Origin of the sequence: Parablautia muri (genome assembly GCF_009917485.1) — a bacterium.
Taxonomy (GTDB): domain Bacteria; phylum Bacillota; class Clostridia; order Lachnospirales; family Lachnospiraceae; genus Suilimivivens; species Suilimivivens muri.
Window position 1 is genome coordinate 1 of record NZ_QZDT01000021.1, and the last position, 57671, is coordinate 57671.

Annotated in this window: 57 protein-coding genes; 7 read left to right on the top strand and 50 right to left on the bottom strand. The window is 43.2% G+C overall.

The features are described 5' to 3' along the window. Nucleotides 1–93: 93 nt before the first annotated feature. The 4 genes from D5281_RS13185 to D5281_RS13200 form a co-directional block, all read right to left on the bottom strand. A complete protein-coding gene (locus D5281_RS13185) occupies nucleotides 94–306 on the bottom strand; it encodes a recombinase family protein (RefSeq protein WP_330585021.1) in 213 nt (70 codons plus the stop codon). 5 nt (nucleotides 307–311) lie between these two features. Continuing rightward, nucleotides 312–2054 carry a recombinase family protein gene (locus D5281_RS13190; protein WP_160560620.1) on the bottom strand — a complete coding sequence of 581 codons (1743 nt, stop codon included), beginning with the start codon at nucleotides 2052–2054 and terminating at the stop codon, nucleotides 312–314. Then, nucleotides 2038–3753, bottom strand: coding sequence for a recombinase family protein (locus D5281_RS13195; protein ID WP_160560621.1), 1716 nt, complete (start codon nucleotides 3751–3753; stop codon nucleotides 2038–2040). Before D5281_RS13195 ends, D5281_RS13190 begins: the two co-directional genes overlap by 17 nt. Nucleotides 3754–3869: 116 nt before the next feature. Further along, nucleotides 3870–4127, bottom strand: a complete 258-nt coding sequence (locus D5281_RS13200) for a DUF6870 family protein (RefSeq protein WP_160560622.1) — start codon at nucleotides 4125–4127, stop codon at nucleotides 3870–3872. A 586-nt stretch (nucleotides 4128–4713) separates the two neighbouring features. On the opposite strand from D5281_RS13200, the gene D5281_RS13210 reads away from it, so the two are divergent. Next, nucleotides 4714–4875, top strand: a complete 162-nt coding sequence (locus D5281_RS13210) for a hypothetical protein (protein WP_160560623.1) — start codon at nucleotides 4714–4716, stop codon at nucleotides 4873–4875. Nucleotides 4876–4885: 10 nt separating this feature from the next. On the opposite strand, the gene D5281_RS13215 is transcribed toward D5281_RS13210, so the two are convergent. The 7 genes from D5281_RS13215 to D5281_RS13245 form a co-directional block, all read right to left on the bottom strand. Then, entirely contained in the window at nucleotides 4886–5464 is a 579-nt protein-coding gene (locus D5281_RS13215; RefSeq protein ID WP_160560624.1) for a GrpB family protein, read from the bottom strand. Nucleotides 5465–5724: 260 nt separating this feature from the next. After that, a complete protein-coding gene (locus D5281_RS25730) occupies nucleotides 5725–6246 on the bottom strand; it encodes a CPBP family intramembrane glutamic endopeptidase (protein WP_277935355.1) in 522 nt (173 codons plus the stop codon). A 343-nt stretch (nucleotides 6247–6589) separates the two neighbouring features. Next, on the bottom strand, nucleotides 6590–6985 hold the full coding sequence (locus D5281_RS13225; RefSeq protein ID WP_160560625.1) for a DUF6608 family protein: 396 nt from the start codon (nucleotides 6983–6985) through the stop codon (nucleotides 6590–6592). A 140-nt stretch (nucleotides 6986–7125) separates the two neighbouring features. Continuing rightward, on the bottom strand, nucleotides 7126–7686 hold the full coding sequence (locus D5281_RS13230; RefSeq protein WP_160560626.1) for a hypothetical protein: 561 nt from the start codon (nucleotides 7684–7686) through the stop codon (nucleotides 7126–7128). A gap of 90 nt (nucleotides 7687–7776) precedes the next feature. Beyond that, on the bottom strand, nucleotides 7777–9174 hold the full coding sequence (locus tag D5281_RS13235) for a sensor histidine kinase (RefSeq protein ID WP_160560627.1): 1398 nt from the start codon (nucleotides 9172–9174) through the stop codon (nucleotides 7777–7779). A gap of 27 nt (nucleotides 9175–9201) precedes the next feature. After that, nucleotides 9202–9906 carry a LytR/AlgR family response regulator transcription factor gene (locus tag D5281_RS13240; RefSeq protein WP_160560628.1) on the bottom strand — a complete coding sequence of 235 codons (705 nt, stop codon included), beginning with the start codon at nucleotides 9904–9906 and terminating at the stop codon, nucleotides 9202–9204. Nucleotides 9907–10068: 162 nt separating this feature from the next. Further along, on the bottom strand, nucleotides 10069–11400 hold the full coding sequence (locus D5281_RS13245; RefSeq protein ID WP_160560629.1) for an MATE family efflux transporter: 1332 nt from the start codon (nucleotides 11398–11400) through the stop codon (nucleotides 10069–10071). Nucleotides 11401–11564: 164 nt separating this feature from the next. Here D5281_RS13245 and D5281_RS13250 point away from each other — a divergent pair, with 164 nt between their 5' ends. Continuing rightward, nucleotides 11565–12389 carry a MerR family transcriptional regulator gene (locus D5281_RS13250; protein WP_160560630.1) on the top strand — a complete coding sequence of 275 codons (825 nt, stop codon included), beginning with the start codon at nucleotides 11565–11567 and terminating at the stop codon, nucleotides 12387–12389. A 23-nt stretch (nucleotides 12390–12412) separates the two neighbouring features. On the opposite strand, the gene D5281_RS13255 is transcribed toward D5281_RS13250, so the two are convergent. The 8 genes from D5281_RS13255 to D5281_RS13290 all read right to left on the bottom strand — a co-directional run bounded on the left by D5281_RS13255 (nucleotide 12413) and on the right by D5281_RS13290 (nucleotide 20058). Next, nucleotides 12413–12610, bottom strand: coding sequence for a helix-turn-helix transcriptional regulator (locus tag D5281_RS13255; RefSeq protein WP_160560631.1), 198 nt, complete (start codon nucleotides 12608–12610; stop codon nucleotides 12413–12415). A 3-nt stretch (nucleotides 12611–12613) separates the two neighbouring features. Beyond that, nucleotides 12614–13282, bottom strand: a complete 669-nt coding sequence (locus D5281_RS13260; protein ID WP_160560632.1) for a DUF3796 domain-containing protein — start codon at nucleotides 13280–13282, stop codon at nucleotides 12614–12616. A 317-nt stretch (nucleotides 13283–13599) separates the two neighbouring features. Continuing rightward, nucleotides 13600–14973 carry a S8 family peptidase gene (locus tag D5281_RS13265; protein WP_160560633.1) on the bottom strand — a complete coding sequence of 458 codons (1374 nt, stop codon included), beginning with the start codon at nucleotides 14971–14973 and terminating at the stop codon, nucleotides 13600–13602. Nucleotides 14974–15043: 70 nt separating this feature from the next. Beyond that, complete coding sequence (locus D5281_RS13270; protein WP_160560634.1) at nucleotides 15044–17371, bottom strand: ABC transporter permease; 2328 nt, start codon at nucleotides 17369–17371, stop codon at nucleotides 15044–15046. After that, entirely contained in the window at nucleotides 17368–18051 is a 684-nt protein-coding gene (locus D5281_RS13275) for an ABC transporter ATP-binding protein (protein WP_160560635.1), read from the bottom strand. The genes D5281_RS13270 and D5281_RS13275 overlap by 4 nt, the downstream gene beginning before the upstream one ends. A gap of 99 nt (nucleotides 18052–18150) precedes the next feature. After that, a complete protein-coding gene (locus tag D5281_RS13280) occupies nucleotides 18151–19176 on the bottom strand; it encodes a sensor histidine kinase (protein WP_160560636.1) in 1026 nt (341 codons plus the stop codon). Nucleotides 19177–19184: 8 nt separating this feature from the next. Next, on the bottom strand, nucleotides 19185–19871 hold the full coding sequence (locus D5281_RS13285; protein ID WP_160560637.1) for a response regulator transcription factor: 687 nt from the start codon (nucleotides 19869–19871) through the stop codon (nucleotides 19185–19187). Further along, entirely contained in the window at nucleotides 19843–20058 is a 216-nt protein-coding gene (locus D5281_RS13290; RefSeq protein WP_160560638.1) for a helix-turn-helix domain-containing protein, read from the bottom strand. Before D5281_RS13290 ends, D5281_RS13285 begins: the two co-directional genes overlap by 29 nt. Before the next feature lie 142 nt (nucleotides 20059–20200). Here D5281_RS13290 and D5281_RS13295 point away from each other — a divergent pair, with 142 nt between their 5' ends. Then, entirely contained in the window at nucleotides 20201–20344 is a 144-nt protein-coding gene (locus tag D5281_RS13295) for a response regulator (RefSeq protein ID WP_160560639.1), read from the top strand. 178 nt (nucleotides 20345–20522) lie between these two features. On the opposite strand, the gene D5281_RS13300 is transcribed toward D5281_RS13295, so the two are convergent. Continuing rightward, nucleotides 20523–21110 (bottom strand): flavodoxin family protein, encoded by a 588-nt coding sequence (locus D5281_RS13300; RefSeq protein WP_160560640.1) that lies wholly within the window; start codon nucleotides 21108–21110, stop codon nucleotides 20523–20525. Nucleotides 21111–21516: 406 nt separating this feature from the next. On the opposite strand from D5281_RS13300, the gene D5281_RS13305 reads away from it, so the two are divergent. After that, the gene (locus tag D5281_RS13305) at nucleotides 21517–22404 is read left to right on the top strand and encodes a LysR family transcriptional regulator (RefSeq protein WP_160560641.1); all 888 of its coding nucleotides are present in this window, start codon (nucleotides 21517–21519) and stop codon (nucleotides 22402–22404) included. A gap of 152 nt (nucleotides 22405–22556) precedes the next feature. On the opposite strand, the gene D5281_RS13310 is transcribed toward D5281_RS13305, so the two are convergent. From D5281_RS13310 to D5281_RS13320, 3 genes are read right to left on the bottom strand one after another with little or no spacing between them, the layout of a single operon-like run. Then, nucleotides 22557–24056 carry a recombinase family protein gene (locus tag D5281_RS13310; RefSeq protein WP_330585024.1) on the bottom strand — a complete coding sequence of 500 codons (1500 nt, stop codon included), beginning with the start codon at nucleotides 24054–24056 and terminating at the stop codon, nucleotides 22557–22559. Beyond that, nucleotides 24043–24396: a hypothetical protein gene (locus D5281_RS13315; RefSeq protein ID WP_160560642.1), complete on the bottom strand. Its 354-nt coding sequence runs from the start codon at nucleotides 24394–24396 to the stop codon at nucleotides 24043–24045. Before D5281_RS13315 ends, D5281_RS13310 begins: the two co-directional genes overlap by 14 nt. A 13-nt stretch (nucleotides 24397–24409) precedes the next feature. Continuing rightward, on the bottom strand, nucleotides 24410–24868 hold the full coding sequence (locus tag D5281_RS13320; protein ID WP_160560643.1) for a hypothetical protein: 459 nt from the start codon (nucleotides 24866–24868) through the stop codon (nucleotides 24410–24412). Between the two features lie 54 nt (nucleotides 24869–24922). On the opposite strand from D5281_RS13320, the gene D5281_RS13325 reads away from it, so the two are divergent. After that, on the top strand, nucleotides 24923–25996 hold the full coding sequence (locus D5281_RS13325) for a serine/threonine protein kinase (protein ID WP_160560644.1): 1074 nt from the start codon (nucleotides 24923–24925) through the stop codon (nucleotides 25994–25996). Between the two features lie 72 nt (nucleotides 25997–26068). Here the strand turns inward: D5281_RS13325 and D5281_RS13330 are convergent, their stop codons facing one another. The 9 genes from D5281_RS13330 to D5281_RS13370 all read right to left on the bottom strand — a co-directional run bounded on the left by D5281_RS13330 (nucleotide 26069) and on the right by D5281_RS13370 (nucleotide 32156). Continuing rightward, complete coding sequence (locus D5281_RS13330) at nucleotides 26069–27511, bottom strand: recombinase family protein (RefSeq protein ID WP_160560645.1); 1443 nt, start codon at nucleotides 27509–27511, stop codon at nucleotides 26069–26071. A gap of 4 nt (nucleotides 27512–27515) precedes the next feature. Further along, entirely contained in the window at nucleotides 27516–28739 is a 1224-nt protein-coding gene (locus D5281_RS13335) for a recombinase family protein (protein ID WP_160560646.1), read from the bottom strand. Nucleotides 28740–28799: 60 nt separating this feature from the next. After that, nucleotides 28800–28976 (bottom strand): SHOCT domain-containing protein, encoded by a 177-nt coding sequence (locus tag D5281_RS13340; RefSeq protein ID WP_160560647.1) that lies wholly within the window; start codon nucleotides 28974–28976, stop codon nucleotides 28800–28802. Further along, a complete protein-coding gene (locus D5281_RS13345; RefSeq protein WP_160560648.1) occupies nucleotides 28969–29337 on the bottom strand; it encodes an RNA polymerase subunit sigma-70 in 369 nt (122 codons plus the stop codon). The genes D5281_RS13340 and D5281_RS13345 overlap by 8 nt, the downstream gene beginning before the upstream one ends. A gap of 268 nt (nucleotides 29338–29605) precedes the next feature. After that, nucleotides 29606–29746, bottom strand: coding sequence for a hypothetical protein (locus tag D5281_RS13350; RefSeq protein ID WP_277935356.1), 141 nt, complete (start codon nucleotides 29744–29746; stop codon nucleotides 29606–29608). Next, a complete protein-coding gene (locus tag D5281_RS13355) occupies nucleotides 29739–30041 on the bottom strand; it encodes a DUF2325 domain-containing protein (protein ID WP_160560649.1) in 303 nt (100 codons plus the stop codon). The genes D5281_RS13350 and D5281_RS13355 overlap by 8 nt, the downstream gene beginning before the upstream one ends. Before the next feature lie 205 nt (nucleotides 30042–30246). Next, a complete protein-coding gene (locus D5281_RS13360; protein WP_160560650.1) occupies nucleotides 30247–31227 on the bottom strand; it encodes a helix-turn-helix transcriptional regulator in 981 nt (326 codons plus the stop codon). 424 nt (nucleotides 31228–31651) lie between these two features. Next, the gene (locus tag D5281_RS13365; protein ID WP_160560651.1) at nucleotides 31652–31840 is read right to left on the bottom strand and encodes a recombinase family protein; all 189 of its coding nucleotides are present in this window, start codon (nucleotides 31838–31840) and stop codon (nucleotides 31652–31654) included. 46 nt (nucleotides 31841–31886) lie between these two features. Beyond that, entirely contained in the window at nucleotides 31887–32156 is a 270-nt protein-coding gene (locus D5281_RS13370) for a DUF6870 family protein (RefSeq protein WP_160560652.1), read from the bottom strand. 401 nt (nucleotides 32157–32557) lie between these two features. On the opposite strand from D5281_RS13370, the gene D5281_RS13375 reads away from it, so the two are divergent. Then, complete coding sequence (locus tag D5281_RS13375) at nucleotides 32558–34234, top strand: flavodoxin family protein (protein WP_160560653.1); 1677 nt, start codon at nucleotides 32558–32560, stop codon at nucleotides 34232–34234. Nucleotides 34235–34274: 40 nt separating this feature from the next. On the opposite strand, the gene D5281_RS13380 is transcribed toward D5281_RS13375, so the two are convergent. The 4 genes from D5281_RS13380 to D5281_RS13395 form a co-directional block, all read right to left on the bottom strand. After that, the gene (locus D5281_RS13380; protein WP_160560654.1) at nucleotides 34275–35264 is read right to left on the bottom strand and encodes an aldo/keto reductase; all 990 of its coding nucleotides are present in this window, start codon (nucleotides 35262–35264) and stop codon (nucleotides 34275–34277) included. 321 nt (nucleotides 35265–35585) lie between these two features. Beyond that, nucleotides 35586–36044 (bottom strand): hypothetical protein, encoded by a 459-nt coding sequence (locus D5281_RS13385; RefSeq protein ID WP_160560655.1) that lies wholly within the window; start codon nucleotides 36042–36044, stop codon nucleotides 35586–35588. 66 nt (nucleotides 36045–36110) lie between these two features. Then, nucleotides 36111–37190, bottom strand: a complete 1080-nt coding sequence (locus tag D5281_RS13390; protein WP_277935357.1) for a zinc-dependent alcohol dehydrogenase family protein — start codon at nucleotides 37188–37190, stop codon at nucleotides 36111–36113. Nucleotides 37191–37648: 458 nt separating this feature from the next. Then, nucleotides 37649–38743 carry a response regulator gene (locus D5281_RS13395; RefSeq protein WP_160560656.1) on the bottom strand — a complete coding sequence of 365 codons (1095 nt, stop codon included), beginning with the start codon at nucleotides 38741–38743 and terminating at the stop codon, nucleotides 37649–37651. A 369-nt stretch (nucleotides 38744–39112) separates the two neighbouring features. On the opposite strand from D5281_RS13395, the gene D5281_RS13400 reads away from it, so the two are divergent. Next, nucleotides 39113–40069, top strand: coding sequence for an AraC family transcriptional regulator (locus tag D5281_RS13400; RefSeq protein ID WP_160560657.1), 957 nt, complete (start codon nucleotides 39113–39115; stop codon nucleotides 40067–40069). An 80-nt stretch (nucleotides 40070–40149) separates the two neighbouring features. On the opposite strand, the gene D5281_RS13405 is transcribed toward D5281_RS13400, so the two are convergent. The 14 genes from D5281_RS13405 to D5281_RS13470 all read right to left on the bottom strand — a co-directional run bounded on the left by D5281_RS13405 (nucleotide 40150) and on the right by D5281_RS13470 (nucleotide 57301). Further along, nucleotides 40150–41541: an Mbeg1-like protein gene (locus D5281_RS13405; protein WP_160560658.1), complete on the bottom strand. Its 1392-nt coding sequence runs from the start codon at nucleotides 41539–41541 to the stop codon at nucleotides 40150–40152. 104 nt (nucleotides 41542–41645) lie between these two features. Further along, nucleotides 41646–41960, bottom strand: coding sequence for a WXG100 family type VII secretion target (locus D5281_RS13410; RefSeq protein ID WP_160560659.1), 315 nt, complete (start codon nucleotides 41958–41960; stop codon nucleotides 41646–41648). Between the two features lie 36 nt (nucleotides 41961–41996). Further along, nucleotides 41997–42296: a WXG100 family type VII secretion target gene (locus D5281_RS13415; protein WP_160560660.1), complete on the bottom strand. Its 300-nt coding sequence runs from the start codon at nucleotides 42294–42296 to the stop codon at nucleotides 41997–41999. 112 nt (nucleotides 42297–42408) lie between these two features. Further along, nucleotides 42409–42720, bottom strand: a complete 312-nt coding sequence (locus tag D5281_RS13420; RefSeq protein ID WP_160560661.1) for a hypothetical protein — start codon at nucleotides 42718–42720, stop codon at nucleotides 42409–42411. Then, nucleotides 42701–42997 (bottom strand): hypothetical protein, encoded by a 297-nt coding sequence (locus D5281_RS13425; RefSeq protein WP_160560662.1) that lies wholly within the window; start codon nucleotides 42995–42997, stop codon nucleotides 42701–42703. The genes D5281_RS13420 and D5281_RS13425 overlap by 20 nt, the downstream gene beginning before the upstream one ends. An 81-nt stretch (nucleotides 42998–43078) precedes the next feature. Further along, entirely contained in the window at nucleotides 43079–43381 is a 303-nt protein-coding gene (locus tag D5281_RS13430) for a hypothetical protein (RefSeq protein WP_160560663.1), read from the bottom strand. Nucleotides 43382–43387: 6 nt separating this feature from the next. Then, a complete protein-coding gene (locus tag D5281_RS13435; RefSeq protein ID WP_160560664.1) occupies nucleotides 43388–43645 on the bottom strand; it encodes an EsaB/YukD family protein in 258 nt (85 codons plus the stop codon). Next, nucleotides 43630–48270, bottom strand: a complete 4641-nt coding sequence (gene essC, locus D5281_RS13440; RefSeq protein WP_160560665.1) for a type VII secretion protein EssC — start codon at nucleotides 48268–48270, stop codon at nucleotides 43630–43632. The genes D5281_RS13435 and essC overlap by 16 nt, the downstream gene beginning before the upstream one ends. A 272-nt stretch (nucleotides 48271–48542) precedes the next feature. After that, complete coding sequence (locus D5281_RS13445) at nucleotides 48543–50732, bottom strand: alpha-galactosidase (RefSeq protein WP_160560666.1); 2190 nt, start codon at nucleotides 50730–50732, stop codon at nucleotides 48543–48545. Between the two features lie 169 nt (nucleotides 50733–50901). Next, entirely contained in the window at nucleotides 50902–52956 is a 2055-nt protein-coding gene (locus D5281_RS13450; RefSeq protein WP_160560667.1) for an alpha-amylase family protein, read from the bottom strand. Between the two features lie 14 nt (nucleotides 52957–52970). Then, nucleotides 52971–53810, bottom strand: coding sequence for an HAD family hydrolase (locus D5281_RS13455; protein ID WP_277935358.1), 840 nt, complete (start codon nucleotides 53808–53810; stop codon nucleotides 52971–52973). A gap of 205 nt (nucleotides 53811–54015) precedes the next feature. Next, on the bottom strand, nucleotides 54016–54876 hold the full coding sequence (locus D5281_RS13460; protein ID WP_160560668.1) for a carbohydrate ABC transporter permease: 861 nt from the start codon (nucleotides 54874–54876) through the stop codon (nucleotides 54016–54018). After that, the gene (locus tag D5281_RS13465; protein WP_160560669.1) at nucleotides 54876–55757 is read right to left on the bottom strand and encodes a carbohydrate ABC transporter permease; all 882 of its coding nucleotides are present in this window, start codon (nucleotides 55755–55757) and stop codon (nucleotides 54876–54878) included. Before D5281_RS13465 ends, D5281_RS13460 begins: the two co-directional genes overlap by 1 nt. 227 nt (nucleotides 55758–55984) lie before the next feature. Next, nucleotides 55985–57301 (bottom strand): ABC transporter substrate-binding protein, encoded by a 1317-nt coding sequence (locus tag D5281_RS13470; protein WP_160560670.1) that lies wholly within the window; start codon nucleotides 57299–57301, stop codon nucleotides 55985–55987. Between the last annotated feature and the right edge of the window lie 370 nt (nucleotides 57302–57671).

A 57671-nucleotide genomic window follows, 5' to 3' on the forward strand; every position in this document is an offset into this window, starting at 1 on the left:
TATTTCAGACAGATAGGAGCCGACGTAAAGAGTTATGCTATCTAACATACATCAAAAAGAGGTAAGATAACGCCCTCTGCAAAAAAGGTTACGTTATCTTACCTCAACAAAGTTTGTTCCACTGTATCCATCGTCAACAAATTCCAATGGTCGTATGGCAGGATAAAGCTGCCTATCACGGATATAACGCGCAATCAACTCCCTTTGATGACGAATGCTGTCACTCTCTGCTTTCGTATCGTTGGATATGATGTCCCCATCCTCCACGGAAAGCCTCAAATATTCAGCCAAAAATTTCTCTGCCACTTCTCTCACCTCTCTCCCCTAACCGGGTCAGCTAAGAGTATCCGCAATGTTTGATAACGCAGGGCATGTTCTTTGCTGTTTTTCCTGCCCATAACCTTACTACTGTTTTGCAGCATTGAGGTTAAACACTCATACTCATTCCGAAAACGGAAACGGATATGGATTCTTTTATTTTCATATATTTCCACCTTTTCCAACAGGTTTACTGCCATATCCCTTGTAAGCTCTTTTGCATCCTTAAATTTCAGAAAGGCTTTCAGCCAGCGGTTTGCTCCACTCATACATTGCGCAAAATTGTCCAGTTCGGCCTGTTTACTGTTCCATTCTGTTTCCAGTTCGGAGCTCTTTCTTGTGTATCTTTCTTTCGCTGCTAAATATTCGTTTTTTGTCAGAATTCCCTGTTTCAAATCTTCATAAATACTGGTTTTCAAATATGTATATCTTTGCAGTTCATCCCTTGCCTGCTCCGTTTCCTTTTTTTTCATCCTGTAAACAGCAACCTGGCTATCCGATTTTTTCATCCGTTCCAGCACGCTGTCGGTTTCCACGGCCAATTCTATCTGTAATTTTATCTGCTTTAACACCAAATCAAAAATTTTATAATCTATCATAGAAGACGTATTGCATTTTGCCTGAGAATGTCCATATGCGTAACCGCAGAAAAAATAATACTGCGTCTTTCCATTCCTCACATCTTTATTTCTCCACATCTCATGATGGCAGATTCCGCATACCAGGATCCCTTTCAGCACATTCCCATATCCTGGCCCGCCCTGCCTGTCCTTCCATACCTTCCGGTTCTTTTCCCGGATTTTTTGTACTTCCTGAAAGTCTTCCCTGGCAATGATTGCAGGATGAGCATTTTCTATGATTTCCCACGCAGTTTCTTCTTTTTTGCCCTGTTTTTCTTTGGAATAAATGGAACGGTCATATTTTCCCATCACCAAGTCCCCAATGTATGCCCTGTTATATAAGATCCGGCTGACTGCTTCCTGCCGCCACAAAATATGGCTGCAATCCTTATACTTTTTAACTCCCTGTTCGCCTGCATATCTGCTGGGAGAGGGAATCCCTTCCCGGTTCAGTATACCGGCAATTTTATAGGCGCTTGTTTCTTCCAGTTTCATTTTAAAAATCCGTTTTACAATATCAGCTGCAAATTCATCTATCACATAATGATTCTTATCCAGGATATATCCATATGGGGCCTTTGCGCCTATAAACAGTCCCTGTTCCTTTTTTACCCGAAAAGCTGACATGATTTTTTTCGATATATCTTTTGAATAGTAATCATTTGCCAGGTTTTTAAATTCCGTGATCAATGCTTTTGGAGGGAAAATTTCGCCTGCGCTGTCGAAACGATCGCTGACTGCAATAAAACGGATACCCAGAAATGGAAATATTTTTTCCAGGTAATCCCCCGCTTCCAGATAGTTCCTTGCAAACCGGGAAAGATCTTTTACAATAATACAATTAATTCTGCCTTTTTTTGCATCTCCCATCATCCGCGCCCATCCCGGCCGTTCAAAATCGGTCCCTGTCTGTCCGTTATCCATATAAGTTTCAACCGTTTTCACGTTTTCAAGCTGGTTTACAAATTCCAATAGGAATGCAAGCTGGTTATCTATTCCATCTACACTTTTGCCGCCATTATCTTCATTGGACAAACGGACATACAGCCCTGCCTCCATGGCGGGTGTATTAGGCTCTCCTGCATCATTTCCCCTCTTTCTACTCGTCCTTGCCATATGTCTCCTCCTTTTCCCCATGGTTGGCAGATGGACTGGCCGTATGCCTTAAGAAAGTTTCCTCATGCGATTTTTCCGGCAAGTTTAAAGACGCCTGAAATTCATCTGCATATTTGAAATGTATCTCTATCCTCGGATAACGCTCTCCTTCCTTTTTTTCATAAACCAGTATCTGCCCAATCAGAAAAATGACAGTTTCCCTTGACAAACATTCCAGATATCCATTTTGCTCAAATTCCTTTATCCACCCCCATGCATTCTTTTCCTCATCTGCCAAAAAAGCCATCTCCACTTCCATTTCCCCAAGCGCCTGTTCTGCTGCCTGGGTACGTTTTTCATAAATTTCTTTTAATTCCAGATATTCTTCCTTCGTAATCAGTCCATCCTTGTAATCTTCATATAAATCCAGGCGCAGATGGTTATATTTCCGTATTTCTTCCTTTTTCTTTGTAATCTGACGGTTTCTTCTTTCCACCTCTCCTTGCTTGTTCCCGACATCTTCCAGCTTATCCAGAATCCGCCCTAAATCCGTTATATTCTCAATCTGGTGGTTTAAAAGTTTCAGTACGCATTCCTCCAAAGCCGCCGCATTGATACAATGGGGACTACAGATGTTTTTATTTCCTTTATGGTTTCCACATACCTCATAAATAAATTTTCTTTTTCCGGAAGGTACCGTCTTTCTGACCATATTGGCACCGCAGTCACCACACTTTACGATGCCGGACAAGTAATATATTTTTTCTTTTGCTATCCCTGTTCTCGTATCCATCTTAAGCTGCTCCTGTACATTTTGGAAATCAACCAATGGAATGAGCGCTTCATGGGTATTATCCATCCGGCTCCATCCGCTCTGGTCACGCTTTATTTTCTTTTTCACTTTATAATTTGGCGTGGTCTCCTTTCCCTGAACCAGCGTTCCTATGTAAACCGGATTCTCTAAAATACGGAGCACCTGCATATGCGTCCACTGGCTTTTCAGCTTCTTCTTAAAGCCGGTATAAAACGCACTGCCATTCTCTTTTTTATAATCCATTGGTGTCAGGATGTTCTTCTTATTCAGCTTCTCCGCTATTTTATACGCATTTCTGCCCTGTAGATACATCCGGAAGATAGACCGCACCACTTCCGCGGCTCCCTCATCTATCTCCAGCTTATGACGATCCTTTTCTGATTTCTGGTAGCCATAAGGGGCAAAGGGGCCTACAAAATCTCCCCTTTTCCTTTTTACTTCCAGATTGCTCCTGATTTTAATGCTGATATCTCTGCAGTAAGCATCGTTGAGCAGATTTTTAAACGGAATGATAATGTTGTGTACATCATTCGTTACACTGTCATAGTTGTCATTGATTGCAATAAAACGGACACCCAGGTATGGGAATATTTTCTCAATATATTTCCCTACCTCGATGTGGTTTCTTCCAAAGCGTGATAAGTCCTTTGTTACCACACAGTTCACTTTCCCTGTCTTAATATCCTCTAACATCTGCCGGAATGCCGGACGTTCGAAATTGACTCCAGAGTAACCATCATCCACTCTGATTTCATGGATTTTGATTTCTGGTTTAGATTTCAGATACTCCAAAATGAGTTCCTTTTGATTGGTAATGCTGTCGCTCTCCTCTTTATCCCCATCCTCTTTGGATAAGCGCAGATAAACATCAGCATCATAAATATCAATATTCAGATTTGTATTCATATAATCACCTCAAATAGTTATGTTTACTGTCAAACCTATTCTATTTGGGGTTCTGCTTTGTCCAAAATAATTGGATCATCCTGAACCAAAAATGTCCATAAAAGGATCGTCATTATTCAATTTCCTTCCATAGCAACACAGAGCTGTACTAATCTGTTTTCCAAAGTTTCTTTTGTATCGGAATATGAAGTTTTTATTATCATCCCATTACAAATATAACAAAATGGATTTTTTACCTTTTTTATAAACTCTAACAGTCGTTCCTCCTTTGGAAGTTCTGTATTTATATCTATTTCTTCTATATTTACCAAATCACTAACTTTTACTGTACGCACATCAATATTCTTCATTCTTTCAATTTCTACACGTTCCATTTTGTTCTCCTGTCCTTTCTTTAATATCAGTATATTTCTTTATGATTGTCCAGTATTCTCATACCATAAATAATCCTGCAGGCAACTATTGTTGTTGTCGATCTCCTTGTTTGACCTAAAATTAATCTGATTGATTGTTACAGGATTAACCAATATAATGACATTAACATAGAGAAAGAGAACTTTCCAAGGCATCAGCTTTTGATAGAAGATGATGTCCTGGAACCATAATGATGGAATCTCACATCTATCTTTCCTATCTTTTTATAAATTCTTAAATTTCTTTTAGTGCATTTCACTATCACCCACAAAGGGTTAAGATAAATACATACCTACAAAGTGTTAATATAGAAGGGAGACAATATGGCACAGCAAATTTCTGAATCCGAACTGGTACTAATGAAAATTATCTGGAAGAATGGAGGGGAAACTTTATACTCCCTCATCATGGAGGAATTGGAAACCCCATAGCTTTCTTGATAAAGTCTATGCGGGAATGTGAAAAACTTAGTGTCTACCTTGTTGCGGCAGGATATTCTTTCGGCAGACGAATTGAAAGAGATTGAAACATTTTGGAGAAAAGAAAATGAATGAATTCATGAAAATTTTATTTCCTGTTGAAGCTGAATCAGGTAATGGATATGCGTTACTTTCGGCTCCAGCTAAATATAATTATCTATCCGTAAAAAGCGGGGAATATACAATGGCTGCAGCCAGCCAGAGCAGTTCAATGATTCCGCGAATATAAATATGACGCATTATTTTTTACCTCCTTTATCTGCTCCCTGCCCGCTGTATGTATCCTGCCGCTGTCTCCATACATACGCTTCTTTCAGCAGGCATTCTATGCATTCCCGCTTGCCTTCTGTATAGTTTCTTCGGTCATCCGGAAATTGTAACGCCAGTTTTTTCTTACAGGTGTCATATAGCGTTGCTTTGTCAGGATGGCAATTCAGATAATCCCGAAAATTGATATAGTTATTCCATTCTGTCCCATTCCATTTGACTGCATGGATATGATGTGTACGCGTTTCTTTTTCAAAATCCCCCATTACAAACAACATTTGTCCCGCAACATCTTCTCCGCGAAAAACAAAACCGTGTTCTTTCAACAGTTTCATATAACGTGAAATATCATCCAAATCACGCAGGCCAATCACAATGTCAATAATTGGCTTTGCATAAATGGAAGCAATCGCAGTGCTTCCCACATGCTGAATATCAACAGCAGCATTTCCGAAAAGCTGTTTCAATTCCAAAATTACATTTTCAGCATTTTTATTCCATTCCTCCTGATGGGATAAAAGTGCCACGCTTCCTCTTTTTAATCCTATCATTCTTCTCCCTCTGGCAGCTTGATGCTCTGCCGTGTCAGTTGTACCAGTATGGCTATCCTCACAGACCGGTTCGTTTCCTCTTTCGTGTTTGCGTCTATGGTTCTACACCATTCCGTATAATCATCCGTTTTATCAAATAATTCACTTCCGTTGATGACGAATTCCCCATGCTCAAAAAATTCCTGTCTGAATTCGATTGTATCCCTAATTCTTTTAAATCGTTCAATGAACCTCTCCTTCTTTGTCCCACAAAGGGCATTTCACACTTTTTTTAACTCCGTAAAACTATGAATTACCATCACAAAAGCAAAGGAAATTATTTGTGCAGCCATAATCCGGACAATCTGTAATTCGTCTGCTCCCTTTAACGAAACGACATGCAGCATATTTGTAGCAGCGGTATTATTGAATAGATGGTCGCCAAGTCCTACCCATATATTTCCTGTAATACGGTAAAGAAGTCCCCATTTGATCCCCATAATTCCGGCAAGGACAATATACCCGATACTCATCAGGACCATTGCCGCAAATGACATTTCGCCATCCACATAGCTTCTGATCGGCATTACAATGTGCCAGATTCCGAATAAAAGCGCGGCAATAAAATTCGCTTTCATAAATGGTTTTGTTTCAGAAAGCACTTTCATAAACAGACCGCGAAAAACGCCTTCCTCCATCCATACATTGACGATATTGAATAGGACGCATAACAGAAAGAAAACGAACTCCGTATTCTTTATTTGAGAGCCGGTTAAAGAAAAACTGCTGATATATATTTCCAAATGTGCTGAATTGCCCTGCAGAGTTAAAATTGCTAATTCCAACCCAAACGAAACGGTAAAGAAAACGCTTCCCAATAGCAAACCTTACAGACAAACATAGCATGAAGATTGTCATGCACAAATGAATTGGCTTTATTTTTATGTTTCTTTCCATATACAGCTGCCTCCATCAACTTCTCATTTCTTTTTATATATGGTTTTCTGACAATTTCGGGAATTTACTGAATGGTTTGTATCATATATCTTATCCATAAAACCAATATGCCCTACAATAAGATATTTGTAATGTTGTATCTCTTTATAAACAAAATAGTCTGGAACGGCATTCCTTTTAGTCTTTTCCTTACTGCCCTCTCTTTTTCTTAAAAGCATAAACGGCAGTATTGATGATACATAACAGCACGAAAAGACTCGTAAAGTTAATCCAAATATCCCTGTACGCTGTTTCCGCCAAAGGTTCCCGCAGTCCACTGAACCAGACATAGGCGAACGCCAATAACTGAGAGGGAATATATGCTATCAAATATCTGAGCGCCAAAGGCTTAACAGTCAGATTCGTACACAGTCCAAATGCTGCTATCCCAATCAGCAGGATCATAGCCCTGTCTAATTCGTGCCAATTACCGCTCGGGTCTTCATAAATACCGTTACAGAGATATAAAACACTGCTCAACAGTGTAATTGCTGTATATATAATCGAATAAGTCGACACAATACGGATCCATTTTTTCTTATTCATTTTATTTCCTTTCCGTCATCTGCAGCCTAACGCATTGTTCCCTGTGTTTCTGGAGGCTGACATTCCAAAAATACCGGAAAACAGTGCGCATTTGCCACCATCTCCCGGTATTGATACCACACTAAAAATCTAAATCTCTTTTATTCTGTTACAGAAGCACTCTGCCGTCTGTATGTATCATTGTCTTTTTGGCTTAACTCGTTTTCTATCTGTGCCAGCTTTTTCTCCAGTTCCCGGATTTTCTTTCCATCCTCGGAAGCTGACTGGATCTGCTGCTCCAGCTGCTGCTTTTTCTCTTTCAGCTTCTTGATTTCCCTGTCAACTTTATCCGTATTTGTGACACATTTCTCCGCCGGCTTTCCCTGGCTGTTCCCACTTACCTTCGGCTCTTTGCCATCCTCGCCTTCCCTGAAAGGCTCATCCTTTCCATTTGCATGGTCAGCTTTCGGGTCATCAAAAAAGATTTTCCGGTTGCCGTTCTCGTCCTGGCCTACCTGGTACAGTCCCGTAGGTTTTTGTCCCGATTTTTCACTGCTGATGTATTCATCCCGTGGTTCGGGCAGCTTGCCGGAATTTTTTGCCTCTGGATCCTTCTCTGCTTCCTTTGCCTTTTCCGCCTTCCCGGCGGGCTGTTTTTCCTTCATCCTCTCTGCGTAGTCGGTTCCCAAATGATCATAATTTCCATGAATCTGCATTGCCATAACCATGTTCCTCCTTCAATTTGATATTGTCAGGCAGCCGCCCTTACAGACAGCTTCCTTTTTCTTTTTTCGGCTGTAGTAAGTATCATTTTAATCCATTTGCTGTGGGCTGCTTTCTGGGTGCTGTGGAATGATCAGCAGCACATGGAGGACAAAAACATTTTCCTGAGTCTCTATACTCATGGCGCCGCCATATTTTTCAGCCACCTTTTTTACATTCGACAGGCCTGTCCCTTTTTTGAACGCTCCTTTCCCATAGAAGCTGTTCCGGATTTCCATCATAAGGAAATCCCCTTGGATCCGTCCGGACACCCGGATATACCTATTCGGGCATCCTGTAATACATGCCCCTGACGGGGCGGACGGACTATCGTCTGACATGGTATATTTTTCTCTACCGACATCCAGACTTTTTACTGCCTGGAGCGCGTTATCCAGCGCATTTGACAGGACAATACAGATATCAATATCTCTAATGCCACACGGATATGGCAGAAGAAGGGAACAATCCATATCGATCCCCATGCTTTTCGCAATCCCTAACTTGTTTTCTACCAAAATATCTACTACTGGATTATTGGTGCTGCAGGGGAATGACATTTTTTCCGCCATATCGTCCATATCTTCAACATAGCTTACCGCCTCCTTAAGTTTTCCGCTCTGCAGGAGCTTTTTTACCACTGCGATGTGATTTTTGATGTCATGGCGGAAGGACTTTGTCCTGTCATAACGGGCCTTTGCTTCCTCCACATACTGGTTCAGGGAATATTCCTGTTGCTCCAGCAGTGATAATTCCGTGCTGAGACGGAAATTCTGCTGCAATTTCTTATAAGAAAACAGGATACAAAACAGGCTTAGAAGGGCCAGAAAATACATGGCCAGCAGCTGCCAATGGCTGAACAGATACTCGGAAGGTTCTTCTTCCACAAAGACCTCATACTGGAACCCAATCGCATTGATGTACTTACTCATAATAAATATCATCAGTATCGGGATGAAGATCAGAAACATCTGCTGCATTTTTGCTGAGGTATAAAGGGCATGCTCGGAAAAATAACGATACACCATATAATAACAAAACCCGGCCAGCGCCAGCGATGCCGCCTCGCTGGCCAGCATAAACGCAACACCAGACGTATCATGAAAAACAGCCGGCATTAATAGGTATAAAAGACCCAACAGGGATTGCACAATTCCATAGCAAAGCAGCATGATCTCCATTGTCAGGGTCGCATACAGAAGGGAAGGCTTAAAATCCGCATGGCAGACAAAAATTCCGCACGCCGTAAGCAGAAATACAAGCGCCACGAAACCGATCATCGTGCAGGCCGGAACAAAATCGTTGACCACCACCGCACATACTGCAAACAAGAAATAAAAAGGGGGCCATACCTTCTTTTTCAGTATTTTTGCCAGAAAATAAAACTGGAAAGCCATCTCAATGACGCCCATAACGTATACATTGAAAAAATCTAAATACTCAGCCATATTACCTGCCCCCGTATGTAAAAACTCTTACATATCTTTCATATACTGCAGAACAATGCCGGAAAACTCCCTGCTCCGCAGCCGTGATACAGGAACCTCTTTGCCGTTATCCATACAGGCAGTCCCGTTTTTATATCCTTTTAAATGCTTCAGATTGATGAGATAGCTCCTGTGGCACCGGAAAAAATGGCTGTCAAGCTTCACTTCCAAGGTTTCGATCCGCTCATAATAATCAACAACCTCGCCGGAGGCCAGGTTCAGATATATTTTCCGGTCTATGACCTCACAGAAAACAATCTCGTCCTTTGGGATGATGCGCCCCTCATATCCCTTCTGCACCAGCAGACTGTCCTCACCGGCGTTTTGCATAGAATCAAAACAACGCTCCATGGTCTTCTCAAACTGTTTTTCATCCACCGGTTTGACCAGATAATCGTAAGCCTGTACCTCAAAAGACTGGAACACCATCTCTTTCAGTACCGTGATAAAGATCAGGCATCCCCGGAACCGATCCGCTCTCAGCTTCCTTGCTGTTTCCAAGCCGTCCATGCCCTTCATCTGGATATCCAGAAACAGGATGTCAATCTGTCCGCCATAATTCAGCAGTTCTTCGCCGCTTAAAAATGTCCGAAGCTGGATATCCCTGTTCTTTTTACGAAAAAAATCGGAGGCCATTGCTCTTATATGGTCGCACATGTGTTTTTCATCATCACAGATTGCAATACGGATCAATGCGCCACCTCCTAATCGTTATATCGTCAGCGGAAAAAGATAAACTTTTACCGCTGCCATAGACGAATACTTTATTATAGTCTGCCAAAAATATCAAAACAATTTATTTGCTGTAAAATGCTTATCTGTTACCGCGAAATGTTACAGAAAATTATTTTTCCCCTAATATCCATATTTCTTTCTATATTTCAAAAACATAAAGGCAGACAGGGCAAGCGCCATCAATTCCGCCACAGGCGTTGCCAGCCAGATGCCATTCACACCAAAAAACAGGGGAAGTATCATCATAGTAACCAGCATAAACACAAAGGATCTGGAAAATGCAAGGATGGCCGAAACAATCCCGTTGGATAATGCAGTAAACATCCCGCTGGCAAAAATATTAAATCCGATAAAAAATAATGCCAACGTGCATATCCTGTTTCCTGTTACTGCCAGATCATACACCGGATTATCCGGCCGGGCGAAGACGGATACCAGCGGTCTTGTCAACAGAAACAAAGCTGTAACCGTAAGCACAGAGAACCCTGCGATCACTTTCATGCTGATCCCAACCAGTTTTTTCAGTTTATCATGGTTCCCTTCCCCATGATAAAAACTCAGCATGGGCGCAATCCCATAAGAATATCCTGTATACAGGGAACTTGCAAACATCAGCACATACATGATGACGGTGACCGCCGCAACCCCGTCTTCCCCGACATAGCGGAGCATCGTCCAGTTGAACATCATGGTAATAATCCCGGTAACAAGGGCCGTTGCCATCTCGGAGCATCCATTTGTGGCAGCATTTGCAAGAACTTTAAAACGGAATACTGGTTTTCTGAAATGCAGCAAACTCTTTTTCCGGCTGAAAACAAACAGACCCACAACCGCTGTCACAGAATATCCAAGTCCTGTTGCAGCCGCCGCGCCGCTGATTCCCATATGAAATACAGCAATTAATACATAATCAAGTACTATATTTAAAACACCTCCCATCACAGAACAGATCAGGGATAAGGCCGCTTTCTCACTGGCTATCATATACAGGGTAAAGTTATTCATTAACAGAATGGGGATCGTAAACAGCAGATAGCGGCTTAAATATTCCACACAATATCCTTCTACATCTGCCGAGAGATTCATCCCCGCGAAAATACGCCCGATTGCCATGTACCCGCCCACACACATGAATGCTCCCGCCAGCACATTCACCAGAATCAGGAATGTAAAGTCCTCCTTCGCCTCCTCACGCTTTCCTTCCCCCATCTTTTTCATAATGACAGCGCTTCCTCCCGTGGCAAGCATGGTGGAAATGGCTGTGACAAGCTGTATGACCGGCGCAGTCAGATTGATGGCCGAAAGGGCATTGGTGCCGATCAGATTTGACACGAACAGGCCGTCAACCATGGTATAAAAAGACATGAACACCGTCATGGCAATGGTGGGTACGGCAAACTTCAGGATATTCCCTAATGTTACAGGCTTTTCATATACGTTTTGTTTTTCCATGACTTTCCTCCTCGTCAAAGGCGCTGCAGACGGCACAAAAGGGCAAAATCCAGCTTCCCGTCTTGCATCCAACTGATTCATACAGTATAATAAACCGTACAGTAACAGTATGGTCAATGGAAAACGATAGATTTTTATGGACAAAATTCAGGGAGAAGAAAAATATGGCTTTAAAAAGCAATTTACTTACCATCGGGCAATTCGCAGCGCTCCACAGCATCAACAAAAAAACGCTGATGTGGTATGATGAGATCGGACTGTTCAAACCTGCCGCCATCCATCCGGAAAACGGATATCGCTGCTATAATTACCACCAAAGCCCCATACTGGAAACAATCCTCCTGCTCCGGGAACTGGACGTATCCATCCCTGATATCCAGAACTTCATGAAAAACCGTTCTGCTCAAAACCTGAAATGTCTTCTGGATGAAAAGATCGCAGAACTGGACTTACAACTTCTGCACCTGCAGGCACTCAGAAAAACCTTATCCAGCCACCGGCAGGACATGGATACCCTTCTGACTATGGACTTATCAGAAATTTGCATTGTGGAAAAAGAAGCTCGGTGCCTGGTAACGGTAGATATAGACAAAGCTATTACATTTGAAAAAGAAGTGGAGCTGATCACGGCCGAAACAGCCAAATACCGGCTTGGCCGCCTCCATGACGCCTCCTACGGCTCCATGATCCCTGTTGCCAGCCTGCTTAAGGGAAATTTCGATGACTACACCAACCTTTTCATTGAAATTCCCCGCCTTAGACAGGAAAACGGCCTGCATATACAGCCAAAAGGAAAATATCTGCGGGCCTTCCACAAAGGGGACTTAAGCCGGCTCCCCCTGCGTTATCAGGAAATCCTTGCCTTTGCCCATGACAAGAGGCTGGCACTGTCCGGCTATTCATATGAAAAAGGGATCAATGAAATCGTCATAGACCGGGTAGAAGACTATATCGTCCAGATTGAAATCCCGATTCCCGGCATTGTCTGAGTATGCAAGAATATGCTCCGTCTTTAAAAAATAAATATTTCTTCAATCGGAGCTTCTACAACTCTGGAAATATCAATTGCCAGCTTTAATGACGGATTATACTGCGCTTTTTCCAGACGCATAATTGTTTCCCGGCGCACACCTACTTTTTCTGCCAGCTGCTCCTGTGTCAGTTCTTTCATCTGCCGGTACTTTTTTAATCTGCATTCAAATTCTGCCATATCCTATTCCCCGCCTTCCTCTGCCTGATCGTCATGGTCATACCGGTACAGCAAATATTCAGAGAGGAAAATCCCCAAAGCTAGGGCAAGGGAAAGGGTAATAATCGTAGCAATCAGGGTGTACTCAAGGTTTCCAAAAAGTTTTCCCTGACAAAGAATTATCAGTGTGGCAAACATGACCCCAAAGGTAATCCGATACGCTTTCAGCTTAGCACGGGCAGCGTTCTCACAGAAACGTTCATCCATAAATGTCCCTGACATCTTTCCTTCATAGTAAAAACCAAAAAATCCGAAGAACAGGAAATACGCAAACGGAAAAACTGTTCCATCCACGGGATATGTCCAGAAACCGGCAAACCCCAAAAATCCTAATACACCTAAACACCCCAGCTTTGGATTTATTTTACGGGTGACGCCTGTTTCTTTCACCTGTTTCTGCTTTTTTTCTGCATGGATAAAGAGCATGACAAACAGTGCCACGAGATAAACACAAGCAAGAGAAACCGAAACAATCATCGGCAAATCTTTCATGTCAAATACATAATCCTTAAAATCCATTGGAACTACCAGGCGGGAATCATTATAAGTTACCGCATACCATGATGAAAAAAGCACACTCAGCACACAAAGTATCCCACAGCCAATCCAAATTTTCTTTTTATTTGTTTTCATCTTACTCCTCCATTCTTGCCAATGCCCTCAAATTTGGGCGAAATCACAAATTTGTTGTGTGAAAAATTTATTTTTCACACTCTCCTCCATGATTCCGCTTTGCGGAATCTCAAATCTGTGCGGAGAATGCCCATATTTTAGGCATTCTCCTGTGTGAGACTTAGTATTTCTCCACGAAACAGCCCCTGCTGTGAGTGGCTAGAAGTACTTCTCACACTAATCCCCTTGTTTTTGTGATATATTTATCTCTTTATATGATAAATATATCACTTCATTTTCTTTGTGTCAATAGAAAAGAGATAAATATGTCGCATTATTCATCCAAAAAAAATAGAATTCACGTTTCGTGAGCCTTCTGTTTTTTCAAGGTTTTTCCAACTTAGTCCAATTATAACAGCATCATACAAAAAAGAATCATTCCCCTTAATAATCCCCCACTCCATCATGAGCGCGGCACTCCCGGTCACAAAAGGCGCTGCAAACGAAGTTCCCGATACTCTGACAAAGGTTCCTCCTGGTCCAATGGTCGCAATATCCACTCCTGGTGCCGCCAGGTCAGGCTTCATCGTCCCCTGCATCATCCGCTCTGCCGTTATGCTCTGCATGGGATAACCCCGTCCGGAGAAATCCGCATACGCCTCAAAGGTGGTGTTATACGCTCCCACTGTAATAACCTTGGATGCCGTAGAAGGAATTGTCAATGTTTTAGCCGGCGTTGGGGTAAAGTATCTTGTTCCTTCATTTAACACAACACTGCTTGGCAGATATAAATCATAATTCCCCGTAACTGTCTGCACTCCCTGAATCAAGATTGACCAAATCCCTGCATCCACATAACTATATTGCGGTAAAAAATCAAAATAAATTTCCTGATTTACGGAATATGGCGAGGGTTCCCCCACATAAACTAATACTTCTGTGTTTTCCAGTATATAGCTCCGGGCTCCCGGCCTGCTGATATCCACTACAATTTCTCCGCCTCCGGGAGATATGAGCCTGATCCGAAAAAAATCCACATATTCCTTCCAAACCTGTATATTAAAAGTTCTCTGATAGGCAGCCACACTGAGTTCTATCTGCCTTTCCTGACCTATTCCACTCAGTCTTCCAAAACTTCCGGCCACATGCCCTGCTGCTGCCCCTTCATTTCCGCTGCCTACGCAAATGACCGTCCTGCCTATTTCCGATACATTATCTATGAAGCGTTCCACCAGCGAAGTGCCATCATGGGAACCATAGGTATTCCCAAAACTTAAATTCACGGCAAGAGGCATACCCAACTCCACTGCCTTTTTCACCACATACGTTAAGGCACGCATCAGCTCTGTTGTTTTGGGAAAAGAATCCGGTGCTGGGGTCCCCATTTTTACCACCAAAAGCTGGCTTTCTGGCGCCACCCCCTGATATTGCCCTTCCAAAAGCCTTCCCCCGGCTGCTGCAATCGCCGCTACTGCCGTACCATGGCCTGAGGTATCCCTGCTGGGAACCACTTGCTCCGGCACGCCGCTTTTCAGCGCAGCATTAATCCGCTGCGCTGAAAATTCAACTCCTGTTAAAAATCCCTCCGGCGCTGCTGCCGCTCCATCCCACTCATTCCATTCCTCCCTCTTAGGTAAAAGTTCATTCACCTGTTCCGGAACCAGTGTCTGGTCCCAAAGAAAACTAATTCTTGTATTCCCCTCTCCATCCATGAACTCCGGACTGGTATAATCAATACCCTCTGGTGTTAAACAGTTGCATTCATTTCATCATTCTCCTTCTTTACAGTTCATTGATCGTTTCGGTAATTGCCATGTTACGAATCCGTTTTGCGGGGGCGTGCACCGCTGCGATGCACGATACGGAAACCAAAAGTAAAATAACGGCAATTGTTGAAAACGGAATTTTCCATGTCCCGCCAAAATGTGTAACAACAATCTTTACATAAATCAGATAATGGAGTATCAGCCCTAATATAATCCCGGCAGCCATACCGCAAAAAGCATAGGTGACAGCTTCACCCATTATCATCCTTGTAAGCTGTCGGCTCTCCATACCAACCGCACGCATTGCTCCATACTGCTTTATCCTTGCAGACACCCCCATAGAAACACTGTTCATAATATTCAGTGCTGTTATGAAAGAAATAATTGCAAGGAAACCATAGGCCGCAAAACGAAACACCCAATAGCTGCTGTATACCTCACTTTCTTCTTCCCTGCGGTCTATGAACGAATCACTGCCTGCTAAATTGCGGATTTTATCTATATCCGTTTCTGATACACCTTTTTCCAGTATCATATTTATCATCATATATCCCTGCTCACCGGTCAGGCGCATAAATGTTTCCTCAGAGCAGACTACTACCGGCGAGCCGCTGACACTTCCGATTCCTTCCGATACAACACAGGAAATCTCAAGTTCATGGCCGCCAATATCTATTTTGTCGCCCACATCCAGTCGTCCATTCTCGCTGAAAACACTAAGCACATAACCGGAATCTCCATAAACCTTTGACAAGTTTCCGCTTGCCACAGATTTTTTAGCGCTTTCCAGCATAAATTCATTGTAGGACACCAAATCAATCACTTTTTCAATTCCATTGATTTTAACCGGAAGTCGTACTTTATACATCGTACCAAACGCATTTTTCACGCCTGGTATTTTGGAGAGCTGTTCCGCAAGGCTTAAATCTATGGAATTGCTATTCTCCTGACTTCCAATCGCAACATCCGGCGAAAAGTTGCTCTCTGACGGAAGCAGCTTATGCACAATATCAAGGCAGGCTGAAAAAGCAAGAAACAGGATAATTGTAATAGCGAATGAGCCTGTCATAAGAAAAAGGTTTTTCTTAGCTGCTGTTGCATGATGAATCCCCAATGCAGTTTCAATCTTAAAAAGTTTCGTATTTGCTGCATGTCTTACAGTTTTTTCCATTTCCGTATTGCCGGACACTGCCGCTATGGGAGAAACCTTCGCCGCCTGCCTGGCAGGAGAATGCGCCGCCATAAACACTGTAATGATCCCAACGGCGATTCCACAGACAATACCGCTCACACTCACTCCGAAAAGCGGCATATCTGCAAACTCACCCTTGACAACCAGGCGGAGTATCGCACACAAAGCCCAACATACCGCCATCCCAAGCAGGCAGCCTGCCGGAATGGCGCTCCTGCACCAGTTCAGGGCCTCCAGCCTTACAAAACGTACAATTTGTTCTTTGCTTGCGCCAATGCACCGCATCATTCCAAAGAACCTTGTCCTTTGCGCAACGTTGCTGTTCATACAGCTTGAAATCATCAGAATACCCGAAATCAATACTAACAGGAAACAGGCAAGAGCCAACGGATAAACGTTCTGTACGGTTTCATTGCTACTTGCTCCTGTCAGTCCAAGAACAGCTGTATTCTCGTCTATATTTTCGTCTTGAAGTCCAAATTGTTCCTTTATATCTGCAATTGCTTTTCGGAGATTGGTTCTATCCGAAAATTGAATATAATATTTCGGATTGACATTTTCCTCATTCAGATTACAGATCGCCCAAAATGCAGTTCTGCCCATATAAGCACAGCACCCGTCAATCAGTTCATTCAATTCCGCATCATCCTCATAAAAAGCCGATACCATAAAATCAAAATTCCCCAAAGGTGTATTCAAAGTAACCTTGTCCCCTATGTTGAATCCAAACAGTTCTTTTGCATCAGCACTGAGGGCAATATCTTTATCATTTTGGGGATAAGCGCCCTCAACAGGATAATGCATCATATCGGCAAGATACGTTTCTTCAACGCCATATAAAACCACACTTTTTCCATTGATAAAATAATCCCGATCTGCATCCGTATTTATATCTCCATATTCAGAAAATGCCACAATGTCGGAACGATGCTTTATCTGATCCGCCGCATCAGCCTGCACATCCTGGAGTATGATATGATAATTCCCATGCTTATTTATCATGGCTGTCTGCTCTGCCCTAATCCACATTTCCGCCATGGAAAAAATAGATGTGACAAGAAAAACCGCAAGTACAATACAGATACGTGTCATACGGCTTTGACGTTTGTGTACACGGGCTGAAATCGGTACAAGACTAAGATAGCTTTTCATTCGCTGCACCTCCCCAAATCAGTCAGTACTCCGTCCGATACATTCAAAACCCTGTCTGCGGTCTGCGCAATGCTGCGGCTATGGGTAATCATAACAATCGTCTGTTCATATTTCCTTGACGCTTCTTTCAGCAGGGCAATCACCTCGCTGCTATTTTGCGTGTCAAGGTTTCCTGTCGGTTCGTCAGCCAGAATCAGCGATGGACGTGTAATTAACGCACGCCCGATTGCCACCCTCTGCTGCTGCCCGCCGGATAGCTGGCTGGGCAGGTGTCTGCGCCGTTCTTTCAGATTAAGCACCGAAAGCAGTTCTTCCAAATACTTTGTGTCCGGTTTCCGGTAATCAAGCAACACCGGAAAAACAATATTCTGCTCTACGGTCAGTTCCGGGATCAAGTTGAACGCCTGAAAGATAAAACCAATATTTCGCCGTCTGAAAATGGTAAGCTTGTGGTCATTCATGGAAAAAATATCATTTCCGCTGATAACTACCTTTCCGGATGTAGGAGCATCAAGTGCGCCTATCATGTTCAGAAGCGTACTTTTTCCGGAGCCGGATTCCCCGACAATCGCCACATACTCGCCTTTTGGAACAGAAAACGAAACTTTCTTTAATGCCTTCACGGCAGCTTCGCCGCTTCCGTAAGTCTTACTGACATTGCTGACTTCTAATAAATTCATTGCATAAACACCTCTTTCTGTTTTGATAGCCCCAAATATAGCAGAGAAATCCTACACCTATATTACAATTCCCCTACAATTTTGTTGGAATATGATTTTTCAAATCAGAAAATTCATTGTGAAAGAGGTTCCTCTGCCGAATATGCTGTCCGCCTCAATCGTTCCGTTATGAGCTTCTACAATCGCTTTTGCCAGCGGCAGCCCAAGACCAATCCCCTGCGTATCTTTCAAATAACGGCTCCGGTAAAACCGTTTGAAAATATGATGTAAATCCTCCGGATAGATGCCGCTGCCATTATCCTTTATGGTGATTTGGACAATCGAAGCAAACACTCGCCATTCTATGCGTATCCGGCCGCCTTTTCCGGTATGATCAAGTGCGTTTTTCACAAGGTTACTGATTGCTTCAATCATCCAGCTGCGGTCACATAAAAATGTGGTTTCCCCACTGCCTGACAGACAGATTTCTATTCCTTCCTGATTTGCCCGGAACAGGAAATGGTTTTTTACACTTTCCGCAATCTCCGACACATTTTCCAATGATTTTTGAGGCACAATCATACCTGCATCCAGTTTTGTGATTTTCAAAAGATTCTGCACCAGCGCTTCCATCCGGTCAAGCTCCTGCTCGGAAAGCCGGGAAAAATCCTGAATTGTTGCCAGCCCCTCCGCCTCGTCCTGTATAAGCCCAATATAAAGATTGAGGGCAGCAAGCGGTGTCTTTAACTGATGTGAAATATCAGATATGGTATTTCGCAAAAATCTCTTTGCACTTTCTTCATTCTCCGCATGGGCATTTAAAATAGCGACCAAAGAATTCACTTCATGGAACAGCCTGTACAATTCTCCTTCGTCATTACATTCAATCATGACCTCCTTGTTGCCGGATATATATTCTGTAATCTGTGATATAGCGTTTTCCATAATTTTATGCTGCTTACTGAAATACCTATAACAGAGTGCCAGTATTGTAGCGCTCATCAGCAAAAAGCATGCTATTGTGTAACCTGACGCATTTCTGACTTCAAGTTCCATAAGCAAGACCGCAATCACTGTAAACAACAAAATGCACAGCAGAATGCCTCCAAAGAGCCGTTTGATTTTCCGGTTTACAAATATTTTCATCCTCCACCTCAATCCATCGTGTTCCATTTATATCCCATCCCACGGACCGTGACAATCCGTTTCGGTTCTCCTGGATTGTCCTCAATTTTGGTGCGAAGCCTGCGGATATATACGGTAAGGGAATTGTTGTCTATATAACTTTCGTTACAGTCCCACAATCTGCCCAAAATCTGTTCTGGGGAAAGTATCTGGTCAGGATTTTCCATAAACAGACACAGGAGCTTATATTCACTTGCTGTCAGTTCAACCAGCTCCCCCCTTTTGTATACCTCACCTTTTAAGAGCCGGATGCTGATACCGCCTGAATTTAATTCTGTGACAGCAGTGCTGAAATTTTCACTCCTGCGGAGCAGTGCATTGATTCTTGAAAGGAACACTGCCAGCTTGAACGGTTTTGTCATATAATCGTCACCTCCAATGTCAAGCCCCATGATAATATCTGTTTCATCATCAGCAGCAGTCAGAAACATAATAGGCACTTTTGAGCTCTGCCGTATCTTTTTGCAAAAATCAAAACCGGATCCGTCAGGAAGCGATACATCCAAGATAACCAAATCATATTTTCCGTCTGCCCATAACATGTCCGCTTCCAGTGTAGTACGTGCAATCACAATCTCATACCCCTGCTTTTTTACAGCAAAGGAAAGCCCGTTTATCAGGCTCAAATCATCTTCCAGTAAAAACAGCCGCTTCATTTGCTATTCCCTTCCTTCTTCCCTTTATTCTCCCATCTGTCGTCTTCCCAGCATCTTTCGGGATCAGCCACATACGGCTGAATTTTGCCACTCCGGGTATGCGCCCATCCTCACACAGCTTCTGTACCCGTCTTTCTGAAATGCCCCATTTTTTTGCGGCTTCCGGCGCAGAAATATATGCAGGCATTCTTGCTCACTCCTTCTCGAATTTCTAACAGATATCATTATATGCGTTCAATCGAATCGTTTCAAGCATTTCAAACTTTTCCGAAATAGAACAATTTCATATTTCTTTCACATTGGCATGGTAAACTTAAAACGCGGACGCATTGCAGATTTTCGCGCAAGGGAATATTGACCTTGTTGTTTTAGATATAATGCTTCCCCATATTACAGAACTTAACGTACTCCATGAAATACGGAAGAAAAGCATTGTTCCTGTTCTTATGCTCACGGCTATTGAAGATGAATAGAAAAGAGAACATTTGAAAGAGAGGAATATGTAATGAAAAAATCAGTCATCATTTTCCGCTGCATACCGCAAGCTTTGCTTGCGGTACAGCTATCAGTCAATTCCAATTCATATCAGAATATACGATTAAGAATATTGCCCAATAAATAGTCCCTTTCTCTAAGTAGAATCGGTTTTTATTATCTATTCCGCCATTCTTCCAGAGCCTTAAGCAAATATGCCATATTTTGCCCCAGACTTCTCATGGTTTCAAGACCTTCCTGATCCCCCAATACCTTTCCCGGCATCCGTCCGTATGCCATGGGCCAATAGGAAGCGCCAACGATAAACATATCCTGCAGCATAAAAAAATGATTCATGGCATCTAGTGTATGTAATGCTCCGCCACGGCGTGCCGCCGTCACAGCTGCACCTACTTTATGCTGAAGCATATTTTCATGCCGGTTCATATCCGCCACAACTGATGCCCGCTCCAGAAATGCCTGCATGTTTGCAGAAATATTGGCGGTATATACCGGCGAACCTAGAAGGATTCCGTCTGCCTGTATCATCTTTTCATAGATTTCCTGAAACAGATCCTTTTTATGGACACAGTTCTTTTTCCCACCGCAAGCCCAGCAAGCCTTACAGGGCTCTATGACCTTACCGGCAAGCTGTACCATCTCGGTTTCTATTCCTTCTTTATTTAGTTCCTCAAACACCGTGCCTATGAGAAGCGCCGTGTTTCCGTCCTTTCTTGCACTGCTGTTAATCGCCAAAACTTTCATACTCGTTACCTCCATTTCTCGCTTAGACAAACCCTGGCAATCTGTGCAGGTTTCCTAATGAAATCTTTTTATTCCTCTTTTTGATTTCATTTTATTCCACAAAAATTGTAATATCAAATGCATATAACATATACCTATATATATCAAAAAAGTATTTTCACATCGGTTGGTATGGTTTCCGGTTTCGGTGATACATCTGTAATCACAAGGGTAATGAGAGAAGGCAGATAAAATTTTTTCATATTCAATTTATATTTATACTTAATTTACATACTTGAAAGGCATAACTAAATCCGTTATAATGAAAGAGCAGCCGTTCAGCCTCTGGCTTTACTGTTACATGAAGGATATTTCCATTTCCGATATGGATGTGCCCGATATACACCCGCTAAAGGAGGATTTGCATTTGGATATTCGAGTATTACAATATTTTCTGGCGGTGGCAAGAGAAGAAAGCATTACAAAGGCTGCTGAGGCTCTGTGTATGACTCAGCCCCCTCTTTCCAGACAATTGAAAGATCTGGAAGAAGAACTTGGAAAACAGTTGCTTATCCGCGGCAGTAAAAAGGTCACATTGACCGAAGACGGAATACTACTACGCAAACGTGCGGAAGAATTAGTTGATCTAATGGAAAAGACAAAAGCCGAACTGACTTCTTCCCATGAAAATATCAATGGGGAAATCTATATCGGCTGCGGAGAAACGGAAAGCATTTCTTTTCTGGCGCAGGCTGCCAAAAATCTTCAGAAAAAGTATCCTCTGATCCATTACCATATTTACAGCGGCGATGCAGAACGTGTGATGGAAAAGCTGGATAAAGGACTGATTGATTTCGGCCTTTTGGTAGGCCAGGTCGATATCAGAAAATATGATTCTATACGCCTGCCAGTGAAAGATACCTGGGGCGTATTGATGCGCAAAGACAGTCCCTTAGCAGAAAAAGAGGCTGTTACACCAAAAGATCTCTGGGATAAGCCGCTGATTATTTCCCATCAGACTTCCATCAACAATGAAATGTTCTCCTGGCTGCAGACAGATATTTCCAAACTGAACATAGTTGCCACCTATGATCTGGTCTATAATGCCGCACAGTTTGTAAAAAAAGGCTTCGGATATGTCATTGCACTGGATAAGCTCATCAATACAACCGGTGAGAGCAATCTTAGCTTTAAACCACTTTTTCCTCCTTTGAGAGCAGAACTCTATATCGTTTGGAAAAAGTACCAGATTCTTTCACGGGCTTCGAATATGTTTCTCAGACAGCTCCAGGAAGACTTGAATTCTGCCTGTTAACATACGGCAAAAAGGAGTATCGGAAGAAAGGCGGTGAGTCATTGGCAGAAAATAAATTGTGTCCGGAAAGGGAGTGTAGCTGTTTGCAGATTTTTCAGCTTCTACAAACAGCTTTCTCACAGCCCTATCGCAAAGCATAACCTGCAAAAAACTCAAAATAATTCCTCTTTCCATCGAAATTCCACATAAACTTTTTTTCCTTCAAATATTTCAATCCGGTTTATAAAACATAATAATGTATCACGGTCAAGGTTCGTTAATTTCATCGCTTCTTTAAGCTTTCTCAGCTTTAAGTCGGAAGCTGCACCATTGTGGAACAACTGCTTTTGCATTTCTTCCTGCCTGCGAAGCGCATTTTTTATTTCCTCATATTTCATTTCATAAATGGCGCTGAAATTTTGAAAATCCGCCTCCGTAATAAATCCTGTCTTTAAATCCTCATACAGGCTGGCCCGCAGCCCCAGATATTTCTCCTGCTCCCTGTAAAGTCTCTTGAGCTCCTTGTCAAACCTGCTGATTTCTTCAAAATCAACCTCCATCCTTTGTATCTGCTCCATCTGTCTACATTTATCCCAAAAAACAGACAAATATATTTGCAATATTCGAAATACAACTTTTTTCAAGTCTTTTTCCAAAACACTGTGTCTGGTGCATCCCTGCCCCCTGTTTCTTTTAGCACAGATAAAATAAATTTTTGATATGTCTTTATAGCGGTTTATCCTTCGGTACATAGGTTCCTGACAGTCTCCACAAAACAAAAGCCCTGAAAAAAAATGAGAATGTATCTCTCCTGCTTTTGCTCTTATGTCAACTTTCAAAAGTTCCTGCACAATCTCGAAATCCTCGCGGGAAATAACAGCCTCATGTGTTCCTTCCACCCGAACCCATTCCTCCTTTGGCTTTGCCATTATTTTTTTTACCTTATAATTCACCTTTCCGCTTTTTCCCTGTACCATCACGCCTGTGTACATTTCGTTTGACAGTATTCTTCCAACCGTCACCGCTGACCACTTTGCAGTAATATTCGTCCTAAAACTGGTAGAATACTTTTCACCAAGGGATTTTTTATATTCCAACGGAGATAGAATTCCAAGATCATTCAGTCTTTGTGCAATCGCCTTTGCACTCATACCTTCAAGCTTCCACGCAAATATCTTCCGAACAATTTCCGCAGCATAATCGTCCGGACATAGCTTGTTTTTATCCTCCAAAGACTTCCTGTAGCCGTACACGGCAAAGGCTCCTATGAATTTTCCCTGTTCTCTCTTTGTCCTCTGAGCGCTTTTTACCTTCTGCGAAATATCCCGGCAGTAGGAATCATTGATAAAGTTTTTTACCGGCAGTATAAGCGATTTTGTGTTGGTGTCTGCCGTCTGACTGTCAAAATTGTCCGTAAGCGCAATAAAGCGCACGTGAAAAGCCGGGAAGGTCTTTTGAATCAACCGCCCGGCTTCAATATAATCTCGTCCCAATCTGGATAGATCTTTTACTATCACGCAATTTACGTTTCCTGTTTCAATGTCCGCCATCATCCGCTTAAAACCGGGCCGATCAAAATCGGCCCCGGAGAATCCATCATCTATGTAGTTACCGTCTTTGATACAATCTGATTTTTCCTTATACTTTTTGATTTTTCCTCTATACCTTTTTATTTTTTATCATTGCAACAATTGCAAGAATTGCGTTAATCAAACACCAGAACGCCCAGATAACAAGATCGCTGTAATTGCCATATCCCGCAAACCCCATAAGAGCCGCTAATCCAAATAAAATGAAAAGTGCAATGTTGCCGCCCTTTCCCTTTGATTTTCTGGTAGCTACCGAAACGATCCCGCCTGCCAGCATTAAGATTCCAACGAAAATTCCTATGGAACCGGACGATCCGCCATTATTTTCCAATGCGTTCACCATCCCCGCTGCGCAGGACTGAACAGCTACCAATACAAATAAAATCATTGACAGAATTCCCGATACTAATTTCCATGTTTTCATACTCTACTCCTTCCTAACCTAAATATATTCCGCTTGTCCTTAATGTTTCCATTCCGTGCTCTTTGAGTATTTCATTGACATCAATGATATCTCCCGGACGTTCATTGAAAATAATCATCAGCAGGGCATCCCTTGGCCGCTTCGCATACAATTCCGGCATCTCGTATTTCTTCAGCGCCCGCTGTGTTTGTGCCAAGGACATTTCAGCCGCATAACATATCCGCAGAATGACATCTCTCTGCCTTGTTCTTTTTTCCCCGGACAGCAGCTTATAACCATATCTTTCCGGGACATCCGCCCGCAAAAACACAAGCTGCTGCGTGAGCTTCTTTTCGCTGATAATATTTTTCATATACACAGTAAAATCTCCCTCCGTCAAGCACCCTACATTTTCCCTGCAATAAGTATTAAAATTTTTTATGTGCGTACTTTGCAACACCTTTTCTAATTCCCCTGTATTTTTCTCTCCCATAAGTTTCTCCCATCTGATATAATGTAGTAACACTTCTTTGAAAGGAATGATAACATGGATTATGCAGGTCGTCTTGAAATTTCATACTACAATACCATTGCGACTATAAACAGTGTACATAAAATATATTTGGTTCAGCACCGGGAAAGCGGAAAAATATACATCAAGAAAATATTGGAGGTATACAATCCGCGTATATACAAATATTTGATAAAACACCATATAACCGGCATTCCCAGATTATATAACATATATGAAGAAAATCGACAGCTCATACTGATTGAAGAATTTATTTCCGGTCTATCGCTGCAGGAAATGATTGATAGCCGCGCGCTTACACGTGATTTAATTATCCGGTTTATGGGAGAGTTATGCGACATATTGGAAAAACTGCATATGCTCAACCCGCCTATCATCCACAGAGATATTAAGCCTTCAAATATTATAATTACCCCTTATAACCATGTGGTCTTAATTGACTTTAACGCAGCAAAGTACTTAACTGATACTGACGAACATGATACCGTACTGCTTGGGACAAAAGGCTATGCCGCCCCTGAACAGTATGGATTTGGGGGATCCACTCCTCAGACAGATATCTATGCTTTGGGCATTTTATTAAAGGAACTTTCTTTTTCTTTACCCATCGCCACAAGTATATTTGATGCCATCATCAGAAAATGTACCAAGATGAATCCGTCTGACAGAATGAAAACTGTACAGGAATTGAAAACCGAAATCGAAAAGTTGCAAACCCGCAGTACCAAAAAGCCGCAGCACACCACAGTGTTTGCCACATGGCAAAATCTTCTTCCTCCCGGTTTCAGGACAAAAACCCCCTGGAAAATGCTGACTGCCTTCATCATATACATATGTATCTTTTGGTCTTGTCTGACACTGGAAGTAAAGGATGCAACTGTTTTCCACCTTTGGTTGGAAAGAATCACCGCTTTGTTCATGATGCTTTCCATTGTCTTTTGCTGTTTTAACTACCGTAATATACACCAACTCATTCCCTTATGTGCGAATAGACATCGGCTTATACGTTATTCAGGTGTGCTGGTTTTAAATTTCGCAATAACTTTCTTGCTGTTTTTTGTAATGTTTCTGTTGGAATCCATCTTTTGACTTCTTGTCTTTCATTATAGCACGCTTTTTTCTTTTCGTTGCCACCGGTATGGTGGCAATTTGCATCTTTTCTTAAAAATCGCGTATTTCCACCCCATTCTTAAAAGTAAACCTGACATCCTCCCTGCCGTAAACCGTCACATAATCCACCAACGCATACCATGCGCTTTCTTCGAAGCTGTCCACAGGCTTCGACATCCCCTTCAGCGTATCCACCAGATTCTGCATCATCTCCCGCTGTGTCTGCTTTGCCTCAATCCTCTCCTCCACTTCGCCTGGCTCTGCCTTGTCCCTGTCCGGTCCATCCTTCCAAAATACCGTCTCCTTTATTTCCTCAAAGGCTGCGGTGATTTCCGCCCTTTCCTCACAGAAACTGTTAAGCGCCTCGATGAACAGATTTTTGATAGTTTCCTCATCAAAATGGGGGGTAGTGCATTTCTCCCCGTTGTCATACTTGTGGTTGCACTGCCAGATCACCTTCCGGTATTTATCGTTGGAATGCCACACCTTGGAGCCGTACCAGCTCCCGCAGTCTCCACATTTTATCTTTCCTGAAAAAACACCCACGCAGCTACTCCGATTCTTCCCTGGCTTCCTCGCCTTCATCAGCGCCTGGACGCTGTCAAAAAGGTCAGGTTCTATGATGGCCGGGTGGTTCCCTTCCACATAATACTGCGGTACTTCACCCTCATTTACCTTTTTCTTCTTGGAAAGGAAATCCACCGTGTATACCTTCTGGAGCAGAGCATCGCCTTTGTATTTCTCGTTGGTGAGAATGGACTCCACCACCGCCTTGCCCCACACTTTCTTGCCACCTGGAGTCGGAATGCCTTCCTCTGTCAGTATTTTTGCGATTTTATAGGGCGAATGTCCCTGCAGGAACAGCCCGTAAATTTTCCGCACCGTTTTTGCCTGCCCTTCATTGATGACAAGATTCCCGTCCTCACCCCTGTCATAACCCAGGAACCTGCCAAACGGTACGCTGACTTTCCCGTCTGCAAACCGCTTCCTCATACCCCAGGTGCAGTTCTCCGAAATGCTCCGGCTCTCCTCCTGCGCAAGCGAAGACATAATGGTGATGAGCAGCTCCCCCTTGGAATCGAAAGTCCAGATATTCTCCTTCTCAAAATAACACTCACAGCCGTTCTCCTTCAACTTTCGGATGGTGGAAAGGCTGTCTACTGTATTTCTTGCAAACCTTGACACGCTCTTGGTGATGATGAGATCAATACGGCCGGCGAGGGCGTCCTCCACCATCTGGTTAAAACCCTCGCGGTGTTGTGTGGAAGTTGCGCTGACCCCCTCATCGGAATACAGTTTGACAAATTCCCAATCCTCCCGGCTCTGTATGTACCTGGTGTAATAATCGCACTGTGCGGCGTAGCTGGTCTGCTGGTCTTCCATGTCAGTGGAAACACGGGCATAGCCTGCCACCCGCCGCTTCTTTTGGCTGCTGATTGGATCCGCCGTGAAGCAATTCCGCGTGGCCGGTATCGTTGTCACATTCTTAGCCATTTTCTCATCTTCCCTCCATAAACCTAAGGCTTCCATCCTTCAGATAAAAAGCAATCCCCCCTGTTTTCTGCACCACTATCCGTTCTATGGTTTCCTCGAAAAATTCCTCATCGAAGCCTTTTGTCCCCATCAGTTCGGCACATATCTCCCGGAGCTGAGCTTCGGAATAATTGCAGCTTTGGCAGGTGATGCCCTTCTCTTTCTTTGCCCTGCAAAACCATCTCACATGTTCCTTCCCTTTCACAACAGACCTTCGCCGGGTATAGGAACGCCCGCACACACCGCATTTTATCTTCCCCGTAAAAGGGTATATCGGATTCACCTTGGCCGCCCGCCGTTCCATCTCTTTTTGTACCTTCGCCCAGGTTTCCCGGTCAATGATCGCCTCGTGGCAGTCTGCCATGTAATACTGCGGAAGCTGCCCCTTATTTTTTACCTTGTTTTTCGTGATAGGGTCTTCCATGAAGCATTTCTGCCGCCGGATGTCCCCGGCATAAACTTCATTAAAAATCAACTGGCGCACCGTTCCTTCCTGGAATGCATTCCCAAGGACGGAGCGGATGCCCGCCCGGTTCAGATTTCCTGCAATGCCGCGCAGGGAAATCCCCTCCATGTACATCCGGAATATCCACCGGACAGTTTTCGCCTCCTGCGGGATGATGATGTACTTTTTCTGTTCCTCGTCATACCTGTATCCTAACAGGTGCTTGTTTGCCGTCCCAATCTCACCCGACTGAAACCTTTTGCGGATTCCCCATTTGCAATTTTCCGAAATGCTTCTGATCTCCTCCTGTGCAAACGAAGCAAGGATGGAAAGCATCAGTTCCCCATCACCGGAAAAGGAATGAATATGCTCTTTTTCAAACCGCACCTCCACGCCGATTTCCTTTAAATGTCTGACTGTGGAAAGTAGATCCACCGTGTTTCTTGCAAATCTTGATATACTCTTAGTCAGCACAATATCCACCTTACCCGCCTCACAGTCCGCTATGAGGCGCAAGAACTCGCTGCGCCCTGCCGTCCCGGTCCCGCTGATCCCAAAATCCGCATACACCCCGGCATATTCCCACCCAGGGTTTAGCTGTATCAGTTCGTTATAATAACTGACCTGTGCGGAAAGGGAATGGGCAAGGCGGTCTGTATCCACGGACACGCGGGCATAAGCGGCGACCTTCTGCCGCTTCTTTAGAGCCGGCATTTTCGGCTCTATCCTGTTTACTTTCGCCATAAAGTCACTCCTTCCAGGCAAACTCCGTTCCCTTCAACGATACATCACGCGAAAACTGCATTAAGCGAGCGGTTTTCCAGCCAGTAGCATACCCGAAATCGGGCGGTATTTTTCCAGCAGTTTTGTATCTATTATAGTCAATATCTCTTTATCAATGACGCCTTTTTCCAGCATAGATTTTGCAATGGAAAGCGAAATGTAATACATCTTTTCTGCCCGGAACTGTTCTTCAGTCACCTTCACCGCCCCCTTTGAAACGGTCTTTGATGTAGCAGTTATGAGAGCAGTATTTCCGTTTGGAATTGCCGTAGGCTGTAAACGCCCTGCCGCACCCGGCACAGATATGGGTGTAAACTGCTTTCTTGTTTAGCATCTCCGGATGTTCCTTCCACCATTTCTTCCTGCATTCCCCACAGCAGAACACCCTTTTCTTCGTTCCTTCGGCCTGCACCAGCGCTGCCCCACATTCTTTACAGCATCTTCCCATTTCCTCCGATACCTTCCCTGCCCTGTTCCCGGTTAAGCCATTCCGCCTGCAGAACGCCGCAACAGCATCTTTTTTCAGCCCGACCTCTTTTGCTATGGTCCCATAACCCAAGCCCCTGTTACGACTCTTTATAATCGAATTTTTTTGTCCTTCCGTCGTAAGGATCACCTCCTGCCTTACGGCATCTTATGAGTTGCAGGCTTGTCACTATTCGCTGTTATTACATATCGTTTTATGAAAAACCAAAAGCTATGGTGCAACGCCGCAATACAAAAAAGCAGCCTGGTTTCCCAAGCTGCCGTAGGATTTATTCTGAATTCGTCTTAAAACAGGCCACAATATTGTTAATAATATGTATCCTGCCTTTCTGTTTCAATATTTAATTTTCACAAGAATCCTTCAGCCTGCGGACGCTTTCCCTCATTTCCTTTTCATCTGTAAAGCAGCAGGAAAATAAATTCTCTGTTTTTATCCCTGCCAATGTTGGTGAACAGTAGTGGGCAAATACTTCTTCAGACATGCCTATCTTCCCCGCTTTCCGCCATATGGTCTTCCAGAATTACCCGGAGCGCATTTATGGAGCTTGTATGGGAACGAACCGTCCTCACCGGCTTCCCTTTTGTCTGTTCCAATACACTGCGTATCATTTTATGTGAAACCGTACTTGTAAACAGAACCAGCAGATCCGGCAGCCCAATATTTTTCAAGCTTCCTGCCATTTTAGGATATATCTTTACCTTACATTTATACTCTCTGCACAGCTCTTTATATTGACGGACCATACATTCATTCCCTCCGACAATCACCACACTCATTCCGCTTCATCTCCTTTTAGTTAGCGCAAACTAACTCACCATCAAAACAAACGCTGTCACGCTTCGCGAGACAGCTTGTTGTAATAGGAGTCTTTTACAAGGCACAACGAAATTATAGCATCTTTTTTTCTGCCTTTCCGCTCCATCAAAACAGAAAAATGCTCCAAAACAGCACTTTTTAAAGAGCGCCGCCCTAAAACCACTGTTACTGCCATCCTGAACTACCGTGCATTTTCCGATATTCGCCCGGCGTCTCTCCCATAATCCGTTGAAATGCAGAAGCAAATTTCCCGGCATTGCTGTACCCGAATTTGGCTGCTATGTCCAGCACGGCTGTATCCGTATGAATTAGCTGCAAAGCCGCAGACTGCATCTTTAAAACACGGATATAGGAGCTTACAGGAACTCCGTACACACCTTTAAATGCATTTTGGAGGTGGGTCTGCGATACATGGAACCTGTCGGACAGTTCAGCCACAGTTATCTGCCTGTCTAAATTTTCCGAAAGATACACGGCTGCTTTCTTGGCAAGGTCCGACTGCATTTTTGACAGTGAAATGGCAGAGGCGCTGTTTCCTCCCGGCTCTATACTCCCCAGCACTAAAAGCAGTTCCAGGATTTTAACTTTATAATAACCTTTTTTATAGCTTTCCGGTACTGAATACAACTCGGAAAAGATATGCCCGATGTAATCCTGAGAACGGATGATGAAACAGCTTCCTTTTCCGCACAGCCGCTTTGCAAGCTCCCTCGGGCGGACATTAACATCATCCAAAAAACAGGAAAGACATTCTGGTGCGGCATTGATATCAATGCAGACAGAAATTCCATGATAGTGGCTTAGCGGAAAGCTGTATCTGCAAAAAAGCTGTTTCCTTACCGTTACAGACAAATCCTCCGGCATAATATAAGCGCTTCCATCCGCCACTTCCTGTTCCATGCGCCCTTCACGGCAGTGGTGTATTTCCATAAAGTCCCCTTTTCCTTCCTTACCGAAAAAGAAACTCCCCATATGTACGGAATAAACCTTAAGCTCAATCCCGGGAAATACTTTGTATGAAGTGATTTCTGCATCGCCCTGGTCATTTCGGAATCTGTGTATTTCCGGCTCATATTCCGGTAACTTGTCTGATTTACCGCACAGGGTACAGCAGATATTTTTTTCATCCTTTTTTCTCTCATCCATCACGCACCTCTTTATGATAGGAGCTGCCATGCCCACCAGGATGGTCACATCCCCGCTATACACCCTCTATCACAATCAGTTTTGCCATCCCTTCACCGTATCTCTTTCATAACACAATTTCATAAGGCTGTTCAATTGTAATTCTGAAAAACACAACTGTCAAGAGGTCATCAGAAAAAGGCAGCGAATGCAGAAAAACACCCACATATTCCTTTTCCAAACCAAAAAGAAAGAAAATGGCCCCCGTGTATGTCCACCTTGGCAGAGGTGTACGGAATCTGTACACCTCTGCCAAACAGCAGAAGTAAGTTCTCATGGAGCCACAAAAAAATAAGACTCATGGAATGGCAAAAGCCATTTCTGTAAGCCTTATTTACACTATCGCAAGCCATAATACCACATTAAATTGTATCAATCTTTGGTTTTACACATCCACATAGACATCAAACAGCTCCATGTCCTCATGTTTTCTTATATAAGAGCGAATCAGCTCGCGCTGGGAGCTGATACTGTTGCTCTCTGTTTTCACGCTGCCAGCAGCATCCATGCCGGATTTACTGACATTATCATCCCTTGACAGACGAAGATACATTGCAACAAAATACGCTTTCATCCTTATACCTCCTGCTTACCGCAAACGATGCTTGTGATACTGCCCTCTAATATTTTATTTCAGCAGCCTTTTTGATATACTGCTCCATCCTGTCATTTAATGTTGCACCGCATTCTGAATAGCCAATCTTCACCACATATTCCCCTACCTTCACAAGAAAAGGATTCCCTGCTTTTTGCACATAATCATCCACCCTTGCGGCAACGGATTTTTTCATATCAATTTCAATCTCACTGATATCCACCAGCGTTTCCGGTTTCACATCTCTGATATCAATTTGTTCCATCTTCTGCAATTCTTCCCTTGATAATTGCATATTAATCCCCCATTCTTGCCAGTGCCCTCAAATTTGGGCGCAAACACAAATTTGTTGTGTGAAAAATTTATTTTTCACACTAATCCTCCATGCTTCCAATAGCCCTCAAATTTGGGCGTAAGCACAAATTTGTAAATTGAAAAATTTTTAGTTTTTCAATCTAATCCCTCCAATATTACATTGTATGAATTGCGGCGTATGTCCTATTCTCGAATGGAATAGTGTTGCTTTTCACGCTTGACTATATTCCACAAGTAGAATATAATAAATTAGCATCAACCAACGTTATAGATCACCAACCAGCCGATTCATGAGAAAAAGAGAAATAACTATTTCCTTACAGATAGTAGTAAATTTTTCATCCGGATATGAAATTCCCAGGCGGAATTATGGAGGTTAGAATGAATATTTTCGTAATCAATGGAAGTCCAAGAGGAGAGAAAAGCAATTCCTATCAGCTGACCAAGGCATTCTTAAGGGGAATGACCCTGGCCCTTGGAAAAGCGCCTGATACCGAACAGGTCAATATGAAAACCGTATCTGTAAACGAGCTCCACATTCACCCCTGTCTTGGATGTTTTTCCTGCTGGAATAAAACACCGGGAAAATGCTGTATACAAGATGATATGCAAGAAATCATTGAAAAACTCTTATGGGCGGATGTAATCATATGGAGCTTCCCCCTTTATTATTTTACAGTACCAGGCGGACTAAAAAACCTGATTGACCGCCAATTACCTATGTTGCTGCCTTTTATGACAGAGCGAAAGGACAGCTTTGGAAGCGGGAGCCATCCCAGCAGATACGATATCAGCAGAAAGCGAAATATCATCCTATCTACATGCGGGTTCTATACAGCAGAAGGTAATTATGACGGAATTTACAGTCTGTTTGACCACATGTGTGGAAAAGACCAATATACAGCCCTCTGTTGTGGACAGGGGGAGTTGTTCCGTGTGCCCGAATTATCGGAGCGCACAGAAGCATATCTAAAATTTGTCGAAAAAGCTGGACAAGAGTATGTAAAGGGCGGCATTCAGGAATCTACCTGGGCAAACCTAAGGCAGCTTTTGTATCCCAAGGAAACTTTTGAAGCCATGGCGGATGCCAGCTGGGGCATTAACAGAGAAAGCGGAGAGAAAGAATCCGAATCATTGATTTTTACAAGGCAGATGGCAGCCCTTTATCACAAGGCCGCCTATCAGGGCAAAGATTTAGTGCTGGAAATGTATTACACGGACTTAAATGAATGTTATCAGATTCTTTTGGGCAGGGAGGGAAGCAGTGTCTTTACTGACGGATCCCAAACCGCCACCACAAGAATAGAAACGCCCTATACTCTGTGGCGTTCCATTGCCGCAGGGGAAATCCGCGGGGACGAGGCCCTGATGAAGAAAATGTATAAGGTAAAAGGCGATTTTCACTTAATGCTTCAATGGGATACTTACTTTGGAAGCGGGAAAACCAGCCCAGAGGGAGCCATAAAAAAAAATGGCGCCGCACAGGGGGAAGACTGCCGGAATCTCCATATTCCCCCAAGAGGCACCAATATGAATCTTCTGTTACTTCCCTGGATTATATTTTGGGCGGCCGCATCCATCCATAGCTATAACGGCAGCCTGTTAAGTATTGCTTCCTGCGCAGTTATTCCGCTTTTGTTCTATCGCAATAAAAAGACAATCTATGATACACTCACCGCAGCTTTGGTAATTGGATTTTCCCTGGGCATTTTTTTAGGCGCCCCGAAACGTATTCTATTGCCCTTATCATATCTATCTTTTGGTATCATGTGGACCGCAAGCTGTTTTAGAAAAATACCTCTCACAGCCCACTATTCCCTAAACCAGTATGGCGGGGAAGGCGCTCTGCAAAATCCGCTCTTTCTGAAAACTAACCGGATTCTCACATTCATGTGGGGCATTTTATACCTTCTGACTCCCATATGGACCTATTTTATAATGGGAACAAGGATCACCGCCCTGACTGGCGCCATTAATTCCATACTGCCCATTTTCATGGGGATTTTTACCGCATGGTTCCAGAAATGGTATCCGGCCAAGGTGGCAAGCGGTGACTAAGGCTGCAAGTATTGCTTCTTAATATGCTGTTACCTCTGTGCTATCCCCTGTTTTGTGCCATAACCCCCACCAACGCATGGGGAACATAAGGCTCCTCCAAATATGCCAGTTCCGTATCATCAAGAACCAGGTCAACCGCCTTTGCCGCTCCCTCCACATGATGAAACTTCGTTGCCCCTGCTACCGGGGCCGTAACCTTTGTTAAAAGCCATGCAAGAGAAATTTCCGTCATGCTTACCTCATGTTTTTGGGCCAGTTCTTCCACTCGGGAAATAATCTTCCTATCCTGCTGTTCTGTTCCATCATATTTTAATCTGGCATAGGCATCCTCTGTCAGGCGCTTAGAAGATTCGCCAGGTTTTTTGGCAAGTCTTCCTCCTGCCAACGCACTGTAAGGTGTCATGGCAATATGATCCTCCGCACAAAGCTTTGCCATCTCCCTTTCTTCCTCCCGGAAAATCAAATTGTAATGCCCCTGTATGGAGACAAATTTTGCAAATCCTTCCTTTTCTGCCAAAGCATTTGCTTTAGCAAGCTGCCATGCATAACAGTTGGAAATACCAATATAGCGGGCTTTTCCTGCCTTCACCACATGGTTAAGCCCTTCCATGATATCGTAAAGCGGTGTTTGATAATCCCACATATGATAAATATACAAATCCACATAATCCATACCAAGATTTTCAAGACTCTTATTTATCATTTGCTCAATATGCTGTTGTCCTGTTATCCCTTTTTCAATTTCCTCCTGGGTTCGCGGCACAAACTTCGTTGCCACTACAACATCCTCTCGTTTCACGTAATCCCGCAATGCCCTTCCCAGGTACTGCTCACTGGTACCGCCCTGGTATCCAATCGCCGTATCATAAAAATTGATTCCAAGCTCCAGCCCGTGCATTATAATCTCACGGGAATGCTCCTCGTCAAGAGTCCATGAATGCTGTCCTTTGCCTGGGTCCCCAAATCCCATACATCCCATGCAGATGCGCGAAACATTCAGTTCCGAATTTCCTAATTTTGTATATTGCATCACACCCTCCGTTCCTGCCGCCCCTTTCAATCAGGAGATAAGCATAAATTGTTTTTATTTATAAGCCTGCCCAACGCTTCCCGTCCTCCTATCAAACTTGCTTAATTTTATAAAATAGATATTTCTTTCCTGAAATATCTATCATGATATATTCTTTTTAACAAAATATCCAATACTTATCATGAATCACCACTAATGCCTGAAAACTATATTTCATGATTTGAGCTTTTTTACTCTTTCACAGGTCAGCCCATCCATAGGACATTCGAAAAATGTCTGTTTCGCGGCAGTCGCCAAATATCTATGATATGCTTCGCATCTCTAAACACGTCTACTTGGCTCGTTGCCCGCGAGAATAAATAGAGATTGGCTTAACAATATAATTACACACTCCCCGGAATCAATCACAGCCACCAAAACTCCACTTCCGGTCAAATATGGATTTCTTCTTGTAACAGGAAAAATGCAGGATGCCTGCTTTCCCTGCAGAGTTGAAAAGTAAAGCCTTTTAGGCTTTTCCACATATTCCACCTCGTCAAGCTGCGAAAATGTATCAATCAGCTCCTCCGGTATAGTCACAATTGCATACCCGGCAATCAGCTCCTCCACACCTATGACATTGCTTTGCAGTCTTCCAATATCTCCATTATATTTGACAATTAATTCCCATTTTCTTGTTTCTTCTATGAAACCAACACCGAGCTGCGCTGATTTTTTCCTCTCTGCTTCCTCCACACTAAGTGCAAGTCCAAGTAAAACCTCTAATTTTTGATTTGCCATACGGCCTCCGGATTTTACATTTCTTTTATTATTTGCACTATATGCGAAAAGGCGAAATGGGTACCTTTACTCTTGAAAAACAACGGCCACCTTGCCGCATTTTCCGCTTGCCATCAGAGCATATGCTTCATCTGCTTTTTCCACTGGAAATTCATCTGTCACCAGATCCCCAGGATGAATCCCCCATCTCACCAAATGCTCAACCAAGTCCATCATTCTCCATGTGGAGGTAACCCATGAACCATAAATGGATTTCTGCGAATGCATCATATCTGGGCTTGGGTTCAGGCTCATGGTATTTCCTTCCCCCACCAGCGCAATTTTTCCCCAGTCTCTGGTGGCACGGACAGCGGTCTGTCTTCCGGCATCGCTTGCAGAGCAGTCTATGGCGCGCTCTACACCGTGTCCGCCGGTAAGGGCAAGAATTTCATCTACTGCTGTGTCTGAGGGCTTAACCACATAATCCACCAATTCCTTCTCCTTCGCTAATTGAATGCGGTAATCATTCATCTCCACGCCAATTAATTTCTCTGCCCCCATTGCCTTGCACAGCATAAGGGTTGCCAGACCTACCGGCCCTAGTCCCACCACTAAAACCGCGTCATCACCGCTGATACCGATTTTTTGAAGCGCCTCATAAGCCGTCCCAAAACCACACGCAACAGATGCCCCATCCAAATAGGTAAGCTCATCTGGCAATGCAATTAAATCCTTCTCATCACACAGCATATATTCTGCCATTCCACCATTTCTCTGCCACCCGTAAGCCTGTCTGTTCTTACTGGTGCATGCTATCGCATATCCCATACGGCAGTTATAGCAGATGCCGCACCCCGAAATATGATACACAATCACACGGTCTCCTTCTGTAAACTGTCTGGTTCCAGGCCCTGTCTTTGCCACTACGCCGCATGGTTCATGCCCTGCAATCATTCCCGGTATATATCCTTCTGCCCCCTTACCCGTATGCTCCCTGTAGATAGCACGAATATCCGAACCGCAGATTGTACTAGCACGGGTTGCCACCAATACCTGTCCATAGCCTGGATCTGGCACCTTAAATTCTTTCAATTCAACTGTACTGTTTCCCGGCAATATTGCACCTGTCATTTTTTTTGCAATACTCTTTGGTACCATCCCTTTCATCCTTACATACCTTCCTTTCTTCTCAATACTTTTCTTCCCAAGCTTCATTGCGCAAAACATTTTACCTGTCAAAAAAATCCATAATACTGGTGGACGCAGCGCTCTCACCTACCGTATTGCAGAAAGCGCCGCTGCGCTATCGGTATTTATATTTCCCTTCAATTACCAAAAAGAGGCAGCTGCTGCAAATACAGCAATCTTAATTACTCAAAATTATATTGAAAGCTTATAGGTTATTACTCTGAAAAATAAATTTCTATAAAACAATTTTCACAGACAAATTTGTGCTGATGCCCAAATTGGCAGGTGTTGGCAGCATGGAGGATTTATATGATTTTACTTTGTAAGTCAATGTAACAATTAACACCCCTCTGCAAGCGCAACAGCGGGGTGTTAACATTTTTATTTACCGTACTATGTATTATGCTTTTCTGTCTATTGACTTTATAATTTCCTGCTTAACCAGAATAAGTATCTGCCAAGTGTGCAAATTCCTCCTTAACTGCCTCAAAGGCCGCCAAAATCTTTGGCGAGAAGCATCCGCATTCTCCGTTCATAATCATTTTGCTGGCGGTTTCCTTATCAAAGGCCTTTTTGTAAACCCGCTCTGATACCAACGCATCATAAACATCCGCAACAGAAACAGCCTGAGCTGCAATTCCGATTTCATCGCCCTTAAGTCCATCCGGATATCCTAAACCATCGTACCTTTCATGATGATGCCTGCAAATATCATAACAATAATTAAAATAATCTTCATCATCCATCCGAACAAAGGATGCTATCATCTCCGCGCCCTTAGTGGTGTGTGATTTCATGATTTCAAATTCCTCTGAAGTAAGTCTTCCTGGCTTAAGCAAAATATTATCCGGCACAGTAATCTTTCCAAGATCATGCATAGCCGCAGCCTGGGTAATCATATCAATCTTTTCATCCGTCAGTCTGTATTCAGGATAACGCTTCATAACCTCTATTGCCAATGCCCTGGTAAATACACGGATTCTCTTTACATGCTGGCCTGATTCCATATCCCGGAATTCTACCACATTGCTCATGGCATCTATCATAGCATCATTCATCTTCCGAAGTCTCTGGGCCTGTTTCGTCAAAAGCTGATTCTGTACTTCAAGCTCAGCCGTCTGTGCTTTTACCAACGTTTCCAGTCGTGTTTTATAGGCATACAAGTCAATATTATTTTTGACCATCTGCTTCACGGTAGGTGCATGATAAGGCTTATGAATATAATCTACCACACCGTATTCATACCCGCGCCTCTCATATTCAACGGAGGTTTCCCCCGTAATCATAACAATAGGAACTTTGGAAATCAACTCTTTTTTACTAAGCGCCTCAAGAACCTGGAACCCATCCATCACAGGCATAACGATATCAAGCAGTACCGCTGCAAGTGCAGAAAAATTCTCCTCAAAAAGCTTAATTCCTTCTTTGCCGTTTGCCGCCTCTAAAATATCATACTCATCCGCAAATATATTCGCCAGCATTGCACGATTAATTTCCATGTCTTCAATAATTAATATCGTTCTTTTATCCATTTGATCTTTTGGATCCTCCTTCTTCAAATGTATCACTTCACCCATTCGTTCTTTCAGAGAAAAACTATATCAAGTAGATTATAACAACTTTATTATCAAAAATCCACTAAAATTTGAGTCTATACCTGCAATCGTTGTTAAAATTGTTGTTAAAGCGTTACTTTTCAAGAGTTAGGAATGCATACATGCTGTTTTTGGGTCATGAAAGAGAGCATACTTTATCCTAAATTAAACTTTTTTGCAACTATTTATATCTCTTGAATCTTTTTCAAAAATGCATTAAAATATCATTATCTAGTATAGATTCTATTCAAGATCCAAATTGCCAGAACAAATATAAAATACTATATCTCAGACAAGGAGGAATCTATGTACGCAGCTGACAATACTGATGCTAACCTTTATGCGGACGGCACTGTCAGAGGCAGTGAAATCAGCTATCCCGTCCAAGTTCAATTTATTGATCTTTCTAAAATGTATATGCAACGAGTCAGGTGGCACTGGCATCCGGAAGTCGAAGTACTTCTTATCACGAAAGGAAGAATCATTCTCACCACAGATAACAAAGAGCCCCCTCTTGAGGCCGGACAGGGAATTTTCCTAAACCAAAATGTTATGCATTCCGTCCATCCTGCAGATACCAAAACAGACTGCTGCCTGTATTCTATTATGTTTGACCCATCCTTTTTATTTGGGTATGGAAATACCCTGATAGCCGGGAAATATCTTTCTCCGGTATTAAATTCTCCTGCCCTTAAAACTCTGCTCTTGGATTCGCAGGACTCTATTTCCGGCAAACTGATGGATAACATTCATTCCGTCATTTCTACTAACATGGATAAGGAATACGGTTATGAATTAATCACCAAATCCCTGCTTTGTCAGTTCTGGGTACAATTGTTAGAGCTTCTCACCCCCCAGGCTGCCCCGGGCAGTCAGCCCCATAGCCTGTCACTGGACGAAATCCGGGTAAAGGATGCCATTTTATTCATTGAAAGTCATTATGCAGAACAATTAACTTTGGAACAAATTGCTTTTTCCGTACATATTAGCAAAAGTGAATGCTGCCGCTGTTTTAAAAGAGTTCTGCAGTTCTCTCCCATCGAATACTTGATGCGGTACCGGATTTTAAAGGCTGTAACTATGATGCAAGATAATGATCCCACTTTTCGGAATATATCAGATCTTGCTTTTAGCATTGGTTTTAATAATGTAAGCTATTTCAATAAGGTATTTAAACAGTATGTTAAATGCACTCCAACTGAGTACAAAAGAAATTTAAAAACCGCCGCAGGAAAAAATGCCGTAAATATCATGTTTATGTAACAGGCTTATATCTATGTAATGGGTATGTTTATGTGACTGCAAAACTTTGATTTTTTGCCAAACTGCACATAAGCCGGAATTTATCCTTTTATTTGTGTCTGTTCGTCCCAATAGCGGTATTTTTCAGCCATAGTCTCCTTAAGCTGCGCCGCCCTCCTTAATTTTTCACCAAGCTTTTCTATCTCCAGGGCTGAGAGTTTAAGCCTGTGGTATAACGTACTGCTTCCTTTCATATATAAGGGAATGGCCTCAGCCATATCCCTTATTTCTGTTGCCAGTTCCTTTACGCGTACAACCGTGGTCTTGAACTCGATTGCCTGTTTTTGTAGCTTTTTACTATTTACCTGGAGAATAATAGGTTCAGAAAGCCCTCGCAGTGCCGCCTTCTTGTTGAAAAAAGACTCTAAAAAGCTTATGCCCTCTTTTTCCTGCAGAAGACTTTGGGCAATCAGCGGAAGCCCCTGGAAGGTGAAATCTCCTAAATCCGACCATGTCACCTTTTCCCCGTTTATCCCCTTCTTTTCACCCTTTGACGCTTCCATAATCTGCATGATGACAGATGCACATCCATCCCTTTTTTCAGGTAATAGATCCATCACTCCTGCAGATAGTACAGACGCATATCTGCCAAGCGCTCCCTGGCCTGCCACATCCTCATTTTTCCTTCCATTAAATATTGTAACAATTCCGCCGGCTCCCACATCATAAGTAAGGGCGGCAAACATATATTTGATATCATGATAACCGGCAAAGTTATTCTTTTCCACCGGTGTCCTTATGTATCGAATATGTTCCTTTGGGATAATGGAATTTCCAAGAACACTGACATAGTCATTTTCCCCATGCAGCCCGTACAGTTTGTCCCTCCTTCTCTCGTACCCCTCCTCTCCATATCTGCCCTTCCATTCCTCTATTGCCTGTTCGGAAAAACCCTGTCCATCCACCGAATAGCATGCATCAATCAATCCATGATACCTGGACTCCATGGTCACGAACTGTGCTTTGTTCCCTCCCTTAGAGTGACCCGTTACAATAAGGCGCTGATGTTCGTTTAACTCCATTGCCTCCACCACCTCCTCAAAGTAAGAAAGGGCGCTCTCTTGCTGGGTGGACGAGATGGAAGTCATTCCAATTCCGTTATCCGGCCATTCTCCATCACCGGTTCCCCGATAAGCGATATAAATGCAACTCTGATCCGGGGAAGTAAAGGTACATGCGGCAGTTCCTGCATCATACCCCATATTTGTACTCTGGCAGCTGATTACAAGATTTCCTACTGTCTCATTTAAAGCTGCTTTTTCAACCACAGTATATTCTCCATAGTGAACGCCACCGCCGCCATAGTCCGGATGTTCCTTAAGAGACAGTAAAATTTCATTTAAAGTAGCTCCATCCGGCGCTTCCTTATAATCAAGATACATAAAAGTATCTAACACCATACTCATCTCCGCATCGGACAGCTTTTCGCTCATCCTGGCTCCTCCTCCCTTCCATCCCGCCCTTTATCCTTTTCTTAACCGCAAAAACGAGGCTTCTCTCAAAATGACCAAATCAAATCTATTAAGTTTTTGGAACTCTACACGATAACATTCGTATTTAAACCACTTCCCTGCTCGGCATTTCCTGCCTCCGCTCTCTGATAGCCGGCTGCCATTTCCTGTAAATCCTTTACATGCTCCTGCACCATCCGGTAAAGCTTATCCATGTCGGCCTGTAAGGAATTAAATTTACTCCCATATGCGCTGGCCGCCTCTCCCTGCCAGATACCTTTCATCTCCTGGATCTGTGCCATCATTTCACTGGTAAGATTTTTCATCTGATTCCCAGTTGCTGCAAATTCCCCTGAAGTCTGCATCAATTTTTCAGGCGTTACCTTTAAAATACCTTCCATATCAATCCTCCATTCTCTTTGACAACCAACAAATTTCTAATAATTCCTGGCAGAGGCAATCTCTCTGTTCCTTGTCTCTGCCTGCTCATATCTGGCTACAATTTCCAAAAGCGCCTGCACATACTGCTCAATCAGCCGACAGAAAACCTCCATCTGCTGCCTGTCCCGCAAAAAGGCCTGATGAAAAGCATCCTTCGCCATTCCCTCCCACATACTGCCCAGGGATGCCTCCTGCTCTCCAAGCTGTGTTGCCTTCGCCTTAAACTGACTGTTTAAATCCATAATTTTTCCTGCTTTACTTCTTAACTGTGATGATGTTACCTGAAAAAATGCCATATAGATTCTCCTTTCAATTGTAATTGTTTCCCTGCTTGCTTCATCCTTCGCCGTTTCCTATCTGCTTTATCCTTTTTCCGCCCCTACTGCTAAAAACCTTTAGGCTGTTATCCTATCTATAGCTTCTAAATACTGCAATTTGACTGTTGGTCATTTCAGACTGATACATTTTTTTAGCCCACTCCTCCATTTCCTCAGCCACTTTATTCATTTTCTCCGCCTCTATGCTGATACCTTCCAGGATTTTCCCTTCCTTCTGAGCCAATACATCAGCACATTCACTATTCCAGCCCACCTTAATCTCGCAAATTTCCTGCATCAATTCTACTTCCGAAAAATTTTTTACGATTTTCGAAAGTGCCCTAAGCTGCTTTGATAAATGCAAAATTTCCGTAAAATGCATTTCAATTTGGGACTGTAACATTTACATTGCTCCTCTCCGCTTCCTCATATATCAAAGCCATACTTTTCAGTTTACCAAGATGACTTTTCAATCTTTCAAAAACATCCATTCCTTCCTCCTTCCAGACAGCAAATTTTTTTCTTATTACTGCTGTCTCTTTGCAGGAAAAATATTCTTCTAATTTATCAGCGCTCTTTGCTGCTTCCTGATAAGCGTTTTGTGCCAAGCCCAGCAGTTCTTTCCATTCCTCCTCCTTTTCTTTCAGATATTCCGTTGTAACCAGTATACGTTCTCCCAAAAGCTCCCTCCTTGCTTTCTTCTCTCCTTCCACATAACTACTGTGTCCGGTTACCATTAAATAAGCTACGGAAGTCAGTTTTCAACGAAACCCTTCCGCCTCTGATACCATACTTTTTTCTAGTTCCGTCAATGTTTGTGCCAATTCTTCAACCGAAAGAGTGATTTTTTCCATTTCTATCATTTTCTCCCTGATTTCTGCTATTCCATCCTGAAAGACTTTTTCCCATTGCAGCCTTGCCTCACTGTCAAAAACCCTTTTCAGCGCTTTCTCCTCCTGCTCTAAAATATCGAGAAAATCCTTCACCATCGTCAGATTTTCCTCTATTGACACTATCCATCCGTTAAGACCTGCTGTCTTAAGCTGTATACTCCAGTCCCCCATAGCTTCCTATATTAAAATCAGCCTATCGCCATCCTGCACTCCCTGCTGCTTTAATGTCTCCTCCTGTCTTAAAATACGCTCTTGACCCAGGGAATACAGATAACTGTCCCCATCTTCCCTTTCGGGTATTTTTTCCTGCTTTGAAACCAGCGTCTGAATATCCTGCATCAATACCCTGACTGTCAACCCCTCATCCAGCTCAAAATCGTATACTCTATCTAACGCCGGTATTTGTATATCCACCAAAATCATTCCCGTCCCCATTCCTGCCGACATCCCTTAAATGCAGGAAGCAGCATCTTAATCGTCTCTAATCCCGCCCCTTCTTTCAAATAGCCAATGCCCACAGGCTCATGTTGATTTTGTTTGGCATAGCTTAAATCGTCAAAGGATAAGGCTCTTTGTGCCGCCACATTACCTCCCAGATGAATCCCCTGCTGCCATCTAACAAACTCACTGAAAAAACCTGTCCCTACTGCCTCATAGTCCTTGGCCGGATGATAAATTCCTGCTAAAAATGCAATTTCTCCTTTCCCCATGGCCGCATTTTCCCAAAATGCAATTCTTTCCTCCCGCATCTGCCCTGAACGATAAAGGAATCTGCAAAAACTCCCTAAGTCGCTTATAAACACACTAACCGGCAATGCTTTTGCAGTTTTTTCTTTTCCTGTAAAATCCAGCTGCCATTTTTCGATCTCCTCGTCACCCTTGAGCATGATAAGTCCATCTTCCTCCTGCAAATCCCTAAATCTACTCCCGGTATCTAATATCACCACTTTGTTATGTTGATAAAGTGTGCTTTCAATCAGACATCGCATCAACGTCCTCCTTCCGGTCCTTTCCACCCCTGAGATGAAAAAGCAAGCCGCCTTTCCTATGCTAATTCCATAGATTTCACCGGTAGATAAGCAATATCCTAATGGTAATTCCCCTTTCTTCCAATGAAAACCGTCAACAATTTTTCCATATTCTACCTCTTTGGGTATAACCGGAAACTTTTCCGGCAGAGCTTTTCCCTGACTACGCAGATACTCCTCTCTTTTTCTTCCTGCTTCCTCCACCAACTTTGCGTATGCATAATCCTGTTCCTCCAGTGCAAGCGCTGCCTGAAACTCCAATACACGCTCCTTAACCCGACAAAGCCCGCGTCCCTTTTGGTTTTCTTTCGGCAGTACCGGAAGATAGTACTGTCTCAATATATCGCCATATTGAAAACGATCACTCATCTCAAGGGCCAGGGTTGTCTTAATCTTTTCAAATATCCTTCCTCCTATTTCTCCTGCTCCGGCTGCTGATAAAATCAAATAAAAACCAAGATTAATCCCCTGTGCTGCCAGCTTCATAAAAAATTCTTCCTGTTTTTCCTCCAAAACCTTATAGAAGCTTCCAAAATTATCTATTACAAGGAATACCTGTGCCAGATTCCCCTTTCCCGATTTATTGTATTGCATGATATTTGTTCCTGAAAGGACCTTTTTCCTCTCGCGGACAAGCCGCTTCAAATGATAGAAAAAAATATCTTTCTCTTCTTTTTTCTGAAATACCGCCAGACAATTTGGCACAGTACCAAAGCAGCTAAAACTCTCCTGCCCTATATCCGCCACCATAAAGATTGTCTCCTGATTCCTATCACACGTAGCAAGCTGCCACAAAATCGTTTTCAGCAAAGTAGTTTTCCCGGCAGCCGGGCCTCCGCAGACTGCCAAATGCCCCTGTATGTAAGGCTCATAGGTAAGCACCTCCTGACGCTGATTGCCGGGATCGTCACATAATCCAAGCATCAGCTTTATACCGCCATCTTCAACTATCATCGCACCTCCCTCCTTTTGTGCATTCTCTTTCATTTTCTCATTTCTTATCTCTCCCCTTCCATCTGCCAGCTCCTTAATCAAAACCCTTTCAGGAAGCTCCGGCATCCAAAGAGCCTTTGCCTTTCCATACCCTATCTTTACCGCTGTCTGGCCTACATAGCGAACCAACATATCAATCTGGCTGCAATGCTCCGACAGACTGTTTTCTGCTTTCCCAGGCATTTCCATCCTTTGACCTGTATTTTGTATCAGCGCGGCCCGCGTCCTTATTTCTTTCTCCTCCACATAGCTTCCCCCACAATATCCTGCCTGAAATAATTCATAATACTCATAATTTCCAATCTGCAGGTAGCACTGTCCCGGAGATGTCAAAAAAGCTGCATCTTTATTGTGAAGCATATCCATACTGTCCTGTGTATCCTGTACGCGCAGGCACATCCTGAATCTTGCATTGCTCCAAATTTTATCATCCACTGTTCCCGCCGGCTTTTGTGTTGCAAGAATTAAGTGTACGCCCAGACTTCTCCCCACCTGAGCCAATGAAATAATTTCCTGCATAAATTCCGGTTCCTCCTTCTTCAGCTCCGCGAACTCATCTACTACCAAAATCAAATGGGGCATAGGCGTATCCCCTTTTCCCTCCCGGTAAAGTCTGGTATAGGCGTCAATATGATTTAACTGAAAACGGCTTAAAAGCCTTTGTCTTCGTTTGTTTTCGCTGGTTATGGCCGACATGGCCCTTTTGATTTGATTTCCTGATAAATTAGATATAACACCTGCACAATGAGGGAGTTCTCTCAGTGCATTTCCGGTTCCTCCACCCTTATAGTCAATCATAAAAAAGTTGACATCCAAAGGGCTGAAAGATACCGCCATAGACAAAAGATATGTCTGCAAAAGTTCGCTTTTTCCAGATCCGGTGGTTCCGGCAATCAGCCCGTGAGGCCCGTGGAATTTCTCGTGTAAATCAAGGTTTACTATATTGCCTCCCGCCCTGTATCCTATGGGAACCTTAAGCCGTTCATCGCATCTTGCATACTTCCACCTCCTCTCACTTTTCAATTCCTCCACCCTGCCACATCCATAAAGCTGTAAAAAACTTACCTGTTCCGGCATATGTCCGCCGCCCTCCGTCTCCCTCACCCGAAAACCTGCCGCTCTCCGCACATATTCCTGGGCATGTAAACTGTTACAGGTCTCAACCATAATTTTCTGCCTTGAAATCTGCTCCATCCCCAGACTGAAAATTTCCCCTACTTCTCCCTCTTTTTTAATGAAACAGCGGCAGCTTTTCGGAATATTTTCTCGTTCCTTTCCGAGAAAAACCGCACTTACAGGATATTTTTCCTCTGGATCCGTCAAATATTGATACAAAGGCTCCTCAAAAATCAATTCCTCCTCTAACACAACCACAATATACCATGGAATCCCTAGTCCCCCTTTTGACTGTTCCTTCCCCCTCTTTAATTCCTTCGTCAAAACCGGAAGAATATTTGCGACCTCCCTCTCACTGCCCGCAATAAACCTCACCTTCCGATCTCCTGACCAACTGTGGGGCATCCACCTTAGACATTTGACAATTTCCTGATCTTCTGCTCTCTCCTCCCGGTAAAAACAGGCTGTCTTTACCTCCGTGTAACAGTGGCAGGCCATAATCTGCATAAGGAGCTGAATAAGGATTCCCCTGGCCTCTTTTCCCATGATACCCACCTGCCTGTTCTCATAGAAATCCATTTCCACAGGCGCCCTGTCCAAAAATTCATATTTTTCCATAAGCTCCTCAGCCCGCTCCACAAGCTTTCCTTTCACAATAGCCTTCTGTGTACTTGAAAACTTTAAGCGAATCTGAAATGGTATTTTTCCTTTTCCAATACGGAGATACAAAAAATTCTTTTGCCTGTAATACCGGTTCCAGGAAACCGCCACCCTCTCTCCCCTTTCTCCCATAAACGCTAAAAGAGGCGGATATCTTTCCTCCAAAATCATCCTGTTATCCTCCATACAATCCTGCAGGTAAGTCTCAAGTCCATTTAGATATTCTACATATTGCCTTTCCTTTTCTCTGTTTTCCCGCTTTTTTGCTCTTTCCCTGTACCAATAATTGGCCAGTGCCCAAAAAAGGGCAAGAAATGCACTGCTCACACTCATAACCACCGACATATGGTAAAAGCTTTTGCCAGTCCCTTCCATAAACTGACCGCTAAGCTGCGCCATAAGCAGCACCGGCAAAACCATTGTAAGCATGGGACCAAGGCTTAAAAGCAAAGGCTCCCTCTGCTCCATTCCCGGCTTTTCCGGCAATACCATCTCCACCTCGCCCACATGGAGCTGCGCCTCCTGTCCACACCTGCGTTCTATCCACTTCTTCTCTTTTCCCTCCTGCAGCACTGCTACTCCCAAAGATTCGTCTCTACTTCCCGGCCTGTTCCTGCCCATAGCAATACGGCACACTCCACAAAAAGAGACACATACCAATATTCCCTTCAATATCAAAATATGAAGTCCATAAATATCCACACTGTCTCCACAGCTTAAAGAGGTACGCTCTCCAAATGCCCTTCCATTTATATAAACGCCTTTATCCCCCAAGCATTTCATCATAAACTGCCCATTCACATACATAATTTCTGCATATATTTCCCCCACCAGAGAAAAGCACTCATAAAAAACCTGATTCTTATACCCTTTTCCAATTACTATCCGCTCCTCCTGCCTCGGCACAAGCACCCCGGATGTCAAAAGGCTCCTCATTTCTCCGGACAGCAAAAACAGCAGCATTCCATCCGGCTTCTTTTCAGCCATTTTCGCATCATAATATATCTTAGTATCACAATATATTTTCGTATCGAAATAAAAAGGAGCATTTTCACACAGCTCTTTTCCATCTACCTGCCAGCATTCCCCATTCCATTCCAAACCGACCGTTATATCCTCCTTCAATCCTGTATCATTTGCAGGCAAAACCAGCCTGCCCATTTTGGCCTGTTCCTCTGAAAGCCGCCTTCTCATGCAGCGATATGGACTGAAAATCAGTAAAATTCTACTCCTTACCCCAACATCTTCTTTTTCTAATGACAAAAAATATACCTCCGCGTTATAAAAACTAAAGCATTGTCACACTCTAAAAACCAATTCATTCTTACACAAATTTCTCATGGAAAAAATTGAAAATACTACATTGAAAAAAGAATTTAGACTTTGATAGATAAACTAAATTTTTGAAAGTGATGTTATATTACCAGATTTGGAAATACCTGTCAAGATATATTTCGAACTTTATGCGAAAAAAGACTGCCATTCCACAGTCGCTCAACCAGGAATGACAGCTTAATCCTCATATTTCGTATATCTCACGGTTCTGCCACTTGGGTAAAATACATCTGATAAGCCCGGTATTCCCCCATCTCCACAGGCAGTGGAACTCCAGCCTCCATAAGCGCGTCAGCTCCATACAGCTTCCCGCTTTTTTCCTCACGGTAAACACTGCCGGATACCAATCCCTTCAAACGGATATAACTAACAGGCATATTACCATGCACTTCAAGCATAACCGCGCTAACCAACGCTTCCCTTCCATCCTCAGAAACAAATTCCCATGCGCCCACTTCATCCGCTGCCGGATTACTTAAGCGATAATATAAACCATTTTGAATCAGACCGGTATAACGCTTATATTCTTCTATCTGCTCCCTGATTTCCTTCTTTTCCTCCTCAGAAAGCTTCTTGGGATCCAGCTCATATCCAAAACAGCCTGCCATAGCAACCACTCCCCTTGTGTGGAAAGGTGTCACACGTCCCGTCTGATGATTGGGTACTGCCGACACGTGGGCACCCATTGTGATTGCAGGATAGCCAAAGGAGGTTCCATACTGAATCGAAACTCTGTCTATAGCATCGCTGTTATCACTACACCAAATCTGAGGGGAATAATAAAGCATTCCCGCATCAAACCGTCCGCCGCCGCCGCTGCATCCCTCCAAAAGAAGGTTCGGATACCTCTCTAATAATCTCTCCAGGAAATCATACAGACCAATCATATAATCATGCTGCACCCTTCCCTGATCCTTACTGTTTCGTGAAAAGCAGTCGGACAGACTTCGGTTCAAATCCCATTTCACATACTCTATATTTCCCTGATCCAAAACCTTACACATTTGTTCAAACACATAGTCAACCACATCTTTTCTGGAAAAATCCAGCAAAAGCTGATTTCTAGCGCGCACCGGATCACGCCCTGGAATTGTTAACGCCCAATCCGGATGCTCTCTATATAAATCGCTGTCCTCATTCACTCCCTCAGGTTCAAACCAAATACCAAATTTAAGCCCAAGTCCATTGATTTTCCGTATCAACTCACCCAAAGGCTCCCCCAGCTTTTCCTCATTGACATACCAGTCTCCCAGGGCCCTATAGTCGTCATTTCGTTTCCCAAACCAGCCGTCATCCATCACCAGCATTTCAACGCCAAGCTCCGCCGCCTGTTTTGCCAGCTGATAAATAGATTCCCCGTTAAAGTCAAAGTAAGAAGCTTCCCAGCTATTTAAAAGAACCGGCCGCGCCTTATCCCTGTACTTTCCACGACATAAGTGGGTTCTGAAACATGCATGCAGATTTTGTGACAGCCTTGCAAGCCCCATACCGCTATAAGTCAGTACTACCTCCGGCACATGGAACACTTCGCCTGCCTCTAGAGGATAAGAAAACAACTCATCTGAAAGCCCTAACAGCATACGAGTCTGGTTATACTGATCCTTTTCCGCCTGCCCTTTAAAGCTACCGCTGTATACAAAGGACATGGCATAACAGCTCCCTGCATCCTCCGTAGTTTCACGCCCGGCCAAAATCATCATTGGGTTGTATTGATGACTGGATGTGCCCCTTCGGCTTCCAATCACCTGGGCATTATGGCCTACCGGCGTTCTCTGCACATTCCGCTCCGAAGTATGGCGGCCGTAGAAACAAATCAAATCATACTCGCCGCCTACCAAGTCCAAACATGCCGCCTGAGCCTTTTCCAGATAAATTTTTCCTGCACCGCTATTTTGAATCCTGGCGCTTCTGGTTATGATATCCAATTTGGGTAAAATTCCGTAAACAAGCGTTACCTGTACCTTTGTGGCCTTATCCTCCATATAAATTTCCAGACTTTCGGCTTCATCCTCACCTGCATACACAGCGGGAAGGCCCGGTATTCCATACTTACCCTTTGTAATCTGATACCCCTGATATCGGAAATCACATCCATAAGAACCGTCCGTATTTTTTATGGCAACGGCTGTGCTCCGGTAATCTCCCGTTCCCTGACAGGGCAATTCCTGGGGCAGCACGTCCATTGAGTAAGTGCGGTCCAGGCCCACATCATAAGGGTTTCCTGAAAATCCCCTGTCAGCATAATGAAGCAGATAATCCATACAGCCCTTGCTCTTGCGTCCATAATAAAGGTGCAGCAAAAAACCGTATTCATCCACCTTCATCTGATAGGTTGTATTTTGGGTCTGCAGCGTAAAAACTTTATTCTTTTCAGAAAAAATAATACCCATATTCGTCCCTTTCTCCTATTATCACTCCACAATTAAGATGCGTAACATTTCAGCTTTCGGCTTCGCTCTCACGCCTTGTGGGCCGGCCCATTGTAATCACCCCTGCGCCGCTGCGTTTTTACTTATGAAAACGCAGCAAACGCAAGCTTTAAAAACTTATCACTTCTCATCAACCATTTTGTTCGAAGGTATGCTTCAGATAATAAAATCCATAAGCAGGTACATTCACACCGGTTGCTTTCATGACTTTGCCGGAAATCAAATCCGTATAGTCTCCATCGGTTTCGTTAATCCATGCCATCTTATCATATTCGCTGAAGTTAAACAAGCCTATAATCTTCTCTCCTTCAAAATATCTTCCGATACATAAAATAGAGGAATCCCAGGTTTCAATTGTCCATGTATCCGCATTGGACACAAATACCTTTTCTCTTTTCCTGATCTGTTCAAGCTGATCAAGGCTTGAGAACATTTTCCCTTCCACAGTTTTTGGGTCCGTAATATTTTCAGCCAGCGTCCAGTTCATTGCCCCCCGGTGAATATATCTGGAATCTGCAACCTTCTGAGGGTCCTCCTTATAAGTATAATCATTGACCTGTCCAATTTCATCTCCGCTGTAGATAACCGGAATACCGGACTGCATGAACATATAAGCATGCAGCATCACATCCAGGCGAATCGCCCTTTCCATGGCCTCCTCATTCTGCTCAAACCCGGCCTTTTCTAAGCCGCACATGGAAGCGGTGGTTCCGCAGAATCTGGCGTCCCCCGTAACAGGGTCGGCATTATAAAGCTCACCGCGGCTGTTACTTTCCCCTGCGTAGCCCTGGAAATAATCGTTCAGATACTTCTTATGGGAACGTTCTCCTATTCCCTCTCCCATCAAAGTGCCATAGTCCAGCCCCCAGCCTATATCGTCATGGCAGCGCAAATAATTTAAAAATACATAATCCTTGGGAAGGCCATTCACAATATCCAACTGCTTTTTCAACAGCCGCACGTCCCTTGTAGCTACCGTATGCCAGGTGGTAGCCATAGTGGTAACATTGTAGAGCATGTGGCATTCCGGTTTCTCAACCGTTCCAAAATACGGCACTACCTTCTCCGGCTCCATAACCACCTCTCCAAGTAATAACACGCCCGGACAAACGATTTCGCTGATAATTCTCATCATACGCACAATAGTATGTACCTGCGGAAGATTCCTGCACTGGGTATTCAATTCCTTCCAGATATAAGGAACCGCATCGATTCGGATAATATCAATTCCCTTGTTTGCCAGATAAAGGAAATTATACATCATCTCATTAAAAACTCTTGGATTTTTATAATTTAAATCCCACTGATAGGGATAAAAGGAGGTCATTACATAATGGCCTGCGTCCGGCAGCCAGGTAAAGTTCCCTGGAGCTGTTGTGGGAAATACCTGAGGTACAGTCTTTTCATACTGGGATGGAATCGAGTCGTCCTTAAAGAAAAAGTAACGGCTCATATACTCCCCTTCTCCTGCCCGGGCCCTCTTAGCCCACTCATGGTCTTCCGATGTATGGTTCATAACAAAGTCCATGCAGACATTGATGCCTTTTTTGTGGCAGGATGAAGTCAAACTGTCCAAATCCTCCATAGAGCCAAGATTTTCCTGTACCTTTCTGAAATCCGCTACCGCATATCCTCCGTCAGAGCGCCCCTGGGGCGTCTCAAGAAAGGGCATCAAATGAATATAATTTACATTACACTTTTCAATGTAATCCAGCTTGGACTCCACGCCCTTCATATTTTTTGCAAAATTGTCAATGTAAAACATCATTCCCAGCATATCGTTCTGCTTATACCAGTCCTGATGACGCTCCCGTTCCATGTCCTGGTTCTTTAAATCTTCATTCCGCTCCGCAAAGAAACGCTTTATATTCTCTATCAACTCGGCAAACATAGAATCATTCTCATACAATTCCATATAAAGCCAGCGGAGCTCGTCATGATGTCTCTCCAATCGCCTTAAATAGACTTCATCCAAAGCCTCAGCCTGAGCCGTCACTTCTTCCTTTTCTGATATTTCTTCCTTTACAGAATTTTCATTATTGGTCGATGCCTTCTCCTTTACATCGCCTTCCTCTGTCAAAGTTTCCTCTTGTGCAGAAAGACTATCCTTTACAGCCTTTTCCTTTATATTTTTCACTATTTCTTTCTTTCGCTCTGATTGTCTTTTTTTTACCTGTTTTCTCATAATTCCACCTCATATTACTTTTCTATCAAATTATATTTCAAAAAAGCATGCCAAATACCATCTTCCGATACAGACGGACACAGTTCGTCTGCAATCCTTTTTACCTCCTCCTGGCCATTCCCCATACATATGCTTAAACCTGCCATTTCCAGCATTTCTTTATCATTTATGCTGTCTCCAAAAGCCACACTCCTGCTCATCGGAATGCCCAGATAATCGCATACCAGCTTGACCGCCTTCCCTTTGTGAAATCGTTTGTTAATCAGCTCCCCGTTAATAAATCCATATTCATCCTCGCCTGGTATGCTAAATACAAAATCATCACCCAAAACCTCCTGCGGCTCTTTCAACTGCTCCCAGGATGAACATACAATAATAATTTTATAAATCGGCTGTCCTTTATATTCCCTCATGGGAAAGACATTCAATGACCGTTCAATCTGTTCTCTCCATCGCAGCAGCTCACTGTTATTCCCCTCCTCTGCATGAGCTCGTAAAAAACGCTTAAATTCTTCATCCGTATAAGAACCGTCCACGCATTCCACCGTTCGGAAAATACCATTTTTCTTTAGAACATCCATGGCAATCCGCTTTATTTCTTCTGTCACCGGGCAGTTAACCAGTTCCTTTTTCCGGTATTCTATATAACTTCCTGCACTGGCTATTATCCCATCAAAATCATATTTTAACAAGGGCAGCAGCATACCATAACTCCGGCCGGTACATAGAAATACATAATGCCCCTGCCTCCTGGCTTTTTCAATAGCTCGGATTGCGGACTCAGGCGGTTCATTTTGGCCTGGCAGGGTCAGTGTTCCGTCAATATCCAGAAAAATAATTTTTGAGTTCATCATGCTCTCCTGATAAACAAACACTCTCACGATTCGAGCATCGGTTTATGTTTATTATAACAAATGCCGTTACGATTCGCACGTCAGTTTATTGTAACAAAAATGAGACCGGAACACTATCATAAACAAGCATGGTCACTCTTAACGAGCCCTGCTTTTGTTAATGAACTAGCGCCAGTCTCATCACAAAATAAAACCCCTTATACCGTTATTTAACTGCACCTGAAGTTACACCTTCCACAATATAGCGCTGTAAGAACATATACAGTATTAAAATCGGCAACATTGCCAGTAACAAAGCCGCCATGACCAAACCGATATCTGTAGAATAAGTTCCATAGAATACCTGGGTAGCAATCGGGATAGTATATAACTCTTTTCTTGCCAGTACAAGACTGGGAAGAAGATAATCGTTCCAGAATGCCATTGCATCAATAATTGCCACTGTTGCAATTGTCGGTTTTAACAAAGGGAATACTATTTTCCAATAAATCTGCCAACGGCTGCAGCCATCAATCGTGCCTGCTTCTTCAAGGGCTATTGGCACATTTGTATGAATTGCTCCATGGAACATGAAGGTTGCCATTGATACGGAGAAACCTACATGCATGAAAATCAAAGTTGCACGGTGATTCAGGATACCGAACACACCGCCGTACAGAGATACCAATGGAATCATCAATACCTGGAAAGGAATAACCATAGATGCAATCATCATTCCAAACAAAGCTCCACATGCTTTCCATTTATTACGAACAATAACATAAGCAGCCATAGAAGCAAGCAGAATCGTAAGAATCGTTGAAATAATTGTAATAAAAGCTGAATTTCCAAAAGAGCGCCAGAAATCCATTTTTTTCATAGCTTCTGGGAAGTTCTGTAAGGTAAATCCATGGGAACCAACCAGCGCTAAAGGATCGGATGTGATATCCGCTTTTGTCTTAAATACATTAATTACTACTAAAATAAACGGAAAAATGAAACAAACAAACAACACGATCAAAATAACAATAGAAACAGCGTGCCGTATTTTCCGGTTACGAGCAGCTTTTTCATTTAAATCATCCATTATGCTGACACCTCCGCTTTCTTACCAATGTATACCTGAAGTACGCCTACAACTGCACAAACAATAAATAAGATTAATGCTTCTGCCTGACCAGTACCATAGTTTTTGTATGTAAATGCCTGATTGTACACATGCATAGCCGCCATAACCGAACTGTTAAAGGGCTCACCATTTGTCAAAGAAAGGTTTACATCATATACCATAAAGCATCTTGTAATTGTAAGGAACAGACATTGTACAAAAGAAGAAACCATAAGCGGTACGGAAATATGAATAATGGACTGCATATTTGTACAACCGTCAATCCTTGCCGCCTCAAGCACATCTGCCGATACACTCATAAAACCTGCCACATAAATCAGCATCATGTATCCCGCATACTGCCATACGGAAACGATAATGAGACACAACATAGCTCCGCTTGTTGTTGCCAGCCAGGATGTGGACAGAGCTCCTATAGAAAGAGACTCTCCAAGTGCAACAAAAGCACGGTTAAACACGAACTTCCAAATATAACCAAGTACGATACCGCCAATCAGATTCGGGATGAAAAATCCGGCCCGGAAGAAATTCTGCCCCTTGACGCCGCTGGTAACTAAAAACGCTAGGATAAATGCCACAACATTTACAAGGACAACGGCTATTATAGAATAAATAAAGGTCCTGCCAAGTGCCTGCCAGTAGGCGGCATCTGCAAAAGTAGACGCATAATTTGTAAGTCCAACAAAAGGCTTCTGCTTTGAAACGCCGTCCCAGCTTGTAAAGGTCAAATACAAACCATAGACGAACGGTAAAATAACCACAGCAACAAACGTTACTGTCGTAATGCCGGCAAACATAAAGAACTGCCTGCATTTAAAAGACATGCTGCTTGTATCCATATCTTAATGTCTCCCTTCTCTCATCCTTTTTTATCCTTATACCCCTGCATATCATAAACTATACTTACACCATAAGATATACTTATATTATAAGCGATACATACGATAACGCCAATAACTCCTGCCTGTCACAGGATATGCCCGCGATACTGCACTGACAATTCCTTTAAGGCTAAAGCTTTCAATCTCTGCCACTGAAGATAAACTTCAGTGGCAAAATCATATTTTTAGTGTTCTACAGGAGTTGTGGATGACCAATAACTCTCAATTTCAGCTGCAAGTCCTGCACGGTCAACCTGACCTGCTAAATATTTCTGGAAAGAAGCGCCGTTGATAGAATAATGATCATCAGGTAAATAATTATAGTTTTCAATCAGATTTCCACCATCAGCAAATGCTTTTACAGAAATGGACAGGGGATCCAGAGCGTCAGCGTTGATATTGCTGTAAGCAGGAACAAGCGCACAATCCTCTGTGAGGAACTTGTTACCGGCTTCATCAAATACAAGCCAGTTCAGGAAATCCTTTGCTGCCTGCTGCTGTTCTGCAGATGTATTGTCAGATGAATCAATCATGAAATACTTAGAACCGCCGCCTACTAACTTCTCATTAGAACCGTCACTTGTATTTTGGGGAACAGGCATCATACCCATCTTCTCAGAATAATCATAAGCATTGATCATCGCCCAATCCCAGTTACCACCAAACATAAATGCAATCTCGCCCTCAGCCAGCTTCTGCTCGGAAACCTCGCGCTCAGCTGCAACCGGTGAACCTGCCGCATAGTTATACTTCATTAAGACATCAAATGTGTCCATCAGGGAATTCCATTTCTCATTGTTTGCCAGGTCAGCGCTGCCTTCGTGTAAAGAAGTAATAAATGCCTCTACATCAGGCTGCTCCTCATAAACTTCCGCAAGATAATGCGCGCCCATGGACCAATCCTCTTTCATGATACCGGTAGGTGTTTCCATTCCGCCGGCAACAAGCTGATCTAACAGCCCCAGGAATGCATCCAATGTCTTGTAATCATCAGGGTTAAATTCTTCCCCTGTGATTGCTTCGATTGCAGTTGCATTGTACATAAGGCCGCGTGCTTCAATACATACCGGGAAACCTAATACCTTTCCGCCTACGCTGATTGCATAGTCTGTGTTGGCAACCCATTCCTGGTCGCTTAAATCAATTGCATGTTCTTCTCCAAGAGAATATACGTCTTTCGCGTCTACCATGGAAATTGTGTAAGGGTCATTTGCGGAATATCTGGTAGCCAAATGAGCCGCTACGGTATCGCTGGAATAATACACTTCCACATCCACGCCTGTTGCCGCACTGTACTCCTCAGCCATCTCTACAAACTGATCCTGAATTTCACTCTTGGTATTAAATACGGTAATAGATACTCCTGTGCTCGCTGCCGCTTCGCCTGATGCGCTTCCGCCCTCCGAATCGGAACCTGAGCCTGAATCAGAACCTCCGCCGCATGCCACAAGAGATAACGACATAGCTGTTACCAGCGCCATTGCAAGTAACTTCTTTTTCATTTTTTCATTTCCTCCTTCTAAAATAAATCCCTTTAAATCCCTTGAAATTGATATGTAGTAACATTTCCAGCCGGGAATCGGACTTTCTCCCCGCTGTTCCATGCTCCCGGCCTTGTTAACATTACGAAATGCCGGTATAATTTGCAGCAATAAAATAAGCCGCTAAACTTATAGTGCAGATTTCAATGTGCACAATAAGCGCTAGCAACTTTTGTGCAACAAAAAAACCGCCAGACATATCTAATTGCGTTTATTATCGTATCATTTACTTGATAATATGTCAATCGTTTATTATAATTTTTATCACTCAAAAGCAAATTATGTTAATTACATACAATTTCACGCCATAATGATTATGCATTTTGCACAA

Excerpts from the sequence above, each read along its gene's own strand:
- D5281_RS13400 (WP_160560657.1), top strand. The coding sequence starts at position 39,113 with ATGTACGCAGCTGACAATACTGATGCTAACCTTTATGCGGACGGCACT.
- D5281_RS13260 (WP_160560632.1), bottom strand. The coding sequence starts at position 13,282 with ATGAAAACAAATAAAAAGAAAATTTGGATTGGCTGTGGGATACTTTGT.
- D5281_RS13435 (WP_160560664.1), bottom strand. The coding sequence starts at position 43,645 with ATGGGGACGGGAATGATTTTGGTGGATATACAAATACCGGCGTTAGAT.
- D5281_RS13245 (WP_160560629.1), bottom strand. The coding sequence starts at position 11,400 with ATGGAAAAACAAAACGTATATGAAAAGCCTGTAACATTAGGGAATATC.
- D5281_RS13230 (WP_160560626.1), bottom strand. The coding sequence starts at position 7,686 with ATGGCAATGCAGATTCATGGAAATTATGATCATTTGGGAACCGACTAC.
- D5281_RS13225 (WP_160560625.1), bottom strand. The coding sequence starts at position 6,985 with ATGAATAAGAAAAAATGGATCCGTATTGTGTCGACTTATTCGATTATA.
- D5281_RS13190 (WP_160560620.1), bottom strand. The coding sequence starts at position 2,054 with ATGGCAAGGACGAGTAGAAAGAGGGGAAATGATGCAGGAGAGCCTAAT.
- D5281_RS13315 (WP_160560642.1), bottom strand. The coding sequence starts at position 24,396 with ATGAAAACATGGAAATTAGTATCGGGAATTCTGTCAATGATTTTATTT.
- D5281_RS13265 (WP_160560633.1), bottom strand. The coding sequence starts at position 14,973 with ATGGATGGAGAGGGGAATACAAGAATTAGTTTTCTTTGGGACCAGACA.
- D5281_RS13410 (WP_160560659.1), bottom strand. The coding sequence starts at position 41,960 with ATGGAAGGTATTTTAAAGGTAACGCCTGAAAAATTGATGCAGACTTCA.
- D5281_RS13470 (WP_160560670.1), bottom strand. The coding sequence starts at position 57,301 with ATGAAAAAGAAGTTACTTGCAATGGCGCTGGTAACAGCTATGTCGTTA.
- D5281_RS13370 (WP_160560652.1), bottom strand. The coding sequence starts at position 32,156 with ATGCAATTATCAAGGGAAGAATTGCAGAAGATGGAACAAATTGATATC.
- D5281_RS13255 (WP_160560631.1), bottom strand. The coding sequence starts at position 12,610 with ATGGCAGAATTTGAATGCAGATTAAAAAAGTACCGGCAGATGAAAGAA.
- D5281_RS13330 (WP_160560645.1), bottom strand. The coding sequence starts at position 27,511 with ATGGCTAAGAATGTGACAACGATACCGGCCACGCGGAATTGCTTCACG.
- D5281_RS13200 (WP_160560622.1), bottom strand. The coding sequence starts at position 4,127 with ATGGAACGTGTAGAAATTGAAAGAATGAAGAATATTGATGTGCGTACA.
- D5281_RS13395 (WP_160560656.1), bottom strand. The coding sequence starts at position 38,743 with ATGGATAAAAGAACGATATTAATTATTGAAGACATGGAAATTAATCGT.
- D5281_RS13380 (WP_160560654.1), bottom strand. The coding sequence starts at position 35,264 with ATGCAATATACAAAATTAGGAAATTCGGAACTGAATGTTTCGCGCATC.
- D5281_RS13325 (WP_160560644.1), top strand. The coding sequence starts at position 24,923 with ATGGATTATGCAGGTCGTCTTGAAATTTCATACTACAATACCATTGCG.
- D5281_RS13235 (WP_160560627.1), bottom strand. The coding sequence starts at position 9,174 with ATGGCTGAGTATTTAGATTTTTTCAATGTATACGTTATGGGCGTCATT.
- D5281_RS13430 (WP_160560663.1), bottom strand. The coding sequence starts at position 43,381 with ATGGGGGACTGGAGTATACAGCTTAAGACAGCAGGTCTTAACGGATGG.
- D5281_RS13355 (WP_160560649.1), bottom strand. The coding sequence starts at position 30,041 with ATGAGTGTGGTGATTGTCGGAGGGAATGAATGTATGGTCCGTCAATAT.
- D5281_RS13420 (WP_160560661.1), bottom strand. The coding sequence starts at position 42,720 with ATGTTACAGTCCCAAATTGAAATGCATTTTACGGAAATTTTGCATTTA.
- D5281_RS13275 (WP_160560635.1), bottom strand. The coding sequence starts at position 18,051 with ATGAATTTATTAGAAGTCAGCAATGTCAGTAAGACTTACGGAAGCGGC.
- D5281_RS13270 (WP_160560634.1), bottom strand. The coding sequence starts at position 17,371 with ATGAAAAGCTATCTTAGTCTTGTACCGATTTCAGCCCGTGTACACAAA.
- D5281_RS13445 (WP_160560666.1), bottom strand. The coding sequence starts at position 50,732 with ATGGGTATTATTTTTTCTGAAAAGAATAAAGTTTTTACGCTGCAGACC.
- D5281_RS13455 (WP_277935358.1), bottom strand. The coding sequence starts at position 53,810 with ATGATGAACTCAAAAATTATTTTTCTGGATATTGACGGAACACTGACC.
- D5281_RS13210 (WP_160560623.1), top strand. The coding sequence starts at position 4,714 with ATGAATGAATTCATGAAAATTTTATTTCCTGTTGAAGCTGAATCAGGT.
- D5281_RS13285 (WP_160560637.1), bottom strand. The coding sequence starts at position 19,871 with ATGAAGCGGCTGTTTTTACTGGAAGATGATTTGAGCCTGATAAACGGG.
- D5281_RS13290 (WP_160560638.1), bottom strand. The coding sequence starts at position 20,058 with ATGCCTGCATATATTTCTGCGCCGGAAGCCGCAAAAAAATGGGGCATT.
- D5281_RS13360 (WP_160560650.1), bottom strand. The coding sequence starts at position 31,227 with ATGGATGAGAGAAAAAAGGATGAAAAAAATATCTGCTGTACCCTGTGC.
- D5281_RS13250 (WP_160560630.1), top strand. The coding sequence starts at position 11,565 with ATGGCTTTAAAAAGCAATTTACTTACCATCGGGCAATTCGCAGCGCTC.
- D5281_RS13385 (WP_160560655.1), bottom strand. The coding sequence starts at position 36,044 with ATGGCAAATCAAAAATTAGAGGTTTTACTTGGACTTGCACTTAGTGTG.
- D5281_RS13215 (WP_160560624.1), bottom strand. The coding sequence starts at position 5,464 with ATGATAGGATTAAAAAGAGGAAGCGTGGCACTTTTATCCCATCAGGAG.
- D5281_RS13450 (WP_160560667.1), bottom strand. The coding sequence starts at position 52,956 with ATGAGAAAACAGGTAAAAAAAAGACAATCAGAGCGAAAGAAAGAAATA.
- D5281_RS13280 (WP_160560636.1), bottom strand. The coding sequence starts at position 19,176 with ATGAAAATATTTGTAAACCGGAAAATCAAACGGCTCTTTGGAGGCATT.
- D5281_RS13415 (WP_160560660.1), bottom strand. The coding sequence starts at position 42,296 with ATGGCATTTTTTCAGGTAACATCATCACAGTTAAGAAGTAAAGCAGGA.
- D5281_RS13365 (WP_160560651.1), bottom strand. The coding sequence starts at position 31,840 with ATGAAAGCGTATTTTGTTGCAATGTATCTTCGTCTGTCAAGGGATGAT.
- D5281_RS13350 (WP_277935356.1), bottom strand. The coding sequence starts at position 29,746 with ATGTCTGAAGAAGTATTTGCCCACTACTGTTCACCAACATTGGCAGGG.
- D5281_RS13195 (WP_160560621.1), bottom strand. The coding sequence starts at position 3,753 with ATGAATACAAATCTGAATATTGATATTTATGATGCTGATGTTTATCTG.
- D5281_RS13320 (WP_160560643.1), bottom strand. The coding sequence starts at position 24,868 with ATGGGAGAGAAAAATACAGGGGAATTAGAAAAGGTGTTGCAAAGTACG.
- D5281_RS13465 (WP_160560669.1), bottom strand. The coding sequence starts at position 55,757 with ATGGATACAAGCAGCATGTCTTTTAAATGCAGGCAGTTCTTTATGTTT.
- D5281_RS13390 (WP_277935357.1), bottom strand. The coding sequence starts at position 37,190 with ATGAAAGGGATGGTACCAAAGAGTATTGCAAAAAAAATGACAGGTGCA.
- D5281_RS13460 (WP_160560668.1), bottom strand. The coding sequence starts at position 54,876 with ATGGATGATTTAAATGAAAAAGCTGCTCGTAACCGGAAAATACGGCAC.
- D5281_RS13375 (WP_160560653.1), top strand. The coding sequence starts at position 32,558 with ATGAATATTTTCGTAATCAATGGAAGTCCAAGAGGAGAGAAAAGCAAT.
- D5281_RS13335 (WP_160560646.1), bottom strand. The coding sequence starts at position 28,739 with ATGGCGAAAGTAAACAGGATAGAGCCGAAAATGCCGGCTCTAAAGAAG.
- D5281_RS13405 (WP_160560658.1), bottom strand. The coding sequence starts at position 41,541 with ATGAGCGAAAAGCTGTCCGATGCGGAGATGAGTATGGTGTTAGATACT.
- D5281_RS13300 (WP_160560640.1), bottom strand. The coding sequence starts at position 21,110 with ATGAAAGTTTTGGCGATTAACAGCAGTGCAAGAAAGGACGGAAACACG.